49 protein-coding genes and 1 CRISPR repeat array (1 of these 50 running past the window's edge) are annotated in these 57,671 nt (G+C 40.5%); of the genes, 16 read left to right on the top strand and 33 right to left on the bottom strand.

Annotation, left to right across the window (positions count from 1 at the left end):
* The 5 genes from dhbA to SC428_RS03040 all read right to left on the bottom strand — a co-directional run.
* A protein-coding gene (dhbA, locus tag SC428_RS03060) for a 2,3-dihydro-2,3-dihydroxybenzoate dehydrogenase (RefSeq protein WP_070926148.1) crosses the window boundary here: on the bottom strand, positions 1-737 show its 5' portion. 22 nt of this gene lie to the left of the window's left edge; 737 of the gene's 759 nt are visible here — the first part of the coding sequence; its start codon is at positions 735-737; its stop codon lies off the left edge, out of view.
* 5 nt (positions 738-742) lie between these two features.
* Positions 743-1,591, bottom strand: coding sequence for an isochorismatase family protein (locus SC428_RS03055; RefSeq protein ID WP_070926065.1), 849 nt, complete (start codon positions 1,589-1,591; stop codon positions 743-745).
* A gap of 23 nt (positions 1,592-1,614) precedes the next feature.
* Complete coding sequence (locus SC428_RS03050; RefSeq protein WP_070926063.1) at positions 1,615-3,213, bottom strand: (2,3-dihydroxybenzoyl)adenylate synthase; 1,599 nt, start codon at positions 3,211-3,213, stop codon at positions 1,615-1,617.
* Positions 3,214-3,223: 10 nt separating this feature from the next.
* Positions 3,224-4,387, bottom strand: coding sequence for an isochorismate synthase (locus SC428_RS03045; protein WP_318705806.1), 1,164 nt, complete (start codon positions 4,385-4,387; stop codon positions 3,224-3,226).
* 755 nt (positions 4,388-5,142) lie between these two features.
* Positions 5,143-8,988, bottom strand: a complete 3,846-nt coding sequence (locus tag SC428_RS03040; protein ID WP_318705805.1) for an enterobactin synthase subunit F — start codon at positions 8,986-8,988, stop codon at positions 5,143-5,145.
* A gap of 275 nt (positions 8,989-9,263) precedes the next feature.
* Here SC428_RS03040 and entD point away from each other — a divergent pair, with 275 nt between their 5' ends.
* Positions 9,264-9,920 (top strand): enterobactin synthase subunit EntD, encoded by a 657-nt coding sequence (gene entD / locus SC428_RS03035; RefSeq protein WP_318705804.1) that lies wholly within the window; start codon positions 9,264-9,266, stop codon positions 9,918-9,920.
* Between the two features lie 7 nt (positions 9,921-9,927).
* Positions 9,928-11,155: direct repeats of the CRISPR family, unit length 28 nt; unit sequence TTTCTAAGCTGCCTATACGGCAGTGAAC.
* A gap of 269 nt (positions 11,156-11,424) precedes the next feature.
* Here entD and flgL read toward each other — a convergent pair.
* The 11 genes from flgL to flgB all read right to left on the bottom strand — a co-directional run bounded on the left by flgL (position 11,425) and on the right by flgB (position 21,586).
* The gene (gene flgL / locus SC428_RS03030) at positions 11,425-12,360 is read right to left on the bottom strand and encodes a flagellar hook-associated protein FlgL (RefSeq protein WP_318705803.1); all 936 of its coding nucleotides are present in this window, start codon (positions 12,358-12,360) and stop codon (positions 11,425-11,427) included.
* Positions 12,361-12,387: 27 nt separating this feature from the next.
* A complete protein-coding gene (gene flgK / locus SC428_RS03025) occupies positions 12,388-14,028 on the bottom strand; it encodes a flagellar hook-associated protein FlgK (RefSeq protein ID WP_318705802.1) in 1,641 nt (546 codons plus the stop codon).
* 133 nt (positions 14,029-14,161) lie between these two features.
* Entirely contained in the window at positions 14,162-15,139 is a 978-nt protein-coding gene (gene flgJ, locus SC428_RS03020; protein WP_318705801.1) for a flagellar assembly peptidoglycan hydrolase FlgJ, read from the bottom strand.
* Positions 15,139-16,242, bottom strand: a complete 1,104-nt coding sequence (locus SC428_RS03015) for a flagellar basal body P-ring protein FlgI (RefSeq protein WP_318705800.1) — start codon at positions 16,240-16,242, stop codon at positions 15,139-15,141. The genes flgJ and SC428_RS03015 overlap by 1 nt, the downstream gene beginning before the upstream one ends.
* Before the next feature lie 37 nt (positions 16,243-16,279).
* Positions 16,280-17,011, bottom strand: coding sequence for a flagellar basal body L-ring protein FlgH (locus SC428_RS03010; protein ID WP_070926052.1), 732 nt, complete (start codon positions 17,009-17,011; stop codon positions 16,280-16,282).
* An 89-nt stretch (positions 17,012-17,100) separates the two neighbouring features.
* Positions 17,101-17,883, bottom strand: coding sequence for a flagellar basal-body rod protein FlgG (flgG, locus tag SC428_RS03005; protein ID WP_070926050.1), 783 nt, complete (start codon positions 17,881-17,883; stop codon positions 17,101-17,103).
* A gap of 21 nt (positions 17,884-17,904) precedes the next feature.
* Positions 17,905-18,660, bottom strand: coding sequence for a flagellar basal body rod protein FlgF (locus tag SC428_RS03000; RefSeq protein ID WP_070926048.1), 756 nt, complete (start codon positions 18,658-18,660; stop codon positions 17,905-17,907).
* A 15-nt stretch (positions 18,661-18,675) separates the two neighbouring features.
* The gene (gene flgE, locus SC428_RS02995; RefSeq protein ID WP_140181615.1) at positions 18,676-19,890 is read right to left on the bottom strand and encodes a flagellar hook protein FlgE; all 1,215 of its coding nucleotides are present in this window, start codon (positions 19,888-19,890) and stop codon (positions 18,676-18,678) included.
* Between the two features lie 30 nt (positions 19,891-19,920).
* Entirely contained in the window at positions 19,921-20,751 is an 831-nt protein-coding gene (locus SC428_RS02990; protein WP_070926046.1) for a flagellar hook assembly protein FlgD, read from the bottom strand.
* Positions 20,752-20,762: 11 nt separating this feature from the next.
* On the bottom strand, positions 20,763-21,167 hold the full coding sequence (gene flgC / locus SC428_RS02985; protein WP_140181613.1) for a flagellar basal body rod protein FlgC: 405 nt from the start codon (positions 21,165-21,167) through the stop codon (positions 20,763-20,765).
* Positions 21,168-21,172: 5 nt separating this feature from the next.
* Positions 21,173-21,586 carry a flagellar basal body rod protein FlgB gene (gene flgB, locus SC428_RS02980; protein ID WP_070926044.1) on the bottom strand — a complete coding sequence of 138 codons (414 nt, stop codon included), beginning with the start codon at positions 21,584-21,586 and terminating at the stop codon, positions 21,173-21,175.
* A gap of 362 nt (positions 21,587-21,948) precedes the next feature.
* On the opposite strand from flgB, the gene flgA reads away from it, so the two are divergent.
* From flgA to SC428_RS02965, 3 genes are all read left to right on the top strand, one after another.
* Entirely contained in the window at positions 21,949-22,605 is a 657-nt protein-coding gene (flgA, locus tag SC428_RS02975) for a flagellar basal body P-ring formation chaperone FlgA (RefSeq protein ID WP_070926042.1), read from the top strand.
* Between the two features lie 247 nt (positions 22,606-22,852).
* Positions 22,853-23,167, top strand: a complete 315-nt coding sequence (gene flgM, locus SC428_RS02970; protein WP_070926040.1) for a flagellar biosynthesis anti-sigma factor FlgM — start codon at positions 22,853-22,855, stop codon at positions 23,165-23,167.
* 5 nt (positions 23,168-23,172) lie between these two features.
* Positions 23,173-23,613, top strand: a complete 441-nt coding sequence (locus SC428_RS02965) for a flagella synthesis protein FlgN (RefSeq protein WP_140181607.1) — start codon at positions 23,173-23,175, stop codon at positions 23,611-23,613.
* Between the two features lie 18 nt (positions 23,614-23,631).
* Here the strand turns inward: SC428_RS02965 and SC428_RS02960 are convergent, their stop codons facing one another.
* The 3 genes from SC428_RS02960 to flhB form a co-directional block, all read right to left on the bottom strand.
* The gene (locus tag SC428_RS02960; RefSeq protein ID WP_070926036.1) at positions 23,632-24,123 is read right to left on the bottom strand and encodes a hypothetical protein; all 492 of its coding nucleotides are present in this window, start codon (positions 24,121-24,123) and stop codon (positions 23,632-23,634) included.
* Positions 24,124-24,215: 92 nt separating this feature from the next.
* Entirely contained in the window at positions 24,216-26,312 is a 2,097-nt protein-coding gene (gene flhA, locus SC428_RS02955) for a flagellar biosynthesis protein FlhA (protein WP_070926034.1), read from the bottom strand.
* On the bottom strand, positions 26,305-27,456 hold the full coding sequence (flhB, locus tag SC428_RS02950) for a flagellar biosynthesis protein FlhB (protein WP_070926032.1): 1,152 nt from the start codon (positions 27,454-27,456) through the stop codon (positions 26,305-26,307). The genes flhA and flhB overlap by 8 nt, the downstream gene beginning before the upstream one ends.
* A gap of 264 nt (positions 27,457-27,720) precedes the next feature.
* Between flhB and SC428_RS02945 the strand changes: the two genes are divergently transcribed.
* Positions 27,721-27,960: a type II toxin-antitoxin system CcdA family antitoxin gene (locus tag SC428_RS02945; protein ID WP_318705799.1), complete on the top strand. Its 240-nt coding sequence runs from the start codon at positions 27,721-27,723 to the stop codon at positions 27,958-27,960.
* Positions 27,960-28,265 carry a CcdB family protein gene (locus SC428_RS02940; RefSeq protein ID WP_070926030.1) on the top strand — a complete coding sequence of 102 codons (306 nt, stop codon included), beginning with the start codon at positions 27,960-27,962 and terminating at the stop codon, positions 28,263-28,265. Before SC428_RS02945 ends, SC428_RS02940 begins: the two co-directional genes overlap by 1 nt.
* A gap of 130 nt (positions 28,266-28,395) precedes the next feature.
* Here SC428_RS02940 and SC428_RS02935 read toward each other — a convergent pair whose 3' ends face one another.
* From SC428_RS02935 to flhD, 12 genes are all read right to left on the bottom strand, one after another.
* Positions 28,396-29,031: a protein phosphatase CheZ gene (locus SC428_RS02935; protein ID WP_070926028.1), complete on the bottom strand. Its 636-nt coding sequence runs from the start codon at positions 29,029-29,031 to the stop codon at positions 28,396-28,398.
* Between the two features lie 23 nt (positions 29,032-29,054).
* Positions 29,055-29,447, bottom strand: coding sequence for a chemotaxis response regulator CheY (gene cheY, locus SC428_RS02930; RefSeq protein WP_004918582.1), 393 nt, complete (start codon positions 29,445-29,447; stop codon positions 29,055-29,057).
* Between the two features lie 40 nt (positions 29,448-29,487).
* Positions 29,488-30,555: a protein-glutamate methylesterase/protein-glutamine glutaminase gene (locus SC428_RS02925; RefSeq protein ID WP_070926144.1), complete on the bottom strand. Its 1,068-nt coding sequence runs from the start codon at positions 30,553-30,555 to the stop codon at positions 29,488-29,490.
* A gap of 5 nt (positions 30,556-30,560) precedes the next feature.
* Positions 30,561-31,397, bottom strand: a complete 837-nt coding sequence (locus SC428_RS02920; RefSeq protein WP_070926026.1) for a CheR family methyltransferase — start codon at positions 31,395-31,397, stop codon at positions 30,561-30,563.
* Positions 31,398-31,474: 77 nt separating this feature from the next.
* Positions 31,475-33,034, bottom strand: a complete 1,560-nt coding sequence (locus SC428_RS02915; RefSeq protein ID WP_139158642.1) for a methyl-accepting chemotaxis protein — start codon at positions 33,032-33,034, stop codon at positions 31,475-31,477.
* Between the two features lie 108 nt (positions 33,035-33,142).
* Positions 33,143-34,828 carry a methyl-accepting chemotaxis protein gene (locus SC428_RS02910; RefSeq protein ID WP_070926142.1) on the bottom strand — a complete coding sequence of 562 codons (1,686 nt, stop codon included), beginning with the start codon at positions 34,826-34,828 and terminating at the stop codon, positions 33,143-33,145.
* A 239-nt stretch (positions 34,829-35,067) separates the two neighbouring features.
* Complete coding sequence (cheW, locus tag SC428_RS02905; RefSeq protein ID WP_070926024.1) at positions 35,068-35,565, bottom strand: chemotaxis protein CheW; 498 nt, start codon at positions 35,563-35,565, stop codon at positions 35,068-35,070.
* 16 nt (positions 35,566-35,581) lie between these two features.
* The gene (cheA, locus tag SC428_RS02900; RefSeq protein ID WP_318705798.1) at positions 35,582-37,627 is read right to left on the bottom strand and encodes a chemotaxis protein CheA; all 2,046 of its coding nucleotides are present in this window, start codon (positions 37,625-37,627) and stop codon (positions 35,582-35,584) included.
* A 101-nt stretch (positions 37,628-37,728) separates the two neighbouring features.
* Positions 37,729-38,646, bottom strand: coding sequence for a flagellar motor protein MotB (motB, locus tag SC428_RS02895; protein WP_140187181.1), 918 nt, complete (start codon positions 38,644-38,646; stop codon positions 37,729-37,731).
* 7 nt (positions 38,647-38,653) lie between these two features.
* Entirely contained in the window at positions 38,654-39,541 is an 888-nt protein-coding gene (motA, locus tag SC428_RS02890; protein WP_140181593.1) for a flagellar motor stator protein MotA, read from the bottom strand.
* A gap of 234 nt (positions 39,542-39,775) precedes the next feature.
* A complete protein-coding gene (gene flhC / locus SC428_RS02885) occupies positions 39,776-40,366 on the bottom strand; it encodes a flagellar transcriptional regulator FlhC (RefSeq protein WP_070926017.1) in 591 nt (196 codons plus the stop codon).
* On the bottom strand, positions 40,366-40,713 hold the full coding sequence (flhD, locus tag SC428_RS02880) for a flagellar transcriptional regulator FlhD (RefSeq protein ID WP_070926015.1): 348 nt from the start codon (positions 40,711-40,713) through the stop codon (positions 40,366-40,368). Before flhD ends, flhC begins: the two co-directional genes overlap by 1 nt.
* A 1,861-nt stretch (positions 40,714-42,574) precedes the next feature.
* Between flhD and SC428_RS02875 the strand changes: the two genes are divergently transcribed.
* From SC428_RS02875 to SC428_RS02855, 5 genes are all read left to right on the top strand, one after another.
* Positions 42,575-43,099, top strand: a complete 525-nt coding sequence (locus tag SC428_RS02875; protein ID WP_140187362.1) for a spore coat protein U domain-containing protein — start codon at positions 42,575-42,577, stop codon at positions 43,097-43,099.
* A 33-nt stretch (positions 43,100-43,132) separates the two neighbouring features.
* Positions 43,133-43,849, top strand: coding sequence for a molecular chaperone (locus SC428_RS02870; RefSeq protein WP_233445751.1), 717 nt, complete (start codon positions 43,133-43,135; stop codon positions 43,847-43,849).
* Positions 43,821-46,193, top strand: coding sequence for a fimbria/pilus outer membrane usher protein (locus tag SC428_RS02865; RefSeq protein WP_318705797.1), 2,373 nt, complete (start codon positions 43,821-43,823; stop codon positions 46,191-46,193). The genes SC428_RS02870 and SC428_RS02865 overlap by 29 nt, the downstream gene beginning before the upstream one ends.
* 61 nt (positions 46,194-46,254) lie before the next feature.
* Positions 46,255-47,238, top strand: a complete 984-nt coding sequence (locus tag SC428_RS02860; RefSeq protein WP_140181587.1) for a spore coat protein U domain-containing protein — start codon at positions 46,255-46,257, stop codon at positions 47,236-47,238.
* A gap of 69 nt (positions 47,239-47,307) precedes the next feature.
* A complete protein-coding gene (locus SC428_RS02855) occupies positions 47,308-47,745 on the top strand; it encodes a hypothetical protein (RefSeq protein ID WP_318705796.1) in 438 nt (145 codons plus the stop codon).
* Between the two features lie 255 nt (positions 47,746-48,000).
* On the opposite strand, the gene SC428_RS02850 is transcribed toward SC428_RS02855, so the two are convergent.
* A complete protein-coding gene (locus SC428_RS02850; RefSeq protein WP_070926008.1) occupies positions 48,001-48,420 on the bottom strand; it encodes a structural protein in 420 nt (139 codons plus the stop codon).
* Positions 48,410-48,718 carry a phage holin family protein gene (locus SC428_RS02845; RefSeq protein WP_070926006.1) on the bottom strand — a complete coding sequence of 103 codons (309 nt, stop codon included), beginning with the start codon at positions 48,716-48,718 and terminating at the stop codon, positions 48,410-48,412. Before SC428_RS02845 ends, SC428_RS02850 begins: the two co-directional genes overlap by 11 nt.
* A 1,324-nt stretch (positions 48,719-50,042) precedes the next feature.
* Here SC428_RS02845 and SC428_RS02840 point away from each other — a divergent pair.
* From SC428_RS02840 to SC428_RS02820, 5 genes are all read left to right on the top strand, one after another.
* Positions 50,043-50,561, top strand: coding sequence for an Hcp family type VI secretion system effector (locus SC428_RS02840; RefSeq protein WP_070926003.1), 519 nt, complete (start codon positions 50,043-50,045; stop codon positions 50,559-50,561).
* An 82-nt stretch (positions 50,562-50,643) separates the two neighbouring features.
* Entirely contained in the window at positions 50,644-52,665 is a 2,022-nt protein-coding gene (locus tag SC428_RS02835; protein ID WP_318705795.1) for a type VI secretion system Vgr family protein, read from the top strand.
* Between the two features lie 9 nt (positions 52,666-52,674).
* Complete coding sequence (locus SC428_RS02830; RefSeq protein WP_318705794.1) at positions 52,675-53,886, top strand: DUF2169 domain-containing protein; 1,212 nt, start codon at positions 52,675-52,677, stop codon at positions 53,884-53,886.
* A complete protein-coding gene (locus SC428_RS02825; RefSeq protein ID WP_140181577.1) occupies positions 53,879-54,235 on the top strand; it encodes a DUF4150 domain-containing protein in 357 nt (118 codons plus the stop codon). Before SC428_RS02830 ends, SC428_RS02825 begins: the two co-directional genes overlap by 8 nt.
* A gap of 9 nt (positions 54,236-54,244) precedes the next feature.
* Positions 54,245-57,577: a DUF6531 domain-containing protein gene (locus SC428_RS02820; protein WP_318705793.1), complete on the top strand. Its 3,333-nt coding sequence runs from the start codon at positions 54,245-54,247 to the stop codon at positions 57,575-57,577.
* Positions 57,578-57,671: the final 94 nt, after the last annotated feature.

Below are 57,671 nucleotides of genomic sequence, written 5' to 3'. Positions count from 1 at the left end.
CCATCGACCACAATATCTTGCAAGGTGATATGACTTGCATCATCTGAAGCTAAAAACAAAATGGTGCTGGCAATTTCATCTGGTTTAGCAATTTTCCCCAAGGGGATCCCTAATTTAAATTGATCTGCGGCGCCTGAAACCCGCTGTTTAACTGCATCATGGCTCACCCACAGCATACGTTGCATATCGGTATCCGTTGAACCTGGAGAGACTAAATTAGAACGTACCGCACTACTAGACAGTTCTAAACCTACCGTTAAAGCTAAACTTTTCAATGCTGCTTTAGATGCACAATAAGCACTCATCCCCATACGCGGTAGATGTGCTGCATCAGAAACAACCGTAACTATCGCTCCACTTTTTTGTTTACGAAACTGTGCCATTGTTTGTTGAAATAGATAAAAAGCACCATCTACGTTTACCGAAAAAACTTTTTTCCAATCTGTCACATCCAGTTCATCAGTATTGCCAAGCCTTAAAATACCCGCAGCATTGATTAATACATCCAACCTCGGTTGAAGCTCAAATAATCGGTGACATGTTTGAGCAACTTGTTGAGGATCAGCAATATCAATCACTTCTGTTGCAAAAGGATAATTGCCTTGAGTAAACGCAATATCAAACCCAGTTACCTCAGCGCCTGAGTTCACAAATGCTAGTGCTGTCGCTAATCCAATCCCACGTCCGGCACCCGTAACCCACACCGTTTTATCGCGAAAATTAAATGTACTTTTCATAGCGTTCACATTTTCTGTGACAGTAATGACCACCATGCGTTAATGCTTGGCTCCTTAGCTAAACTAATAAAATCAATATGTTGATAAGTTTTTCGCCAATTGGAAGCTAATGACATTATTTGTATTGAATCTAATCCATAATCAATAAGATTTTCATCATCTAAAGGGATATCAGAGTCATCAAGCAAAGAAAGGACCTGTGTACGCAGTGCTTCCTTTGAAATCGCTGTTTGTAATAAATCTTTGGTCATGAGTACACAACCAGCACGACCCGCAATATAATTGAGTGACATTAAGTGCTCATCTCGACTAAAGTCCGCCATCGCATCAGCAACAAAAAAGGGTTTAATATCATGCATAAATGCATCGATAGCGGTCACCATACAACCAATATGCGCATAGATCCCAACAATGATCAGTTGATTGCGACGCCCTTCTCGCATCTGCTGCTCAAGTAATGACCGTTGAAATGCACTATAACGCCATTTAGGTAAGATAATGTCATCTATGTGAGGAGATAAAGCTTCAATTATCGGCTGTTGCTCGGGGGAGTTGACTAAACCCGCTCCCCAGATATCATTAAGTAAAGCACGTTCTTCATGACTTTGGTTTTTGGGCTGAGCAGTGTAATAAATAGGGATCCCATGCAGCCGGCTAAATTGTCGCAGTATATTAATGTTATCGATAACTTTAGCTAACATTGGGCTGTTTTTGCCCCAAAAGTTGACAAAGTAATACTGCATATCATGAATAAGCAATACCGCTTTATCTGGTTCAAATTCCCAATTAACCTTGTTGGGAGGAATATTGTTCATATTTGGTAAATCATAGTCTTGCAGCTTTGGTATTGCCATTTTCTTCTTCCTCCTATTTAAGATTAATTAATTAGCCATTCACGTAATTTTCTTTTGTCCACTTTACCGACAGCAGTCAACGGTAATGCTTTAATAAATTTAATAAAATCAGGTAATTTGTATTTAGCTATCCCTTGCTGATTTAAAAAACGTCTTATTTCTACGGCTCGTAATGGTGTTGCCGTCACCAAATAGGCACAGCTTTTTTCACCTAATACATCATGTTCAACACTGACAAGAGCTGCTTGAGTGATTGCATTATGTTGAAGTAACAGATTTTCAATTTCTTCCGCCGCGATTTTTTCGCCACCTCGATTGATCTGATCTTTTACTCGTCCATGTACGGTGAGATAACCATCGATACTGATCGAGACTAAATCCCCTGAATAGTAAAAACCTTCATGATCAAACGTTTCTTGATTATGTTCTATGCTATTGAAGTACCCTCGAATGGTGTATGGCCCCCGCGTCATTAAATGACCCATTTCACCAGAAGCAAGCTTTTCACCTTGCTCATTAGCTACCCATAACTCATCATCAGGGCAAATAGGATAACCTTGAGTTTGCGTGATTTTATCCAATGTATCATCAAGACGCGTGCAGCAAACAAGTCCTTCTGCCATACCAAACACTTGCTGTAACTGACAATTCATTTCACCAGTAATACGTTTCGCCAGTAATGACGTCAGGCTAGCTCCCCCTACTTGCAGTAGCCTCAAAGAAGAGAGTTGCTTATGACCCCCTCGCTCTCTCAGAGCTTGCAGCCAAAGATTAACGATAGAAGGTACGACTGCGCTGATATTGACCCCATGCTGTTCAATAAGCTTGAAACAGTGGTCTGGACTTGGGTTATTTGCTAGCACAACGCATCCCCCTGCCATGAAGACCCCTAAAGCTCCCGGTGAACTTAAACAAAAATTATGTGCTGAAGGTAGTACGCATAAGTAACAAGTATGCCGATTAAGTTGACAAATCTCTTGGCAGCGACGAACGCTATATAAATAATCGTTATGAGTTCTAGGGATCAGTTTAGGCGTCCCAGTACTTCCGCCTGATAATTGAAAAAAAGCAACCTCATCGGCCGGTGTTGGTGTTGCAATAACTTGATAATGCGTTTGTCTTATCATGTTATTCAAGCTGCGGGCGCCTGTATCATTATTCAGTAGTACTAAACGTACCGACGAGTAACGAGCGCAAAAAGTGGTTAAAAAGCCGTCATCAACAAATAATGAATGCTGCCTATCCGCAATAAATAAAGTTGGATTAATTTGCTGCGCATAGGCATGCAGTTCGTGACTTTGATGACTGTATAATGCATTGACAGGAACCACGCCAATCCGTAGTAACGCAAAAAAGACAATATAAAATTCAGCTACATTACCTAGCTGAACAAGTGCAGTTTCTCCACATTTCACCCCTTTATACTGTAAATACGCAGCTAAATTATCAATAGATTGATTAAATTGTTGATAACTAAAATGGCGCTCTCTATCAACAATGGCTATTGATTGATTACCAGCATAACGTGTCACAATATGTGTTAAAGGGAGATCTTGCCAGTAGCCTTTCAAACGATAACGGGCAGCAAATTGTTCTGGCCAACGCGTATAAGCAATGCACATTGTTGCCTCCTTAATTCAGGCCCAAAACATTAAGCATCGTTGAAAGCTTCGCCCCTGTTTCTTGCCATTCTGATAATGGCGATGAATCAGGTACGATACCTGCACCAGCAAATAAGCTGATATAATTTTGTTTTATTCGAGCACAGCGAATAGCAACCACCCATTCACCATTACCACGATGATCACACCAGCCAACAATGCCGCCAAATAATTGACGATTAAACGGTTCTACCTGCGAAATAAATTGTTTAGCTAACTGATATGGAAAACCATTTAAAGCGGGCGTTGGATGCAATAAACACGCTAATGAAAGTGCATTTTCTTGTGAATGTGCGATACCTTCAATATCAGTCGCGAGATGCCATAATGTTGGGGTACTAACCAGTTTAGGTTGTTCAGAAAAAAATAATCGATGACTACGAGGGTAGAGTAATGCTTTCATAGCTTGTATCACTAATTGATGCTCATAGTGATCTTTTATCGAACCATATAAGCGTAAACTTATTTCTCGATCGGATTGTTCATCAAGATTTCGTGGCGCCGAGCCGGCAAGTGGTTGTGAAAAAAAGCGATGACCTTGTTTACGGATCAATAGTTCCGGACTAGCACCGAGCAATCTACTACCATCAAACAACGGTACATGAAAATTATAACTAGTTGGATTTTGAGATATTAATCGTCGCAAAAGATAATGGCATTCTAAGGGCGCCGTAACCACTATATCCAACAAACGCGCCAATACCACTTTGTCTAATAAAGTCGTTCGCATCGTGCTAATTGCTTGCTCAACCATTGAAATAAATTGCTGTTGATTCGGATATTCACGACGCTGACTGACCTGAATGTTTGGTTTTGAACCTTTTGATTCAGCGAATGGCTCTATGATCTTTTTTATACTTTGAGGTACAAATAATGTTGAGGGTTCATCAGTATTAAAAGGAAGCGCACCAACGATGATGGGGTTGGTGATGCCTGCCATTTTTGCTGCGTCAAAAGCAGCTATAAGGTCTTTTTGAAAAATACTTGATAAGTTTTCACCGCATTTGGCTGGTGTTGTTAATTGGCAAAAGCACCCTGTTGTTGAAAAGCTTTGATAAGGTGAAGTAAATAGAAAACTATTTGGCGATAATGTTGCTAGCGTATCGACTTCATATTCGATTAACGTTTCTTCCATGTTGTTCCCTTTAAGCCATCAAATATATAAATAATTATTGGTATAATAATTAGCGGATACGTTACAACAGCCACACCTTTGAATAGATAAGGCAACACCACGAACCACCGACTATGCCGCTTTAACTCCTAATATTTTTATGGTGAAACGGTCTCAATTTTCTGAGTAATTCAACAAGTATTCAGCCTACAGTCATTAGTAAGCCCCTAAATTCACTACCAGCAGCGTCGTCGATGGCACTCGATACAATACCAAAAGCAATAGCTACGCATTCAAGCTGAAAACTTGCCCTACCCACTGACCACCAGAGATTGAAATAGCCTTCATATCGAAGCCACTCGTGTTAATGCGCCGAAAAATAATTAACCTAATATCGTTAATAGTTATGCAATAAAAATGACTCGAAATGCAGGATATTTTTTTAATAAACTTACACTCAGTAACCTTAGTTTTCTCCTCATACTTCTTTTCGTTTTATCTTTGATTAAATCAGTGTCGCGCATGCTAACACAGTAAAATAAATGGGATAACGATAATTATTATCTCTATTTTGATGAAAAATATTATGTAAAAGTATGGGTTCTCATTTGCTTGTCATGCAAATTTATGTTGTTAATATCCGAAGAGTAATACTAACTAATACCATGATATAAAAAGCTTTTTGGTTATTTACACAGCTAAATATAGCAAATGTTTGATGACTAAAGAAAATACAAGACAATTTCATTACATTAATGCGGTTGTAATATAATAAGCTAACCTAATATTTGTCGTAACACAGGGCCAATTGCCGTAAATGATTTTGGGGAAATAATATCAACATGAGTGCAATCTTGAGGGTAAAGATCGACGTGTTGTACCCACGGCGCCCAAGCTGTTTTAGGTGTTAGCCCTTCAGGTAGCGTTTTTTGAGCCACAAATAGTGTCACCTTACCATCATAAGGTAATGTATGAGCTGTCGTCAGTAATCTGACAGCATCGGTATAATTTTGCTCAATGATTCGAAAAAGGTTATTGGTTTCTGTACTCGTCTGTACTGACATAAATGCGGTTCGTTCTTGAGCGATTTTAGCTATTATATCGGGGTTTATTTCCCCCTGAGCCCTATCACGCCAATTGAGTACTTCTGGCGGCCAAGTATCCAAAAGACCTAAGAATAACACCTCTTTACCAAGCTTTCGCAAACGAGCAGCAACCCCTTGAGCTAAAGTTCCTCCTAAAGAATATCCTAATAAATAATAAGGGCCTTGTGGCTGTTGGATTAATAACGTTTTGAGATGCTGCTCGCATGCATCATCAATGGTTTCAGCCATCATTGCTCCCATTGGACGTGGTGATTGTAAACCGGTGATACTCCAACGCTCACTAAGATGGCGAGCTAATCCACTAAATTGCCATGCAAAACCCGATGCAGGATGAAAACAAAACAGTGTAGGGCCATCTCGTTCACGCAAGGGCAAAATCGTTTCCATGCCCCATAGCGAAGGATCTTTGAATGTAGGTTGCGGATTTAAACGTGCAGCAAGTTTGCCTATTGTCGGTGATACCATAATTTGGCCAGGGGTGACTTGCTGGCGTAACTGCTGACTTAGCTGTGCCGCTAGCTGAATTGCCAGAAGAGAATGCCCTCCTAAAGCAAAAAAATCCGCATCAATGCTTTCAATATGACAACCTAATAATTGCTGGTAAGCCTTGGCAATAATTAGTTCGGTTTTCGTTAACGGTTTTCTGCCCGTTTTAGGGGAAAGCAATTCAGGAAGAGGTAAGCGTTTACGGTTTAATTTACCATTTTTACTGAGTGGTAAAACATCAAGTTGTACAATCATTGACGGTAGCATATAAGGTGATAAATGCTCGCTTAACTGCTCTCTTAAGCTAACCATATCAAGTTGCTGACCTGAGATAGAAGTCACATACCCCACTAGCTGCCGTGTATCCCCTGCCATTTGCGCCGTATTATCTAATATACATGCATGTGCCACGGCTTGTGCTATATCAGGAAGCTGTAACATGGCACACTCCACTTCACCAAGCTCTACCCGTTGGCCTCTTATTTTCAGCTGCGAATCAATTCTACCGAGATATTCCACTGCGCCTGAACTGAGCCAACGAGCAATGTCACCTGTACGATACATGCGTTGACCCATATTAAGTGGATTAAAAATAAATTGATTGTCTGTTAAATCAGGACGTTTAAGATAGCCCTGTGCGAGTTGCACTCCTGTTAAATATAATTCACCCGCGACCCCAAAAGGAACAGGTCGCTGTTGGCTATCAAGTATATGCATACCTGAATTCCATATTGGGTAACCAATTGGTACAGTATTTCCTTCTACAGCAGCAAGGTCATCGCCGTAAGCCTTGTAATAACTAACATCAATAGCCGCTTCGGTAGGCCCATAAAGATTATATAACGGTATATGAGTTAGCCGTTCCCATCGACGACACAGCTCAGTCGGTAAAGCCTCACCACTACAAAAGACCTGTTTCAGCGTTAAACTGTGCGGCTGTCTGATATATGACTCAATAAAAACCGCTAACATAGAAGGAACAAAATGGGCTGTGGTGACCCTATGCTGCTTAAAACATGACATCATTGCTAGCGGATCAAGATGAGCTTGCGGCTCTAACATCACCAATCTAGCCCCCGCAATCAACGGCCACCAAAATTCCCACACTGAGACATCAAAACTACACGGTGTTTTCTGGATCACAACATCGGTTGATGCCAATGGATAACTCTCTTGCATCCATAGTAGACGGTTTACTATCGCTTTTTGCCCAATCATTACTCCTTTAGGCACCCCTGTTGAGCCCGACGTATACATAATATAAGCGGTGTGTTCAGGTTGAATACAAGGCTCAATCCATTGTGGGATATATGGCAATAACGCGTTATAACATAAAACTTTTATACCGGAAAAACGGGGTAGATATTCCGCCAGCGTAATCAAAAGTATGGGTTGAGCATCTTTCAATATTTTATCCAACTGCCTATCTGGAGAATCAATATCTAATGGCAACCAAGCTGCCCCAATCTCAGCGATTGCATGGATAGAAAGCGTTAAAAATATCGACCGAGGTAAGGCAATTGCCACGCTATCGCCTAATTTTACCCCTAACGATTTTAGCTGTAGAGATAGAGCAACGACTTGTTTTCTCATTTCGTCATAAGTCAGCGAATATTGCTGATCGACTAATGCAATTGCATCCGGTGTTTTAGCTGCCTGTGTAGCAACAAGGCAACTTAGTGTTGTGATGGGCAACTCTCTGTGAGTATGATTGATGCGTAATTGTTGTTGATATTCGCTTTCCAGCAAGACATCAACATCACCACATCTTAATGTAGGATTATGGATAAATTGCCTAACCATCAATGAGATGCGTTGTAAATGTTCTTCAAGTTCTTTCCGTTCAAAACAGCGACCATTAGCTAATAACTCAATCGTCACTTGTCCTGTTTCATCAACTAATAGCGCCAATTCCAGCTCATCAACTGGGCCTGAAGCAAGCACATGCGTTTTGGTGGTAAGTTTTGGCATCTCCAATGGAGAATCAAACATTTTGACATTTAATACAGGGCCGTAAATTAATTCATTTCGTCCCGCCCCACACCTATCTCGAAAGTGATAATCAGAGTTGTAACGTTGATGGCGGCGTATCACTTGCAGCTGTTGAGTGAGCCGTTGTGCAAATTCAGGTAATGTTTCCCCTTCATCAATCTGAATAGCAAAGGGTAACATATTTACCACAGGCCCTGTTGCAGCGAGTGCGACAGATCCTATACGCCTCATAAACATAAATTCAGCCGAATAATTCATACGGCCACATAATTTTCCGAGCCATAATGTCACTAGTGCAAGCGCTAAATCTATCGACTGACACCCCTGTTTATGAGCAAAGAATTGATTTTCAATAATATACTGTAATTGTATGATATTGTTGTCTTTATCCAATAATGATTTGGTGGACAGTGATGCAGGAATGGGCAATTTTTGATAATAATCATTCCAAAATTCTTTATCTATATGAAAAAATTCACTATTTTGATATTTTAGATATTCATCGACAACCGCTTGAAAAGGGGTAAATGGTGATGCTGGTATTGATTGTTTTTGCTGTAACGCACGATAAATTGCCGCTATTTGCTGAGTAATCGCCGAGAAACTAAAACCATCCACTTGAATGTGATGGTAGCGTTGATACCAATACCATCGCTGATCATCCAGTTGTAATATTTTATGCATTACCAATGAATTGCCACTGTTCACACGTAAATCTTGTTGAAGATCAGCATTCATGATAGTCAACGCAGTATTATGAGGTTCAGGGCAGTGACGTAAGTCTATGTATTCAGGAAGATCAAACTGTAATGTCTCATCAAACCACTGAACCACTTCACCATCCTGTTCTTGAAAACGCATACGTAATGTATCCGCTTGCATCATGCCACTAATAATGGCTTGCTTTAGCTGCGTGACATTAAGTTCGCCGACCAATTCGACATAATGTGCAACGCTCCAAGCAGGGTATTCTGTATACAAGCGTTCAGCGGCCCAAATCGCAGGCTGAGCAGCAACAAGAGGTAATTTATGACACATTATACGCTTGTCCTCGCTATGCCCCGTGTTGATAGAAGTACTAACCCTGATTGTGTATTACATGAGGCATCAAACGCCCCATCAGAAGCATTGGATGGATTGTGAATTACCATATCAAGCCTTTATCGTCACTAGTTCAACTTCTATCATAATGGTGGAGTGGCGCTTTATGGCTTTTCAAAAAAGATTAGGCTGATGCTAAAAAAAGGAATAACAATAAATAATCAAGCGACTTATTGTTACCTTTGATAATTCATTTGAAGGCCCATATCAGTATGGATACTCATTATTTAACCCGCTATTTAGGTAAACAAACATTACACTTTTTGTACTTTGACCCCACCACCTTCACCCGTGATGACTTACTCTATCTTCCGCATCACAGCAAACTCGCAAATGCAGTCATCAAACGAAAAGCCGAGCATCTAGCAGGACGTATCGCAGCTTCCTATGCCATTAAATCATTAACGGGTCGCGGCCAAGTCATCGATATGGGTTTACACGGTGAGCCTTTGTGGCCAAAAGGCATTAAAGGCAGTCTTAGTCATAATTGTTGTTGTGCGATTGCGATTGCTACGATTGATAAGGCCATAACAAGCGTCGGCATCGATATAGAAACCATTATTGATGAGTCTGAAGCAAAGCGAATTTGGCAAGTCGTACTTAATAATGCAGAAAGGCAAAGCTTGATTGGCTGGCCTTTTCCTCTCGCTATCACCCTCGCGTTTAGTGCCAAAGAGAGTTTATACAAGGCACTCTGTTATGATGCAAAACAAGGTATTGATTTTTTTAGCTCACAAATCATTAACATTACCCATAATACACTGACGCTTGAGCTAACAAATGATCTCGCTGGGCACATAAAAGGCGAAAGATGGATATTGTATTGGCAACAACAAGGTACGCAAGTCATTACCTTGGTTTGTCATTAAGACTGATTGTATGTGCTGCCTATACGGCAGTGAACACGCCGATGACACGGATCTGGTCGTGATTTGTTTTCTAAGCTGCCTATACGGCAGTGAACAAGTGTGCGTATTTTAATTGCTGTGTATTTCTTTTCTAAGCTGCCTATACGGCAGTGAACGATAAGCTTCACCATGCTTTGTGCACATAAGCTTTCTAAGCTGCCTATACGGCAGTGAACCAATGAAGTATTTAGGCTTAAGTGCAACAAGTTTTCTAAGCTGCCTATACGGCAGTGAACGACAACCACTCTTCGCTTCCTTGCTCTACTTTTTTCTAAGCTGCCTATACGGCAGTGAACAGAGCTTCGCGATGTGTTGCATGACTTTGTTATTTCTAAGCTGCCTATACGGCAGTGAACATAACCCTATTTAATTTATTATCCCTTCGATATTTCTAAGCTGCCTATACGGCAGTGAACTAATGGCCTACCCCGTCAATCTGCCAGTGTTCTTTCTAAGCTGCCTATACGGCAGTGAACACACATAGGGATAGAAACCAACGCCACGGAATTTTCTAAGCTGCCTATACGGCAGTGAACTTTTTCGCTTAGTGTTAATTGAAACTTAGGAATTTCTAAGCTGCCTATACGGCAGTGAACAAGGATTTTTTGTATGAAAGTGGTTTTATTATTTTCTAAGCTGCCTATACGGCAGTGAACTAATTTATTTACAAAGAATAGGTTGTGTTACTTTTCTAAGCTGCCTATACGGCAGTGAACGTCATCTGAAAGTCTTTCAAGTTGCATGAATATTTCTAAGCTGCCTATACGGCAGTGAACGCTTAGACCAGATGGGGATTCCTGCTGTAAAATTTCTAAGCTGCCTATACGGCAGTGAACAGTTACCTTCGAATGCTGGGATTAATTTAGGCTTTCTAAGCTGCCTATACGGCAGTGAACCAACTAACCTGAACTTAGTCCAGTCTTTCCATTTTCTAAGCTGCCTATACGGCAGTGAACTTTCAAAACTCGAAATAGGGTTGTTAGCTGGTTTTCTAAGCTGCCTATACGGCAGTGAACGTAAAGCGTGCCGCCAGATGAAGGAAAAGCATTTTCTAAGCTGCCTATACGGCAGTGAACCAACGATAACTAAGCTAATGCTTGCCAATCATTTTCTAAGCTGCCTATACGGCAGTGAACCTGGCCAATCATGGTTACAGTGAAAAGCAGGATTTCTAAGCTGCCTATACGGCAGTGAACTATAGCCTATCATAGAAAACATCTAAGATAACAAGAAACTAGCCCGAAATTGTTAAAAATACCTTATTTTATAAGGCGTATCTTAACCTATTGTTTTAACTTATTATTTTTAATGTGGAAAACATAGAAGGTAATTTAAGAAGGATAACGAATCAAAATGAATATCAAAAAAGACAATATCTACTGCTATTGAACCAATAAAGAAAAATAGATTATCCCTAACGAATTAAGCCAGCACCTCTATCAAACAATCAGTGCTGGCAAATCACTTAGCGACCACCAAACAGCGACATACTATTTAAGTCTTTAAAAATATCCTGTGAAGCTTGGAACATCGCCATCTCTTTATAATAATCTGATGTCGTACCAGTCCAATTTGTTTCCAACAATTCACTGACTCGTTTGCTATTTTGGATACTGCGTGAATCTGCAAGAAAGTCTAATTTATCAATTTCTTGTAATTGTAAACCTTGCTTAGACTCAATATTAGAAATTTGGTCTAACGCTGATTTAACCGCCGTATTTGCCTCACCTAAATCTTTTTGTGCAGCCGCTAGCTCGGCTTCTGTTGCGGTATCTTGTGGTAATTTTAAAGCTGTAATTGCTTTATTGAGTGCTTTAAATACCTCAACATGATTACTACCGTCGGTTGCAAACACTTGATTGCCCGTATAATAGGTCGTCATTTCACGATCGCTAGACACATTTTGTATAATCGCTTTATCACCACCGTTATAAATCACCTCACCACTTGCGTCGACTTCAAAAGGTGGCTGATCCGATTTAAAACCCGCAAAAATATAACGACCATTACCATCAGTCGTATTGCCCAGTGCAACCAATTGATCTTTTAAGCCTGAAATCTGATCGGCTAGCGATTCTCTATCACTATCACTTAAAGGGCCTTGATTTGAGGCCTGAATAATCGTGGTATCTATTTGAGTCGTCACATCATTCATTTGTGTCAGAACACTCATCTGCAACAACATACCCGTTTTGGCAAAACCACGACTCGACACATATTGTTGATTACGGTTTTCTGATTGGTTGATCCGTACTGCTTGTGAAGACGCTTGCGGGTCATCTGAGGGTTTACTGACTCGTTTACCCGACGCTAATTGGCTACCTGCCTCCATCCAGCGTGACTGAGCATTATTCATATCTTGCAGGCGCTGGTGATAAATCATATTTGTACTTAAACGCATAACAGGATCCTTTTTAATTACTGAAAATTAAAATGCTCTCATCAGGGCATTGAATAAGTCATCGACCGTTTTTAATACTTGTGCATTCGCATTGAAGAATTGCTGGATCTTCTGCATTTGAATGCTTTCTTCATTCATATTAACGCCTGAAACTGCCTGCTCTTGCGCATAAAAACTTTCAGTCATTTTATTTTGTACTTCAGAATCAATTTGCGCCTGCTTAGTTTGGCTCCCTACTTCATTGACTATCGATGCATAATAATCAGAGAAAGTTGAATTACCGCCAACCAATTTTTGATCTTGCAATTTGACTAATTGTTTAATGTTTTCATTGTCCCCAGGCCCACTACCTTTAGCTCCGGCTGCCGCAAAGTCAGCTGCATTGCTGATCAGCGTTTGCATTCCATTGATCACACCATCAACAGGTTTTACTAGAAATGCATCACCGGCTTGCGCATTGTTATTACTTATTTTTATTTCAATGCCATCAAATTTTAAGGTGTCGGCTGTTGAGGTATCGACAGCAATTTTTACGCCTTCAGGTAACCGTGTGACATTCCAATCGGTACCATCAAAACGCATTTCATAGTTATTGCCCGTCACCTTAGAAACATCGCTATAACTTAAATCAAAATCAGCCTTACCTTGGTTAAAAGTGTTGCTCACCACACCACCTTTACCGATTTCAAAAAAGTCTTTGCCTGTATTGCCGTTGGCGTCAAAGCCTTTGGCATGAATTTTATTAAATTTACTGGCAAAAACTAACGCAAGCTGATTTAGCTTTTGATAAGCAGGATCAATCACATCTTTGCGAGAACGGAGAACACCGCTCAGTTCCCCGCCACGAATCGCATCATCAGAGATTTCACGAACTTGTCCATTCGCCCCCACAAAACCAATGCTAAAACGGCTATCGTCTTGCGCAGATGCTACTGCTTCAAGTCGATTTGCTTTTTCGCCAGTAACCAATGGCAAGCCATTAGCAAAGGTGACGTTGTAATTACCGTTTTGCTCAATCACTTTGACGCCGACCAATGAATTGACTTCATTGACAAGGCGATCACGAACATCTAATAAATCATTAGGCTCTGAGCCACTTACTGAGCGCATACGTGCAATTTGTTGATTGAGTCCTGCAATCTTTTCCGCGTAGGTATTGATGTCTTTCACCTTGGTTTCAATTTGGCGATTAACATCACGCTCCATCTCTTGTAGACGTCTATCCGCTTCTTTAAGTTGGCTAACTAATGAGTTTGAATTACCCAAAAAAACATCAATCAATGTTTTATCACTGGCATCACTGCTCGCCGCATCCAGAGCAGTAAAAAAGCTACCAAGGTTATTGGAAATATCCCCCGTATCATTAGTTAATAAATCATCTACTTGGCTACTATTTTTTGCATAAGCTTCATAGTCACCGCTACGTGCGCGCGATTGACCATACTGTTGGTTGATAAATTCATCAAATTCACGGCGCACATGGCTGAAATAAGTGCCATTACCAAAATAGCCATTAGGAGTCATTGTACCGGGATTCTCCCCGAAAACGGCACTTTGGCGGTGATAATAGCCCACACCTGCGTTAGCTAAGTTATTTGATATAACACTTAACCCGCCTTGTGCAGCATTCACCCCGCTAAGCGCGTTGTTCATTACATTGTTTAGCATAAGCTGTTCCTTTCTCTGGTGCTTACCGCCATGGTTATTGATGAAACCTTCGCAATATCAACCGGAAATTTTTCAAATCTGTAGTGGTTATCGGAAAAACGACAAAAAAATTTAGTCCTAGCGCCATGAAATTTTAAAAAATATCACTCAAATCGACGTTATAGGCTTTAATAGCCCGAGAGGCTGTCGTATCAGAGGTTTGATGGCCGCGAATTTGATTGATCAAACTAATCAACTTGTCAGAATAGTTCGGGTCTGTCGCATAACCAGCCTGATGTAAGCGACGTGCTGCTACCTCTGGTGATTGCGCATGTTTCACGTCCCGATAGCGTGGATTTTCTGTCAATAAATTGATGTAATCAGCAATCGCTTCCTCGTAAGAACCATAAACACGAAAATCATCACGCATCTTAATGCTTTTGCCATTAATCACTTCTGTCGTCATGATATTGGTGGTAGGGCCTTGCCAATTTTTACCGGCTTTAATGCCAAATAAATTATGACTGCTTTTCCCTTCTGCGGTTAAGATTTCACGACGCCCCCACCCGCTCTCCAAAGCGGCCTGAGCAAGTACTAATAAATGCGATATACCACTTTTTTGGCTCGCCGCTTTTGCGGGTTCGATCAGTTGGCTAATGAAATTTTGACTGTTTAGAGAGAGAGATTTCACTTTTTGCATCGGTGATGATAAAGCATCACCTAATGGCGCAAAACGGCGCACAATTTGTGCCATCGCTTGGTTAGATAGGCTGTCGATTAAGCGATCTTCCATACTAAATGGTTTCATCGGTTGCTCTAGTGGTGAGGTATTACCTTGCATTTTTAGCTGGTTATACATCATTTCGCCAAAACCTAACCCTTTTTGCGATAAATCCTGAGCGATTTGTTGATCATACATACTGGTTAACATACGTGTTTGATCGCTAGAAAATAAGCCATCTTGCGGTAACGCATCACGCATACTTTTTAGCATCATCTGGACAAAGGTTGCTTCTAGCTGTTGAGTGACTTGTCGCAAACCTTTTTCAGGTGAATCAGTCAGTTCTCGCTTTAGCCCATTCAGCGATTGCAAATCAAATGCGGCCCCCTGCATCAGTTGCATATCATTCATTAGATGATCTCCAACTTAGCATGTAAACAACCCGCACTTTCCATTGCTTGTAAAATGGACATCAAGTCTGTCGGTGTTGCACCCAGTGTATTAAGTGCCTGTATCACTTGGTTAAGCTGTATACTTGCATTGACCTTTTGCAGCGCCCCACCTTGCTCACGAACGCCTATATTAGTATTACGTGTTACAACCGTTTGCCCACCGGCAAATGGTGTGTCTGGCTGGCTGACTTGTGTTTGTCTTTCAACTGTTACAGATAAGCTACCATGCGCAACCGCACAACTTTCTAACGTTACACTACGGTTTATCACTACTGAGCCAGTACGTGAATTTACGATCACTTTCGCTTCCGCTAATGGTGTTCGCACATTCAGCTCTTGAACCTGAGCCAAGAAACGCACTTGATCCGCATTATTCATTGGTACATTTAACTGTACTGTACGTGAATCTAGCGCTGTTGCAGTCCCTGCACCGCGTAAGCGATTAATTGCATCACTAATATCTTGTGCTAATGTAAAGCTATCATCGTTCAATTGCAGGTTGATCACACCACTTTGCCCAAAACTCGTTGGCAATTCACGTTCAATAGTCGCACCACCTGAAATACGCCCACCATTTAATTGGTTGACCTTGATGCTACTGCCACCCGCACTCGCCCCCGCGCCTCCTACTAAGATGTTGCCTTGTGCCATCGCGTAAATTTGCCCATCGACGCCTTTTAATGGCGTCATCAATAATGTGCCACCGCGTAAACTTTTCGCATTGCCCATCGAGGAAACGACGACATCAACGGATTGTCCTGAACGAGCAAAAGGCGGTAATTTAGCGGTCACCATCACTGCCGCCACATTTTTCAGCTGCATATTGGTGCCAGGAGGAACCGTGATCCCCATTTGAGATAACATGTTGCTTAAACTTTGTGTGGTAAAAGGCGTTTGCATAGTTTGGTCACCTGTACCATCTAGCCCTACCACCAATCCATATCCAATCAACGCATTGTCACGCACACCTTGTACCGTAGTAAGATCTTTGATCCGTTCACTGTGTGCAGAGACCGCCGTGAAACAGAACAAGATGAGCAAAAGGGTCACTAATTTATTCATTCGATTATCTCTACCGATATACAGCTCAATTTCCATCTTAATAAGGGGAAACATTTAAGAAAAAGCGTTGTAACCAACCCATGGTTTGTGATTCATTAATATAACCATCACCGACGTATTCAATACGAGCATCTGCGACTTGGGTTGAACTCACATTATTATCAGCACCTATGGTGCGTGGGTTAACCACCCCAGAAAAACGAATCGACTCCGTTCCCTGATTAATAGCAATCCGTTTTTCACCGACCACATGCAAGTTACCATTCGCTAGCAATTGATCGACCGTGACGGTGATCGTGCCTTTAAAGGTGTTGTTAGCATTTGCGCCTCCCTTACCTGTGAAATCGCTATTCCCCTTCACATCCAATTCGGTATTGCTTCCGCCAAGCCAACCTTGCATAAAGCCCGGTAAAATTGCGGCTAAGAATCCCGTTTTACCACTACGATTGGCATTCGCTGATGAGTTTTTGCTGGCGCTAACATTTTCTTGGAGATTAATCGTTAAGATATCGCCAACATTACGTGGGCGCCTATCTTCAAATAAAGGTTGATAGCCGTAATAAGCAGGTTGTGTGCTTTGAAAAATTGCTCCATTGGGTGCAGGTGCAGTGGGGGCTGTCGGTAATGCTGTTGTTTGAGTATCCACCAGCGGGCCAGGCTTAATGTGGGCGCAGCCGCTGATGACGAATACCATCGCAATCACGATAGCCTTATTCGGTGAAAATGATGGGACTTTTCTATTATTAAGGGCAATACCGCTTTTCGTCATTATGATGCTCTTTTGCTGCTGTTTCTGTTTTACCTAATAGGCGCTCATCAAGTGGCTGTTGGCATAACCACTTGATGTAATTTATGAAATTAAAGCTGCGTTAAACGTTGCAACATCTGATCTGATGCAGAAACTGCTTTACTGTTAATTTCATAAGCACGCTGCGTTTGGATCATATTGACTAATTCTTCGGCAACATTGACATTCGAAGTTTCAAGCATATTTTGATATAGCAAGCCTGCACCGTTCGTTCCCGGCGCACTTTCATTTGGTGCACCAGAACTCGCCGTTTCCATGTATAGGTTCTCCCCCATACTTTGCAAACCCGCATCATTGATAAAGGTCGATAACGTAATTTGTCCAATTTGTTGTGGCTGGCTGTCACCAAATACCTTGATAGAAACGGTACCATCGCGAGCAATGGTTAAACTCTCTGCATTATCAGGGAGAGTGATAGCAGGCACGATTTGATAACCGCTTGAAGTGACTAATTGACCATCTTGGTTAGGTTGCAAAGCACCATCACGTGTATAGGCATCCGTCCCATCAGGCATTTGGACGTGTAAGAAACCCTGCCCCTTAATCGCGATATCGGTTGAATTACCTGTTTTGTTTAAAGCACCTTGGCTATGAATGCGCATTGTGGCAACAGGGCGAGAACCTGTACCTAACTGCAACCCCGACGGTAACGAGGTTTGTTCCGAGCTCATCGCCCCCGGTTGACGAATGTTTTGATACAGTAAATCTTCAAATACCGCACGCTGACGCTTGAAACCATTAGTACTCACGTTTGCCAAGTTGTTTGAAATAACATCAAGGTTCGTTTGTTGAGTATCAAGCCCTGTTTTAGCAATCCATAGAGAACGGATCATGGATAATTCCTTACTAATAAGTTAACTAATGGTAAGCAGTTGATTCGCTTTTTGCGCATTTTCATCTGCACTACGCACAACTTTCATCTGCATTTCAAAATGTCTAGCATTGGCAATCATCGCCACCATCGCCTCAGCGGCATTGACATTACTGCCTTCAATTACCCCTGAAGTGATAATTGAATTTTCGCTTTGAGGGAGCCCATTACCATTAGCCGCTTGTGCTTGTGGCGATAGATGAAATAATCCATCTTCGCCACGTAATAAATCTTGGGGCTGAGCTTCAACCACTTTCAAGCGACCAATTTGGCCTAACATCGTCGGTGGATCAGTGGCTAATAACGCCGTTACCGTACCGTCTTGACCAATGGTTAATTCCGCATTTGGCGGTACATTAATTGGGCCACCATCGCCTTGCAGACGCCGTTCACCGATCATCAACTCACCTTCAGATGAAATCTGAATACTACCGTTGCGCGTGTAGGCTTCGCTTCCATCCGCCAATTCAACCGCTAAGAAATGTTTATCATTAAGCGACACATCCATTGGCCGACCAGTGTAATTAAGTGGCCCTTGGCTCATATCAGCACCTGGAGTCGAAGCAACGACTAATGTACGCGTTTGCTCGCTATCTCCATTTATGGGGACAGCGCGCATCGCTGCTAGCTGAGCTTTAAAACCTACCGTAGAAATATTGGCGATGTTATTTGAAACAATCGCTTGATTTTCAAGCGCATGTCGTGCGCCCCCCATTGCGGTATAAATAACGTGATCCATGGCCACCCTCTATACTTAACGTAAGTTAACCATCGTTTGCAGCATCTGATCTTGCGTTTTGATCGTCTGTGCATTCGACTGATAGTTACGTTGCATCACAATCATATTGATCAGCTCTTGGCTCATATCAACGTTAGATGATTCAAGTGCACCACTGGTCAAATTGCCAAACTGACCAACCCCCGGTACGCCATTAATAGGATTACCTGACGCATTCGACGATGCCCAAACGTTGCCACCTTGAGACACTAAACCATTTGGATTCGCAAAAGCAGACAATGCCACCTGCCCAACTACACGTTTTTGTTGGTTAGAGTAGTTAGCCACAATCAGACCATTGTCTTCGATTTTGAAGTTTGTATATTCACCGGCTGGATAGCCATTTACATCAATAGCACTCACTGATGATTCACTGACTTTTTGTTGGCGAGTATTATTTAGGTCAACTTGTAAAGTGCCATTATTCGCACCGTTAAGGCCTTTATAGTCGAAAGGAAATTTTGCATCTGCTGGTGTAGATAAACGACCATTACCATCAAATGTCATATCTCCTAATTTTACCGCTTTTTTGTCATTGGCATCTTTCGCATAAGCTGTCCATTTATTGTCATCGGTTTTGACAAAATAAACAGAAATTTCGTGCGTATTGCCTTGGCTATCAAAGGCAGTCATCGTAGTGCTAAAGTTATAGCTCCCCGGTATATCTGGGTTATCTGGGTCAAATGTTTTAGGATTGTCTTCCGAATTCAGGTTAATCGTCAGTTTAGCCATATCCGACGCTTTAGCATCCATCATATCGGTTGGAATATTAAGTGCCTCAGGTACCCCCCCTGATTGAATAGCCACATTGCCTTTATTATCAACACTCGCTGGGTATCCCGTTACAATCATGCCTTGGTTGTTAACTAAGTTACCGCTTTTATCACGAATAAATTGGCCATCGCGACTGTAATAAATGTCGCCATTCGCATCTTGTACACGGAAAAAACCATTACCTGAAATAGCAACGTCCGTTGGTCTATCCGTACGTGTAATTGAACCATCTTTAAAGTTTTGTGTTACCGCAGCAACATTCACCCCTAGCCCCACACCTGAACCAGCAAACATATCGGCAAATGAGGTCGTTGCACCTTTAAATCCATTAGTTGCGGAGTTGGCAATATTGTTACCAATCGAATCAAGCCCTGCTGAGGCAGCATTTAAGCCACTGACTGCTTGTGAAAATGACATATTTTCTCCATGACGGTTGGGAAATTAAAATTAAGCGGATGGGTAGACTTTAAAAATGCTACTAAGTGGAACACTTTGCCCAATACCAACATCCAATAAAGGTGCATCACTCCCCGGCGTGACACCATTAACACGGGTGTAGCCTAGTTTGGTCACTTCGATTTCAGCGCCGTTACTGATAGCCTTGACATCGAAAAAATATTTACCTTTTGTATCGGCAACCACATTGCCATTGTTATCTTTTCCGTCCCACGACATATCATAAATATCGGGTTTGACATCAGTGTCATAGGTAATGGTTCGCACCACAGTTCGATTTTTATCACGGATAGTGATTTCAACGCTGTTGGCCATTTTGGGAAGAAAAAAGCCGAAAGGCGAAGAGATAAAATCCCCTTCAGATATAGCTGTTTCACCATCATGACTACTTTCAGATAAGGAACGGGTCGTTTCATCTTCTGGCAGTGGATTGGTAGGTTTAGAAACAGATGAACTGCTGTCATTATTGGATGATTTTAATGGTGCAAGCACAATTTCATTACGTGGGATCAATACGCCTTTTCCAACTAATTGAGTCGCTTGTAATGATTGCCCTGAACCAATTTGCTGAGAAATGCCATTGACGCTATCACCCAACTTGTTCATGCTTTCCAACGTCGCGATTTGTGCTAACTGGCTGGTCAAATCGGTGTTTTCCATTGGTTTAGTTGGATCTTGGTTTTGCATTTGTGTGACGATCATTTTCAAAAATGTGTCACGCATGTCATCTGTTTGACTTTTCTTTGGAATATTACTTTGCAACGGCTCAGGGCCTGCTGTGGTATTGTCCAAAGAATCATACATTGTCGCTGCAATGCCCATTTAGCCTCCCGTTACTGGCCTATAGTTAAGGTTTTTTGCAACAACGATTTCGCTGTGTTCATCACCTCTAAATTGGCTTGATAACTACGTGAAGCGGAAATGGTATTGATCATTTCGCCAACCATATCGACATTAGGCATACGGACATAACCTTTTTCATCCGCTAATGGGTGGCCGGGTTTATATGCCAAACGTGGTGGTGTCGGATCTTCAATCAGTTGGCTCACTCGAACGCCACCGACTTGATGACGACCTTGGGGTGTCATCTGAAATACCACTTGTTTAGCACGAAATGGCTCACCATCAGGTCCTGCTACGCTTTCAGCGTTTGCCATATTGCTTGCGCTAACGTTAAGACGCTGTGATTGTGCAGTCAGCGCTGAGGCTGAAATATCTAAAATACTCAGTAAAGCCATAATCATTACCCTTGCTGTAAGACAGCCAACATGCTTTTGATGCGGCTATTGATAAAGGTTAGGTCTGCCTGATACTTCAAGGTGTTATCGGCAAATTGACTGCGTTCAATATCCATATCGACCGTGTTTCCATCCATTGAGGTCTGATAAGGCACACGATATTTGAGATCCAAAGCCGGTTGTTTTACCCCATGGCCTTCTATGTGTCCTTTTGAGGTCACCGCAAGTGCAACCCCCTTACCTTTCACGGCGCCGTTATTCATCGCCTGTTGCAGTTGACGATTAAAATCAATATCACGTGCCTGATAACCCGGCGTATCTGCATTCGCGATATTTGCGGACAGCACCGCTTGTCGCGATCCGCGTATTGATAACGCTTGTTGCCCAAAAGCAAACAAAGCATCTAATTTATCAATCATGTTCAACCTCAATGATAAAACGTATTTCAGCACTCGTTGAAAAAGCTGCTCTGAGAAGATAGCAATACAGAAAACGCTGAAATTTAAAATTCGACGCGCTTATATTAGCTGGCGGATAAAAAATCTAATGGCAAGATAAAGGCAAAATTATTGACCTATTTAGCTCATTCATTATTGTACAAATGAGTAAACTGCGAGCATCTAGGAAACGCGTTTTAATATATGCTCAAAATAATTTGCGAAGTACAGGGCAACAAATGAATGAATTGCTAACGCTTGAGAAAACAAGAGACTGACGTAAATACACGTAGTCAATATGCCTTAGCTACAACTTGAAATATGACAATATAAGAGGCGACTTGATGGGGTATTTTTATACAACTGCATTTTGTGGGTTAACTTTAATGGCAACCGCAGCCCAAGCCTCTTTACCACAAGATATTAATCATTATTTTCGCAAAATACATAGCAAACCAAACCAAGTTTCTATTGAAATTAAAACGCCAATAGAACGCTGGCCGAGTTGTGAAAACCCGCAGATCATGCCGCCGATTGGTGGACGTAATATGGGAAATGTTTCATTACCTGTCCAATGTGGAAAGAAAAAACAGTATCTTCAATTAATCGTTAATGTGACGGGTCAATATTATGTCGTAACACGTAATATTACCCGCGGTGAAAAAATTGAATTTGTAGATATTGGCACTAAAAAAGGGCTGTTAGATAAGCTGCCAGCAGGGGTATCAACGGACAAACTCGCTATTCGTGGCAGTATTGCGTTGCGTGATATTAATGCAGGCCAAATAGTTACTCAGTCCATGATCCGCCGGCCATGGGCAATAAAAGCGGGACAGACTGTGTATGTGTTTGCCAATGGCAATAACTTTTCGGTGAAGTATGAAGGTCGAGCGATTAATAATGCAGTCACGGGACAAAACACACGCGTTCGCCTAGTGAATGGGCAAATTGTGAATGGAGAAGCATTAGAAAATGGCAGCGTTCAGATAGCACTCAAATAGCGATTTTTGATTGTCGCAATATCGTTATATCGATAATATGCACTCAAAATACAGGTAATTATCTACTTTTATACTGCAAGGTACAGGGCTTTTCATTAAAGTATGGTCGCTACGCTTAGCAAGTCGTCCCCTAAATCTTGAATTGTTTAGAGTATAGAATTATCCGAAAGGTTATCATCGCATTTAAAGTATTCAACATAATTGCCGATAAAATGAATCAGAAAGATATCGGAATAGGAAAAATATTATGGCTATCGAGCAAACACCTGCAATTTCAGCATTAACTCAAGTCACCACTCGTGATCCACAGGATGCGACAACAACTCTTCGCGATAAAAAAGTTTCAACCACTGAATCTGTGAAAGAAAGCGTTTTTTCACCCAGTGAATTGCAAAAGAAGCTGTTACAACCGCAAGCAAGCGATATTAATAGTGAAAAAGTTGAAAAAATTAAACAAGCTATTAAAGATGGCACATTGAAAATGGACGCGGGAAAAGTGGCAGATGGGATTTTACGTGATGCACATGAATCCATGCTTTCAATGAAAAATGAAGCAAGATAACCAATATGAACGATGAATTACTCATACTGCTAGAGCAGCAACTAGCACATTTGCAATCACTACAGATAGTGATGAAAAATGAGGAGTTGCTGTTAGGCTATCACCGTGTTCCACCGTCTCCTTTCCAAGAAACCACGGAACAAAAGCGCTATTTGGTTGCCGCGATTAGCCACGGGGAAACAAACCGCCTACGTTTAGAGCAAGAGAGCAACATTTCAGCACCTTACGAAGACTTCCCTGCTCTACAAAGTCTTTGGGGAGCGATCAAAGCGCTAACAACAGAGTTAAAAGAACTCAATTATCGCAACCATCAAATGTTGCAATTACACATTGAACTCAATAGCCAACGCCTCGCTTTCGCCAAAAAACATAATAATCAATCGACATATGGTGCTGACGGGTTAGAGCAAAAACGCCCTGTGTTAGGTAAAAAGATCTCGATTTAATCAAGTTTCTCCCAAAACTCACCTTTTATAGTGCGGGCTGTTTTGCGTATCGCTTACCCTATACAGATAAATAATGCAGGGGGTTGATGTTTGCTCTTCGTCAGTTATAACAATATGGTATTGTTCAATAAGACATTTGAAAAACATTCGAGGCAAGTTCGACACTGCTACTCGATGCTTTTCGGCAAATGAACGCCATACTTTAATTTGAGTACAGCACTCATGATTAAATACAATATCCTTCCTAAACTTCAATTCAACTAGATTAACTGTTTCAGGATTATCCCCGGTAGTCACCATGCGATACTGATGTTTATTATTTAACTTCAGCAATCGATAACTATCAGGGACAGCAAAATGATCTATTTGAAAAAGACTTGTTTCTCTTTCAATAAATGACACAGTGTGTTCTATATTCTTCGATAATACTTTTAATTTAATATTAAAATCAGTATCTGGAATTAGTCTTAGCATGGTTGAGCATACCTGAAGTTCAAGTTTTATGCTCATTTTGCTCCACCTCATGGACAATGAATAAACACAATATACATTAGTTCATCAAGGGCTCTAAATCTCAATCACTCTCAAGTTAATTGGGTCGATTAGCTACCACTAATCATTGATGTCATACGAATTTTACGGCGATCATTCAGTTCAAGATTCGACATGACGACCAATTGAGGTAAGCTTCTGCGCAAAAAGCGAGATAAGATCAAACGTAGACCATGGTTAACTAATAACACGGTTGGTGCCCCCATTGCTTCTTGATGTCGAATGGCATCTTCAGCTTGAGTTTGTATAAATTGAGCAAGATTAGGTTCTAACCCTCCACCATTTTTAGCGGCTTGTAATAAAATTTGTTCCAAATTTGCATCAAGTCCAATCACTTGAATTTCATCTGCATTACCAAACCACTGTTGTGTAATTGCTCTGCCCAAAGCAATACGTACTTGAGATGTCAGATAATCGGTATCTTTTTGTTCACCGTTTTCTCCTGCCATTTCAGCGAGTGTTTCAATAATGGTACGCATATCGCGGATCACCACATCTTCCATGAGCAAATTCTGTAATACGCGATGTAAAATGGTTAATGAAATCGTATCTGGTATCAAATCATCAGCTAATTTAGGCATTTCTTTTTTCACTCGCTCATACAGCTGTTGTGCTTCTTGGCGACCAAATAACGTACTTGAATTTTGCAGCAAGATTTGATTGAAATGCGTTGCGACTGCGGTACTCGCTGAAACCACGGTATAACCTTGAATTTGTGCTTGCTCACGTAAATCATCATCAATCCAAACCGCTGGTAGGCCAAATGCAGGTTCTTTTGTGGCATCACCTTGCAATGTTCCAGCGGCATTACCAGGATCAATTGCAAGACTTCTTCCCGGCTGAGCTTCACCACGCCCAACTTCAGCACCTTTTATAAGTATCCGATATTCGCATGGCGATAACTCTAAATTATCGCAAATATGGACAACGGGTGGCAGATACCCTACTTCTTGAGCAAATTTTTTCCGCAGCCCACGTAAACGCCCTAATAGCTCGCCTTGTTGATCGTTATCAACCAGTGGGATCAAACGATAGCCTACTTCCATAGCCAGTAAATCTTCCAACTGCACATCGTCCCAAGTTGCCTCCATCACTTTATTGGCTTCTTGAACTTGTTTTAGTTGGCCATCTTCTGATTTCTGTTCTGGTTGTTTGGCCTTTTTGACCAAATACCAACCTAAACCGGCTAATGCAGCGGTAAAAAGTAAGAAAACAAAGTTAGGCATGCCCGGTATCAGGCCAATCAGTCCTAAAACCCCTGCACTTAGCCACATCACTCGTGGGTTATTAAACAGTTGGGTAACCATCTGCTCACCCACGTCTTCATCCGTTGCAACCCGAGTAACAATAACCCCTGCTGCGGTTGAAATGATTAACGCGGGGATCTGTGCCACAAGCCCATCACCAATAGTCAGCAAGGTATAAGCACTCGTTGCATCACCGAGTGTCATATGATGCTGACCAACACCAATAATCAAACCACCTACCACGTTGATCACCATAATCATGATCCCCGCGATAGCATCACCACGGACAAATTTACTCGCACCGTCCATTGAGCCGTAAAAATCAGCCTCTTGGGTTACCTCAGCTCGGCGTTTTTTAGCTTCTTCATCATTAATGATCCCAGCATTCAAATCAGCATCAATCGCCATTTGCTTACCGGGCATTCCATCTAGCACAAAGCGAGCGCCCACCTCAGCAATACGCCCCGCTCCCTTAGTGATAACCATGAAATTAATCAAAACTAAGATAATAAAAACCACAATACCAATAGCAAAATTACCACCAACCAAGAAGTGCCCAAAGGCTTCAACAACCCGACCCGCTGCATCTGGGCCTGTATGACCATCAAGCAAAATGATCCGCGTTGAAGCGATATTCAGTGATAAGCGTAATAATGTCGCAAATAGCAGGATCGTTGGAAAAGCGGCAAAATCGAGGGTACGTTTAGTAAACATGGCGACTAATAGCACCATGATGGATAACGCAATATTAAAAGTAAATAATAGGTCTAAAATAAAAGCCGGTAATGGCAAGACCATCATTGATAAGATCAATAAGATAAGAACTGGCCCAGCCAAAATTTGCCATTGCGTGCCCTGTAAAGTTTTCGGCAATTTTAATAATGCAGCCAAATTAGCCATCGCGATTGTTTTCTCCAACAAAGTCCAGCGCCGGTGGTACTGGTAAATTTTTCGGTCTTCTTGGTTTTAATCCACCTTCACGTCGCCAACGACGCAATTGGTAAACCCATGCTAAAACTTCTGCTACTGCTGCATAGAGTGCAACAGGAATGCTTTGCCCTATCTCTGCATGACGATACAAAGCACGTGCAAGTGGTGGTGCTTCAAGCTGCAAAATCCGATGCTCTTGGCCAATTTCCTTAATACGCTGTGCTAATACCCCAGCCCCTTTTGCTAACACTTTAGGTGCCCCCATATTTTTATCGTCATACTTTAATGCAACAGCATAATGGGTTGGGTTAGTGACAATAACATCTGCTTGTGGGACATCTGCCATCATTCGGTTACGCGCAATGGCGCGCTGCTGCTGACGAATTTTCGCTTTTATCTGTGGGTCACCTTCTTGCTGTTTGAACTCATCTTTAATTTCTTGGCGGCTCATGCGCAACTTCTTCAGATGCGAGCGAAATTGATAAAAAACATCAAAAGCCACCATTGGGATCAGTAAAAATACAATCAAGTAACCTGCAAAAATCACTTTATGCATCGCATTGCCTAGGGCTGTCACCGGTGATTCAGTAACTAGGTGTAACAATGATGGCCAGTTTTGCCATAAGAAAATGGCAGCACCTAGCCCAACAAATAACGACTTCAGTATTGCCTTAAATAGCTCTGAAAGCGCATTCATTGAAAAAATGCGTTTTAATCCTGAAATTGGATTAAGTTTTTTCAAATCAAACTTAATGGATTTGCTATTAAAGGCTAATCCCCCTACCAATGATGATGCAGAGATCCCAACCAGCGCTAACCCACCAATCACAGGGAATAAAGCAAATAATGCTTCACTCACTACTCGTCCTAAGTAACTCAACATCAATCCAGTATTTTGAATATAGTGGCCATCAAAAATAAAACCTTGGCGGAAAATTTGCCGTAACTCATCAGCAAGATGCCCCCCACTCAGCCATAGCAAGCTAATACCCGCTAACATCATCATCAACGAACTCAGCTCTTTGGAGCGAACAATCTGCCCGTCATCTTTTGCTTTTTGTTTTTTATGGGGCGTGGGCTCTTCTGTTTTTTCTACATCACTTTCATCAGACACGCCGTTTCCTTGTTCGTCAGCAGATGACAATTTTGGTCTATAGCATGACAGAGTGTAAAAAAATCAATGCTGGAAAATAGATAAGGTTCGCAAGGGTTATTTGCCAATTGAGCAAAACAACATCAGTATTGCGAGTGGCTACGCAAATCGAAAAACAGTAATGAAAAAGAGCTGAAAAACAGCAAAATTGAAGGTTAAAGTCTAACGTAAGCAACAGGCCATGCTATGTTACACGGGTAAATACACATGTAATCTGAGGCGATTATGAGTACGGTTGCAAATAGAACGAAAAAAACGGTAAGCGTCACCGTTGCTCCTGAACTGTATCAGCAAGCAAGAAACGCTAACTTAAACTTTTCAGCCATTTTAACTAATGCATTGATTATGGAGTTGAAAAAAGTAAAAGCACTGGAGTGGAAACAAGCAAACACGGCGGGTTTTGATGAACTCAATCGTATCAATGATGAATACGGATTACTGTCGGACAAATACAAGAAGTTTTAATGCAATTTTATCTCTATCAAAACCGTGAAAATAGCCATTCCCCGTATTTACTTGATATACAAAGCGACCTCATTGATAAGCTTAATACTCGGCTAGTCATTCCGTTGTTTGATAGAAATTTAGTCCGTCACGCATTACCTGTACGACTGAACCCAACGCTGTTAGTCGAGGGCCGACCCTATGTATTAATGACACATCAGATGGCGTCAGTACCTCATTCGTTACTTGGTAAAATGGTTGCAGATTTTACAGATCAAAGAGATGACATAAAAAAAGCCATTGACCTACTTATAGATGGTTTTTAAGAGAGGTGAAGATCCATAACCCATCATATACGTTAACGATTATTTACTGATAACGATAAGGTTGTACTTTTTTATGTTAATTTTAATGAAGTGCGTCCCCTCGCAGCACCTATGCAAGGGGATATGCTACTTAAAAGCCTAATTCATCCAATAAATCATCAACTTGAGATTGTGAAGCCATAACATTCACGCCTTCTTTGTTGATTTGGGGTCCATTCAGCAAACTGTCATTTTGTTGTTTCACCCGCATTTCTGGCGGCGTATTTTCCATTAACAAAGCCAATAACTGTTTTTCAGCTTCTTCAACCACTTCCATCATTTTCTTAATCACTTGGCCAGTGAGATCCTGAAAGTCTTGAGCCATCATGATTTCTAGCAATTCCGCCTTAGTAGTATTGCTATCATCAATAACTTGACTAAGAAAAGCTTGCGTAGATTGATGTAATTCAGGTGTAATTTTCTCGCTATCGACGTTTTTCCATTGTAGCTGCAATGCCGTTGCATCCGCATGCATTTTTACCTGAAGTGGCTTCATAACATCAATACCATTTAAGGTTTTTTCTGCCGCCTGAGCTGTCATTTGCGCGATATAACGTAAGCGATCTTTACCATCAGGGATGCTCGCCACAGCCTGTTGAACACTTTTTTCAAGGCCCAGTTCACGCATACTTTCGCGTAGCGTTCTCATCAAGGTACCAATTCGAGTAATGACTTGCTTAAGGTCTTCATTACCCGAATTGTTCGCCGTTAATATTTGTTCAGTCATCACACTCTCCTAGGCAGGTGCGTTTATTGCAGCCCCATCTTTTCAAAAACTTTATTTAATTTTTCTTCTAATATCGCCGCTGTAAATGGTTTCACCACATAGCCACTTGCCCCTGCTTGCGCGGCAGCAATAATGTTTTCTTTTTTTGCTTCAGCCGTTACCATCAAAACTGGAATGTGTTTTAGCGCTTCATCACCACGAATAGTTTTTAATAATTCTAATCCATCCATATTTGGCATATTCCAATCGGCAACCACAAAATCAATGTGACCAGCACGAATTTTTTCTAATGCATCGACCCCATCTTCTGCTTCTTCTATTTTGTTAAAGCCTAATTCTTTTAATAAATTACGAACAATACGTCGCATAGTAGAAAAATCATCCACAACTAAAAAACTCAGATCTTTAGCGGCCATAACCACTCCTTCAAAAAGACAATAATAAATTCTGTAGCCGCTATGCAGATACAGTTGAAAGTCGAGCCAAAACACTTGGGGCAATTTTGGCAATATCTTGCACTTCATCTACCGCATTCAATTCGATCGCGGCTCGTGGCATACCAAATACCACACAGCTACTTTCGTTTTGTGCATAAGTCACCGCACCCTGTTGGCGCAGATTAAGCATGCCTTTTGCGCCATCCATTCCCATACCCGTCAATAAAATACCTACACATTTGCGCCCTACACATTTGGCAACAGAGTCAAACAAGACATCTACTGAAGGGCGATGACGGTTTACAGGCTCTGTTTGCTGCAAGCGAATTTGGTAACCATGTCCGTTATCAATAACCAACATATGTGAATCACCGGGAGCTATATAAGCAAAACCTTTTTGTAAAGGCTCATTGTGCTCCGCTTCTTTCACGGTGAGAGCACACAGCTTATTGAGCCGCTCAGCAAAAGAACGAGTGAAGCCTGCTGGCATATGTTGGGTGATCACAATCGGTGGGCATTCGGACGGTAGCATTTCTAATAATTGACGTATCGCTTCCGTTCCTCCAGTTGAAGCACCAACAGCAATCACTCGGCTATGACAAACATAAGATGAAAGTGGCTTCGCCAACTTCGCTGGCTCATTAGCCGTTTTATCATTACGTACAAAACGACTACGACGAGTGATCTTCGACATCGCTGCGGCACGGATCTTTTCACCAATCACATCACGGTAACTCATCATTGTTTCGCGAATACCAATTTGTGGCTTAGTCACAAAATCAACCGCACCTAGCTCTAATGCTTTTAAAGTGACTTCAGATCCTTTAGAAGTAAGCGTAGAAACCATCACAACAGGTAAAGGATGTAACCGCATTAATTTTTCTAAAAAATCAATGCCATCCATACGTGGCATTTCCACATCCAATGTGATCACATCTGGTTCATGTTGCTTGATTAAATCGCGCGCGACATAAGGATCAGGTGCTGTGTCAACAACCATCATATCGTTATGACTATTAATAATTTCACGCATGATTTGGCGCATCAGCGCTGAATCATCAACACAAAGCACTTTAATTTTTTCCATCACCATCACCCCTTCCTCGTCGGTTGTAGGCTATAGACAGTCTGTCCTTTAATTACAAAATGTTGTGATAATTGTGATAAATTTTCTGAGTGGCCAATAAACAGTAAACCATCAGGTTTAAGCAATGGAGCAAACCGCTCTAATAGTTTGATTTGCATGTCTTTATCAAAATAGATCATGACATTACGACAAAAAATAGCATCGAAACGATGTTGAAGCTGCCAGTCACCATCCGTTAGGTTTAAAAATCTAAATTCGATCATATCTCTAAGTGATTGTTTTACACGAGCATAGCCTTCAAAATCACCCACTCCTTTCATAAAGTAGCGCTGGCGCTGAATTGCGGTTAGATTTTTTAGCTCTTCAATGCGATAAATACCTTTCTTCGCTTTATCAAGTACTTCGGTATCAATGTCGCTTGCAATGATTTTTGCATTCATCGCTTGTGCGCCAAGCACATCACTTAATGTCATCGCAATAGAGTAAGGCTCTTCACCGGTCGAAGAAGCAGCGCACCAGATGTTGATATTGCTATTTTTACGAGCACGAACAAACTCACTCAACGTCACAAAATGGTGCGGCTCCCGAAAAAATGCAGTCAAATTAGTTGTTAGTGCATTGACAAAAGCTTGCCACTCCGGATGTAAAGGTTCACGTTCAAGTAGGCGTAAATACTCAGCAAAATTATTAACCTTACAGTCACGTAACCGTTTGAGCAGCCTGTTGTACACCATGTTTTTCTTATTCATGGTAAGAACGATGCCCGACTTTTTGTGGATAAACCGACAAACCCGACCAAATTCTTCATCGGTCAATGGTTCTACTTGTGGTGAAAAAAGCATCGTACCTTGTCCTATTTGATAGAAACCCAAAAGCAGCCGATAGCCGACTGCTTAATGGCTAACTCCAGCAATAATCATTAATTAACACGAACACTTTTCGATTCCGATATGTCAAAAAAGGCGACCGTATCGACTAAATTATTGGCTTGATCTTCTAATGCAGCTGTCGCACTTGTTGACTGCTCAACTAAGGCAGCATTTTGTTGTGTGACGAGATCCATCTGACTCACCGCAGTAGCAACCTGCTCAATGCCGCGGCTTTGTTCATTCGATGCAGAAGCAATATTTCCCATTAGTTCAGTGACTTGATTAACTGCGGCCACCAATTCATTCATTGTTTGTCCTGCTTCATTCACCAACTGAGAGCCTTGATTAACACGACCAACCGATTCATCAATCAATGTTTTGATCTCTTTTGCCGCTTCCGCACTCCGTTGTGCTAAGGCACGAACTTCCCCCGCAACAACGGAGAATCCACGCCCTTGTTCACCAGCGCGTGCAGCTTCTACGGCAGCATTCAATGCCAAAATATTTGTTTGGAAGGCAATACCATCAATCACACTAATAATTGCACTGATTTTTTGCGAGCTATGGGAAATCGCGGTCATCGTGTCAATCACATCAACGGTGATGTCCCCCCCTTTTGTTGCTGTTTTAGATGCAGATATCGCTAATTCACTTGCTTGACGTGCGTTATCCGCATTTTGCTTCACGGTTGCTGTTAGCTCTTCCATACTTGCAGCAGTCTCTTCTAATGAAGCGGCTTGCTGCTCAGTACGAGATGATAAATTGTTATTACCCAAAGCAATTTCGCGAATACCGGTATACATTTGATCCGTATTGGTCCTCAGAGTGGTCACCGAAGTGGCCAGTGACGCTTGCATTAATTTTAACTGTTCAAAAACTTCACCAATTTCATCACGAGAGGTAACACGAATATCTTGATTCAATTTCCCTTGAGCCAATCTCATAAAATGATCACTCATGCTAATGAGGGGATAAATCACTTTGCGCTTCATCCAAAAGTGCGCGAAACCAGAGACGGCTAAAATGGTGAATGTCACAGCAAAAAACATAATCCAAGCAATTTTGTTATAAAAATTGGCAGAATCGAGGGAGTTTTGGCTATCTGTGGTTAAAATATCCATATACTCATCAAGTGCTTTTGCCATTTGCTCTTGGTGTTGTTGAGCAGGTAATGCCACATAGCCTGGAATATCATTGTTATCAATCAATGCTCTAAGCTGTTTTAAAATAACCACAAACGCTTGATACTTTTCTTCAATCGCAGCTAAGTTTTCTTGCTCACTTAACAATGGTTGAGCTTTAAATTGTTCATAATCGCCAGCTGATTGACGTAAAAACTCATCAAAAGCCTCTTTAGCTTGTTCAATACTGGTGGCATCTGAATTAACTTTGATGTGTACCACTATTTGAGTGAGTGTGCTACGTGCCTGCATGAGATCTTCATAGGTTTTTTCCAGTAAATCACGCTTTTTAGAACCAAGATCTATGCGCTCTAAAGAAGAAAGCTCACTCGACACGATCCCTAATGACAGGGCGCTCGATAGAATTTGCATTCCACAAAACATCACAAGGAGCAGATATAAACTGACTGAAATTCGAATACTCTTCATTTTTTATCCCCACATATGCCAGCTAGAACTTCTATGCTCTGCTGTCACGCTCGCAGTACGCACAGAAACGCTGCCAACGATAAAACGTGGCCGCGTTGGTCTGAGTTTTTAGAAAGTTTCCCAATTGTCATCATCTTGGTGATCCTTCGATGATATTTTTTTCAGATCTGGCGTTTTGACGATATTTGAAATCGTTCTTGCCGCAGGCTCCGTCATTCGTAAATCTTTTTGTTTCATCGCAGGTAAGCGAAAAATAGCAATGAGTTGCGCAAGTTTGGCTACCTGTTCTTCCAATACATTGGCGGCAACCGCTGATTGCTCAACTAATGAGGCATTTTGCTGTGTCACTTTATCCATTTCAGCAACAGCAATACTCACTTGAGAGATACCTTTGCTTTGTTCATCTGAAGCCAAAGCGATATGCGACATAATGTCTGTTACCCGAGTGACAGATTCAACAATCTTAGTCATTGTTTCACCTGCATCTTCTGCTTGGCGAGCTCCGGTATCAGTTCTTGAAACAGAATCTTCAATCAGGGTTTTTATTTCTTTGGCTGCATTCGCACTACGTTGGGCTAAGTTACGCACCTCATCAGCAACTACAGCAAAACCACGACCATGTTCCCCTGCTCTTGCTGCTTCAACGGCTGCGTTGAGTGCTAATATATTGGTTTGGAAAGCAATGCTATCGATGACCGCAGTGATATCTGAAATTTTTTGCGAACTATCTGCGATATTCAACATAGTATTCACTACGTTAGAGACCACTTTTCCGCCTTCTTTAGCAATTGCAGAGGCTTGGCTAGCAAATTCACTCGCTTGATGTGCATATTCTGTGTTCTGCTTAACTGTGGCAGTCAGCTCACTCATACTCGCCGCCGTTTCTTCTAAACACGCGACTTGCTCTTGAGTACGTGCGGAGAGATCATTATTACCCGCAGCAATTTCACTCGTACCTTGATAGATAGTTTCACTACCATCTCGCACACCGCGAACAGTATTAATCAACTCTTGCTGCATATGTTCAACACCACGAGCCAGCTCACCAATTTCGTTGGTGGACTTTGTATCAACTGTCGGGGTTAAATCACCAGCAGCAAAAACATTAATACGCTGAATTAATAGCCCTAATGGCTCAATAATACCTTTACGAACATAGCGGTAACTCAGGAAACCGATCAGTGCCAATATGATAGACAAGACAATAATTAAATATAAAGACTGGCGATAATTGGCATCTGCACGTTGCACTTCACTCTGAAAATCAGATGAGATATCAGCAAAATAAGCATTAAATTGCTCTTCAAATTGAATTTGATGTCCAGATGTACGATGTGCGTAGAATTTATCAAGCTGCCCTTTTTGCGCATATTCGCCTAGTTGAACTAGTGCATTGCGGTAGGTTTCGTAAGTTAAAAACAACTGCTCAAACTTTGCTTTATCATAGCTAGTCTCTTCCACTAGCTTGTTATAGCGTTGATAAGCTGAATCAGCAGCTTTAAAATTACGAGCTGCTGCTTTAATTAAATCATCTGCATTAGCATCATCTTGATAATCGCGTCCTTCTAATAGCAAAGCATTCACGGATCGATTTAGATTAGCGCGTGCTTGCAATAAATTAACCCAACTTTCCGTTAATAGTTGCCTCTGGCGTTGAAGTGAATTCAAATAATTAATGCTGTCGCTATTATCCCCCAGCTTATTAAACATCAATCCACTGGATATTAATTGCAACAGAATAAAGATAAAAATAACGGACAAAAGTCCTGATACGATTTTAATTCGACTGTGCATGAGGTTGTACTGACATAATGTTATTGTTATTTTGATATCGGTCTCATGGCTAAAAACTTTAGCCATGATGAGTGGAATATTTGTGCGGCGAATTCTTTTATAGCGACTCAATTAATATACAAATGAATGAAGTAGGCCATGCGGACACGGCATACCTCACAAGTGAATGTTATTACTAATATTTACCGTTATACCTAACTCAATATTAAAGCTTTAACTGCATCATTTTCCGTAAGTTCTTATTCTGTCATACTATCAATGAGCGCCATTTCATCACTGGTTAATAATTTTTCAATATCAACAAGGATCAGCATCCGTTCGCCTACGGTTCCAAGACCCGTTAAATATTGTGTGGATAAAGTTACAGCAAAATCAGGCGGTGCTGCGATTTGTTCTTCATTTAAAACCAGTACATCAGAAACACCATCAACTACTATTCCCACAACTCTATCTTTTAAATTTACAACAATAACCACCGTATTATCGTTATAAGTGATATTTTGATGGGAGAATTTTACTCGTAAATCAATAATTGGAATGATCACGCCTCTTAAATTCGTCACGCCTTTAATAAAATCCGGCGTATTGGCAATCCGAGTGACTTGTTCATAGCCTCGAATTTCCTGCACTTTTAAGATCTCAATACCATACTCTTCTTCACCTAAAGTAAAAATAAGGTAACCTTCTCCATTTTTTTCTTCTTCCAGTTTATTTAAATCATCATCCAACATTGACATGGTGTTTAGCCTCTATTTAGTGCATAACGGGTTGTGCACTTTGCTGCTTTTTTTTAAGCAAAATGCTGTTGTTCATTTTTTGTAACTCTGCAACATCTAAAATAAGCGCAACAGAACCATCGCCCATGATCGTGGCAGCCGAAATACCCGGAATTTTGCGGTAATTACTTTCAATATTTTTAACAACCACTTGCTGCTGCCCAACTAATTTATCCACCAGCAATGCAAAGCGATGCCCTGCATGCTGAATAATCAGCACAATGCTGTTGGATAAATCTGACTCTGCGCCTTTGATACTAAAGACTTGATGTAATTCAACTAATGGAAGGTACTCACCACGAACTAATAACATTTTTTCTTCGCCAGCAAGACGATATATATCTTCTTGGCGTGGTTGTAATGTACTGATAATTGCACTGAGTGGAACAATAAATACATCATCCGAAACTTTTACTGACATACCATCAAGTATTGCTAAGGTCAGAGGTAACAAAATACGAATAATAGTTCCTTTACCTTCGGTAAAACCTATTTGTATACGCCCGCCCATGTCTTGAATGTTACGTTTAACCACATCCATGCCTACGCCACGGCCAGAAACATCAGTGATAACTTCAGCTGTAGAAAAACCAGGCGCCATAATCAACATCGCAATCTCTTCATTGCTCATTCCATCATGGACACTCATTCCTTGGGAACGTGCTTTGGCGAGAATGCGTTCGCGATTTAATCCTGCACCATCATCACGTACTTCAATACAGATGTTGCCACTTTGATGTGAAGCAGAGAGAGTTAATGTCCCTGTTTCAGGTTTGCCGTTTGCTATTCTCACTTCTGGTTTTTCAATACCATGATCAAGACTATTGCGAACAAGGTGGTTAAGCGGATCGACAATCCGTTCAATTAAGCTTTTATCAAGCTCCGTCGCACTTCCCTCCACTTTGAGCTCAATTTTTTTATTCAGCTTCGTGGCTATATCACGCACCATTCGAGGGAAACGGCTAAATACATAATCCATCGGCATCATGCGAATCGACATCACTGACTCTTGCAGTGCTCGTGAATTACGTTCTAATTGGACAATGGAACTTAATAAATCGCTATACTCATTATGATCCAATTGCTGACTATGTTGCGTCAACATCGATTGAATAATGACTAATTCGCCCACTAAGTTAATAAGCTGATCAACTTTTTCAACGGCAACTCGAATGCTACTTGAATCATTTTTTGTTTTTGCTGGCGCAGTCTTACGTGGAGTAGTCGATGCTTCCTTACTGGCTGTGCTTGCTATTTTATTGACTTCAAGCTCCGCAGCTTGTTCGCTTTTCACCTCATCAGAACCTACATTATTTGAAGATGGTAAATAAGCTAAGCAAGTTTGTGCATCCACCCTCTGATGGGTAATTTGTGATCCATCAACCACAAAACACAGAACCCCACAAATATCGTCAATAGTGGTATTCGTTCCAAGCCATGCAACTAGACTGTCTTCTGTTTTTTGGGTGTGATACAAAGAACCGAATAAGGCCAACTCATCCGTAAGTAAATCCACTTCATTCGCTTTTAATTGAGCCAATGTGATGATGACATAATATGAATAATCATCAGCTATCGCGGCAACTGTCTCGACTTGTGCAGACTGCGGTAATGGAAGCTCCGGACTTATCACCTCTTCTGCTGTTTGTTCAACTCGTCCAAGGACTTCGCAAATACGTTTAAAAGTCTCTTCATCGGGTAATGAGTCATTTTTATAAGCCTCTAATTGCGAAGCCATAACATCTTTGGCATCCAGAAAAACATCAATGATATCAGGCGTGAGAGTCAATTCATCATGGCGTGCTTTATCAAGTAAATTTTCCAATGCATGAGTCGTGTTTTGCAACTGTGTGAAACCAAACGTCGCAGCACCACCTTTTATTGAATGCGCACTGCGAAAAATCGCATTGAGCTGTTCGCTATCAGGATCAAAAGGGTCGAGCTCAAGCAAATGTTGTTCCATATCCCTAAGTAGCTCATCAGCTTCATCGAAAAACGTTTGATAAAACTCGGTAATATCCATGGTTTTCATCCAATTTAGCTTAGGTTTAACTTAATGCTGTATACCCATTTCGAGGCATACAATGACAATCAGTTTGTTAACATTGATAACGGCGCTGAGTTTTATTCCTCATCCGCGGTTTTCTTATCATCAACTGGCGCTACATCTACTTGTTGTAGCGATTTTTTCAATACATCATTTAAAGGAGTCGCCCCCTCGTATTCATGCAGGATTTGTGCAGTTTCCGTATCATTTAATACAATGATGCTAATACGGCGGTTAATTGGCGCTAATCCATTGTTTTTATCGAGATGAATACTTGATGCCATCCCCACCACACGCAAAATTTTGTCTTGATTTAATCCACCTGCAATTAATTCTCTTCGAGAAGCATTAGCTCTATCTGCTGATAATTCCCAATTGTTATAATTGGCACTATTGGCATAAGGTAAATCATCGGTATGACCAGAAATACTGATCCGATTAGGAACATCATTAAGCAGAGGTGCTATCGCTCGTAAAATATCGCGCATATAGGGTTCAACATGAGCCGACCCCACCATGAACATAGGACGATTTTCACTATCAACAATTTGGATACGTAAACCATCATCAATCATGTCGATTAACAAATGAGGTTTTAATTCATTGAGACGCGGATCTTTAAGAATGGCTTGTTCAAGAGATTGCTTTAATTTTTCAAAGCGATAATTTGCCGCATCCTCAATTTTATTATTTGGTTCAGGCAAAATATCGCCCTCACGAAAGACAATATCCTTCCCTCCACCAGGAATTGGGTTGGTGGCGTCACCACTTTTTTTACCTGAATTAATAGCCGTTTTTAATGGTGTACGAAAATATTCAGCTATCTGAGTTAACTCTTGTGGACTGGATATCGAAATCAACCACATAACCAAAAAGAACGCCATCATCGCCGTCATAAAATCCGCATAGGCAATTTTCCAAGAACCACCATGTCCATTTTGATGATTACTAACCCGTTTTTTAACACGAATAATATGGGCGTTATTTGCTCTCATGGATTAATTACTCCTCGTTCTGTGTTTGTGAGCGATTACCCACTTTCACTTCGCGAACTTTATCTTCTAACTCAGTAAAAGAAGGACGATCGACGCTGTACAGAACCTTACGTCCAAACTCAACCGCAATTTGTGGTGCATATCCCTGCAATGCAGAAAGAAAAGTAACTTTGATACATTCCATCATTTTTAGTTGTTCACTACTGCGTAAGCGGATCAAAGCCGCCAAAGGTAAAATGAACCCATAAGCCACTAAAATTCCGAGAAAAGTTCCCACCATCGCATGAGCAATTAATGCGCCAAGCTCACCAGCAGGCCTATCTGCGGAGCCTAATGCATTAACAACCCCTAATACGGCGGCAACAATACCAAATGCAGGCATAGAATCACCGACCATTTGTAAACCAGATGCTGGCACCTCGCTCTCTTGACGAAAGGTTTCTAGCTCTTCATCCATCAATGCTTCAATTTCATGACTTTGTAAGTTACTGGTTACCATTAAGCGCAAATAATCAACAATAAACATAGTTGTGGTTTTATCTTTTAATACGCGAGGATATTGAGAAAAAATTTCACTTTCTTGAGGGTTTTCAATGTCTTTTTCAAGGGCCAACAAGCCCTCTTGGCGTGATTTATTTAATAACTGAAAGAGCAGTGCCATAAGATCCATGGACATTGCTTTGTTATAAGAGGAACGACGAAATAACAGTGGTAACACTTTAATTAACGCTAAAATCGATTTTCCACTGTTACCAACAACGAATGCACCTAGGCCTGCCCCTAAAATAATAACGAATTCAGCAGGTTGATAAAGTGCCCCTAGATGGCCACCTACCATTAAATAACCGCCAATAACGGTAGCTGTAACAATGATATAACCGATGAGTATTAACACAATATTCCCTTCAACTCAGTTAGATAACAGATGGCAGTCAAAGGGAATTATTGGGAATAACAGGCACATACGTTACCTGTTTATACTCGTTATATTTTAAGTTGTAGCATAACTTTAGCAAATGGTTGGTAGTGTCCAATTGGCCTCGCTACCGTAATTTCACTGCATTTTGCAGCCATTCCCTACTCGCTTACCTACAGCTCAAATTATTAAGAGTATACCGAATTAATCCAATCACATTACCGCTTTGGTAATGCCACCCTGTCGATATAGCGTAATATCGGCGGGATGTTCGGAAAGTTTACGTTTTTTTATTGCCCGTGATGGCGGCTGACACAAACTACAGGTAAAACTGTTTTCTGGTATATGTGCATAAGTGATAAAAGACCCATTACAACAGCTACATACAGAGCTTTGCAACATGCCACTTTCAACAAAACGAACTAGCGTCCACGCACGAGTCAAAGCTAATAGAGGTTCTTCTTCTGATGATGGCATGCACTGTTCTAAATACAAGCGATAGGCTTTTAAAATAGCATCAACGCCTTTGCAGTGACCTGTATTAATTAAAAATTGGTATGCATTATAAAACATGGAAGAGTGAATATTTTGTTCCCAAGTCATAAACCAATCTGTTGAAAATGGCAACATTCCCTTAGGCGGAGGGCACCCTCGTAATTCTTTATACAAACGGATCAACCGACCGCGGCTAATTTGAGTTTCACTTTCTAGCATTTGGAGACGCGCCCCTAAAGAAATTAGTTCCATCGCGAGACGGATATCACTAGCTTCTTTAACAATACTTTTTTCAGTAATGCTACTCATTATTTTCTCGCTATTTCATTTTCATTTGCCTTGTGCGTTTGCAACAAGTGGGTTGAAAGTAATATGCCTGTATGGATTTGTTGTAATTCATCGACTCTAGAATCACGAGTTAGCGTTTCTATCGTGTCACTGTTTTCGAATCTAAATTGGCAAATTAGCTGATTTGTTTCTGCTAATTTCACCAATTGGGGAAGAGAAAGATCTGCTAATGTAGTCGCCATAGATTCAGATATACCGAGTCGGAACATAGCAGACGCTTTTTCTTGAGAGATAAGTTTTTGGGCAAGCAGCAGATAAGAAAGATTAATATCATATATATGCTTCAGAAAATCTGTTGTTGAGGTCATTTTTTTTCCTTTTTTAATATTAACTACATCTGTGTGCAAATAGAGCAAACATGGAGCTTAAATGTATTGCTTTAACCTAATTTTTAATAATAAGAAAAATATACTAGGCAACTGTTTGTATTCCCGCTTCATACAATCATGAAACGAATACCCAGTAAGAGGTATAAAATACACAAAAGTTAAAACTTAAATTAAATCTATTTCCTGAACACTCACAAACAATAAACCATCACTAAAAAGAAATATTTTAGTAAATGTCAGAATTTACTGATATCAATTTCAGTCGGCATTTATTATGCACCACAAAACTAACTATTCAAGATGCTTATGTTTCTTTTTATTTCTTTAGGCCATAATCCACAAATTCATAAACAATTCTTCATTATAACTATATCTTCTCCTTCCTTACGTCAAATAACCGCGATACATAAGATCAACTTAAATCAAATGATAGGATTTAATTAATATCTTTACGCTTATTTATTGAAAAAACAAATCAAACAACCAACCATAACCAACAAAACAGTACATTGATCCATATCAAAGAAAACTATTAAGAAAGTCCCCTCCAAAGTACTCATCAAATAGATAAGCTATAAAATCAGAATGAATTTTATCCATTTATTTTCAATAAGTTCAGTGATTAAAATGCAGTTCATTCAAAATTTCTCAATCAAAAACCGCAAAAAAAATGCCACATTCGATAATATGCATTATAAACACCACTTATTTTTTGATTAATTTTTCTTATGATTTATGAGGAGGAATGATTTTTGTTAAAACTAAATTTAACCGTCGACTACTATTCAAAAAAATGTAACCTATTTCTGCATAAAGAAGAAAATTCTTAGTATAGAAATAATGATATTTATAAAAATGTAAGACTCACTACGCTATTTAACATTTTATTTAATTATTTTTTAAAACGTATTTTCACTCTGAATGAGAATAAACACGGTGGTATTTTTTTTAATGAAATGATCAACCTACATAGCTATACTTATTTATGCTATGACAATTATGACAAACTACTCTAAAGATGAAAAAATACTTTTTATTAATTTTAGCTGATGTTAAATATTATCGTTATCTCAAAGAAACAGAAAACTCCAACCAATATCCTATAGCAACCTATACAGAATAAATGTGAAATTTGATTTCATATTAGACACACCTTAGTGCCAGCATGTTATTATTACATTATGTTACTATCTATTTTTATTTTAACAATTTACTTGTTAACAATGGCCAGTGTAAGCAAAACCCTCTAGGTAACAACATTAATACCTAACCATTAACACCTTTCATTTCAAATTTTCATTTCAAAACCTAAGATATCGTAATGCCTTAATTTGCTGTATTTTTAAGCTAAAAAGTTAACTCCAAAAGTGTTACTAATGTCACAAAATTTTTTTTAGTTTCTGAAAGTTTTCCAATTAATTTGATATAGATTAGCTTACTATTTATTCACTCTAATGTTATCAAGTCGCTTTCGTCGTATTTAATTCACAATCCCTTCTAACTTGACTCACCAATAGCCGTAATCTTTTATGCTCCCAAACCAAAATAGCCCTCTTTTCCTTCTTTCTATTAAATCTAAGCTTAATACAAAATCAATCGATTGATTTTATTCAGGAGTAAGATTGCGTTTAGAACATTCCCTTGAAGCATATCCACTTACTAGCAAAACAAAAAAATGATTTGATTATAATGATTTAACTGTATTACATAGCAAAAACAGCACTCAAAACATAAAAAATAACCATTTTAATATTGAAATTAATCATTTTATGACTAATAAATTAGAATATTACATCGATATGTAAAATAACTAAAATCAACACACTTTATGAGGTTGTCTATGCAAACAATGATTAAAAAAACACTGTTTCTAACTGGCTTAGCACTTATGTCATCAACAACCAATGCCGCCAGCTTAGCAACAGCCACGTTTCAAGTCTTAATGACTATAACTAGCTCGTGCCACGTAAGTGTTGGCTCCGATATGAATTTAGGCTCAGTTAGCTCCAGTACCACAAATGTGTCATCTAGCAATACTCTGAATGTTAATTGTTCAAAAAGTACTCCCTTTAATATTGGGCTGTCACCATCAGCAGCAAACAGTGGAACTGATGCAGGAGCAGGTAATTTAGCCTCTGTAAGTAATTCCTCAACGAATACCGATAAAATCCCCTATCAACTGAAGCAGACTTCAGCAACAGGTACCAACTGGGGGAATACCGCCACGTCATCAGATCCAGGTAATGGTATATCAGGTACAGGAACAGGAGCAGACCAATCTTTTACTGTATATGCCGTTGTCGCTAATGCTAATTTTACACCTGATACCTATTCAGATGTCGTCACTGTTAACGTTAACTATTAAATACAAACAGTTTGCATATATCAGGGTATCATTTTGATTAGGCGATATTCTTTATTATTATCATCTGTAAACCTGCTTGCCAGCTTATTATTTCCCCAGCTGGTCAGTGCAAGCGGTTTACAAGTTACGCCTGTAACATTAACGTTTAGTCCACAGCAAAATTCAGCAGGAATATGGCTAAGTAATAATGGGCAAGAGACTATTCAGGCTCAAGTAAGAACATTTCTTTGGAGTCAGAATAATTTTAAGGACGAATTAGCACCAACAAAAGACATTATTATCAGTCCCCCCATGATAAAGCTGGCACCAAATGAGCAACAATTAGTCAGAGTCATTCGCAATAACCTAGCTTCTGGAAAGACGGAAAGATCGTACCGGCTATCAATCAATGAAATCCCAATCTCTTCCGTAAAAAATAACAAATTACAGTTTGTTCTCCATTATTCATTACCTATTTTTGTACAACCTATAAATATGCCTCCTGCTACCGTTTTATTAGAATGGCAGCTATCTTCTAGCACCAACAACCTGATTTCACTTCAAAATAAGGGCAATACACATGCCCAAATTTCAGCTGTTAACATCGTTGATTGTAAAGGGAAGCGAACAAATATTAACCAAGGCCTATTAGGGTATGCACTAGCTAATTCCTCAATGCAGTGGAAAATAGGTTCGATAGAAATTTGTTCCGGAAAAAACAATAAATTAGAAGCTACAATTAATGGTGAACAAAAAATTTACGCCCTCTAACTCACCCTCTCACTATTTAGTAGACTTTGCCCTGCTATCTATTATTTTTTACACTTTATCCGCTCTGGCTGAACCTCGCTTATATCCAACATCGTCTGAAAATATGATCACTGACACCACACCCTTACCGGGTATAGAGCTGTATCTTGACGTGACAATCAATCAATCCCATTTTGGTATTGCTCGTTTTGGTTATAAAGATGAAAAAGTTTGGGTAAGCGCAGCAACTTTGAAACAATTACACTTTAAAGTTCCCTCGAACAATGAAAATCTCATTTGTTTAAATGATATTACCGAAATAAATTATCATTATAATTCGAACCAGCAAACGCTCTCTATTGATGCGCCACTCTCTTTGCTGGATCTTCAAGATACTACCATTAACTTAATCCCATCAGACAAAGTACAAACTAATTCATCTACTGGTGCACTCCTCAATTACGATTTATACGCAACAAAAAATATTACGACTTCACTCCGTAGCTTTTCAGAATTTCGCCTGTTTAACCAATATGGGCTTTTGAGTTCAACTCAGCAAACACAACATAACTTAGACCATGATACGTTTAACCAATCTCCTACACGGCTAGATACTCTTTGGCGCACTGCTTTTTCTGATCACAATCTTGTTGCTAATGTAGGAGATACACAAACTCGAGCACTCAGTTGGTCAAGATCGACTCGAATCGCAGGCATCCAGATCGGTACGGACTACTCTTTACAACCTTATATTCCGACTGCCCCCTTGGCTGCTTTTTATGGTTCAGCAACACTCCCTTCAAATGTAGAGCTCTATATTGATGGCATTAAACGTTATAGCGGTGAAGTTCCGATAGGCAACTTTACATTAAATAGTTTGCCCAATGTAAATGGTCAAGGAGACGCTCAAATTATTTTAACTGACTCTTTAGGGAGAGAATCCGTTCAAAATATTTCCTTTTATAATGACCAATCTTTACTCCGTGAGTACTTGTTTGATTGGTCAGCAGAGTTAGGTGTAGTACGAGAAAATTATGCGATAAAATCTTTTGATTACGCCAATAAACCTATTGCCAGCACAACATTACGATATGGCGTCAATAATCATCTCACCGCGAGTGCTCATTCTGAATTTATGGAAGATTTAGTGAATCTCGGTGTAGAAAGTCATTGGATCCCGCAAATAGGAGGAGGAACGGTCTCATCAGCCATTGCTTTTAGCTCAAATGCAGATCATTTAGGATGGCTTTACTATGTAGGTTACCGCTGGGCAAATAATCGCTTCAACTTTGCCACTTCAATAATATCCACCTCAGCTCAATATCAAGATGTTGCAGCAAGCTATTCGTCTATGCCATTTGCCTTTAACGGTAACCTAATTGTTGGGTATAATTCTGAATATCTAGGCAGCCTTAATTTATCTTACTTTGCACTTCAATCCCATCATGATGATCCTATTCGTTATGTCGGCCTTAATTGGTATAGACCTATAAATGATAATTTATATCTGAGTGCGAGTGTCAATAAGCAACTTGATGATGATAAAGAAAGTATTCTTTATTTAACCGCTACAATGCTGCTAAATAATAATCAAAGTGTCAGCATTTCAAGCCAGCAAAGCTCCGGTAGTAAAAGTTATCAAATCAATACTAATCGGACGGCTCCCGCTGAAGGCGGTCTAGGATGGAATATCACGGCAAGTAAGCAGGATAATGCAAATAACAACCAAGTTGATCTCAATTATATAACGAATAAAGTCAACGTCAGTGCCGGTTTTAATAATATAAACTCTAACCATTCACGTTATCTAGGAGCAAGTGGAACATTAGCGATAATGAATGACCATATTTTTGCGTCGAAGCCTATCACGAATAGTTTCGCTGTTATTTCCGCTAATGGTTTAAGCAATATCCCTATCCGATTAGAGAATAGTACTGTTGGGGTGACCAATGATGATGGCTTGCTATTAATTCCTTCTCTTAATAGTTACCAAAAGAATATCGTAGCTCTCGATTCCACTAATTTACCTGCCAATATTCAAGTTAAACAAACAAGTATTGAGGTTGTACCTGAATATCGCGCCGGAACCTTAGTTAAATTTGACGTCATCAAAACTCACCCCGCTCTGGTAACTATTACTGATCCAAATGGCGAAATCTTACCCCAAGGCAGTCAAATTCAATTAAATGGCCAAACAAATAATCCAATTACAGTAGGCTTCGATGGAATGGCCTATTTCGAAATGCTCAATGACACTAATCAACTGTTAATTACCTACCCTAAAGGGCAGTGCTATCTGAAATTAATCTATCCAAAAACTAAAGATTTGATCCCACAAATCGGCCCATTGCGCTGTAGTCATTAATCGAATCGATTGTATATAAAAATTTTTATCTAAAACCGCGTTTAATGAAAGAGTCAATACTATGTCAACTTATCGTACAGGTTACCGTCAAATTGTTTACACTTTAGTTAGCGTTATATTGCTCGGCTCGCCCTATGATAGTACGGCTTTAACTTGCTCTATTAGCAATGTTAGCACCTTAAATTTTGGTACAATCATGCCGCTCACCAATAATACCGCAACAACATCTCTTACATTTAATTATAGTTGTACCAAAGGAATAACAGATGTATTAGCTGGAGCAACACTTTGTTTAAATATAGGCGCTTCCAGTATTTCAGGCCAAGTCATATCTAGACAAATGTCAGCCTTAGGATTAGGCAGCCCTTTAAGCTATCAGATATATCAAAATGCCAGTAATAGTCTCGTTTGGGGAAGCCAACATGTCTCAGGTAGCACCCCCGTTATGATTAGTATCAGCTTATCTCAAGTGCTAACGCCCATAACAGGTTCAGTCACTTTGTATGGCCAATTATCAGTCAATCAATCTAGTATCATACCTGGAAGCTATTTAGATACTTATACAACATTAACTGCCAGCAGCACCATCAATCTAGGCGTTTTTAGTACACCAACTACCTGTGGAGCGGTTATTGGGCCTACTTTTCCTTTTACTGTAATGGCCACCGTAGATAAACAGTGTACTGTCTCCAGCAATGGCGATATTAATTTAGGTAGCCTAAAAAGTTCGGCTACCAATATAAATGGCAATAGTGCTATTTCGGTGACATGCACGAATACGACACCTTTTACTATCGGATTATCCCCTTCAAACAATAATTTACAAGGTGCAGGAGTGTTAAAAAGCACAACATCAACAGACCAAATTCCTTATCAACTCAGTTCTAATCCAAGTGGTTCTGTGTGGGGAAATGACTTACTCAATGTGATTACAGATACTGGTACTGGGATCGCAAAGTCTTATACTGTATATGTCACTGTCCCTTCAGCCAATTTCACACCGGGTAGCTATAAAGATACCGTCACGGTTAATGTAACCTATTAGTATTGATAACAGCTCAGGTTTAAGTAAGATCATCCAGATGGTACTTTTAAACTCTCTATTGGAAAAATTATGTTTAACTATTTGGCTACTGTCGAGTTCGATGAAGAAACTGATTGCTATGAGATTTCATTTGTAGATTTCCCTGATATCGAAGGTACGGCTTATTGTGAAGAAGATATTGAGCTTGAAGCGACAGAAACCTTAATGGCAGGGCTTACTGATTTTATTTCATCCAAAAAATCGATCCCTTTACCTTCTCAGTCAGCTGAACATGAAACATTATCCGTTCATTTACCTATACTCTGTTGTTTGAAAATTGCATTACATAATGCCATTATCCAAACTAATACACGTAAAGCCGATCTAGCGCGCAAATTGAATTTAAATTCACAACAAATTGATAGATTACTTGATATCGAACATGCCTCTAAAGTTGATGCTCTAGAGCAAGCCCTTTATTTATTAGGTTATGACATTAACCTCACCGTTAACCAACGTTGCAATTAACCTCAGTAAGATCGCCTCTTACGTTAACTGATAGTCACACTTTTTTGTGAACTAATTTTTAATAGGAGGCCCCCTATTTATCCATCCTGCTATATTTACACTCTTAATTTAAAAATAAGAAATAGCAGGTAAATTTAGCTATACACAGTAAAATCGCTTTAATGATAAGGGGCAAATGAATTCATAAAATTAAAATAATAGCTCAAATGGCGTACATTAATCTAATGTTTATAAATAAAGATTGATTATTGACGTCTATAAGAGTTCCCATGCTTTTTCAAAAGTTGCTGTATCATAAGGCTGTAGGCCATTTTCATGCTGAATAATCGCTTTGGCTAAATTAATAGCAATAGCCTTATTATTAAGATCAATCCTTTCTGTCGGCGATACCCCTAATGTATCAGCAACACTTTGAATATAGGCTATGGTATTATTTTCATTGTTTGGCGCCCATCGACCAATAATTTGCGATACTGTTGTTAATCCATATTGACGTCGGTATGTTTGAAGTAGCAATATTAATGCGCGGATCCCATATTCCACCGTTTCAAATCGACAAAACCGAGGCTCAATACTAGGATCGTAGATTAATTGCCCCTTCCAATGATTATTTTTATTATAATCAATATTACCGGGGTTATTATTACGGATCCCTCGCGGTTGTTTACTTTTCATCGTCTATTTTCCTTCTTAGTTTTTTTTCAATCAGCTTGACGAATTCAGCACCTGACCATCCCGCAATACCCGCAACGCCTCCAGCATATTCCGTAGACCATTGATAATAAATTGCTGCAAGGTATACAAATGCTCCTGCAAAAATGGAAACAAGGATCTGAGAAATAAGCATCCAAAAACTAAATTTTTCACCATTAATCATTTTATAAGCATAGCTTGCTATCGAACCAAGCAAGATCATGACTAATATTAATATCTCTCTTGCCCAGTAATAGTTGAAAGGATCTTTGAAAGCCATTTTCCGTTCCCTCCCCTAATCTTGAATTTATAGTACTTATAGGTGGTTGATCGTAAAATGTCGGTTCTATTAAAGTGAATATATTGAGTAGGTAACCACTCAATTCCCCTCTAATGTGTTAAGTTTAAATCTTTACTAAGGTGCTGTAATGAAATTGTAAAGCAGCAAAAATGAAAAAAATGCCACATAGCATTTTGCAAAAATCACATTCAAACGACATACCATCTCTATATTATGGCGATGCTCATATTTGTACTGTCTTTTCAGTATGTTGTAACAATAGTTCTCTTGGCTGATGACTCAAATATGATTAGAATGCGCGCCCTAATTGGTGGTGACTCTCCTTTTAGATCATGCATTATTTGTGTTTCAACTCTTCCTTTACCCCAGTTAATCACTGGGGCTTTTTTATTCTAAAAAATAAATTGGATAAATAGCGTATACATAGTGAAATGCTATTTATCTCACCACATTTTTTTCATAACATGCATTTCTTTTAAAACAAAGCAATTAACTTGCATAAGAGCGACTAAAACGATCACTAAAATGCAAAATAGACTAAAGGTAAAAGTAAGTCATAAGAAATAGAAATCATTATTAAAAATTTAAGCTTTATGTAGTAGAAGCCTTACACTTATTAAGTAACCTTTTACAATAAATAAGTCGTTTAGTTTATATTCACTATTACTAGTCAACCACACTAAATAGTTCACTTAGCCTCAAATCCATAACACTTCTCATTTTGACATCACATTCATTTCGCATTTATTGCGTTAAAAACCCCAAGACAAATAGCATTATAACCAATTGTTTTATAAGCACATAGAATCACAAAAAGAATTATATATTGAGATTAATGCATTTACACCTAATAAATATTAAAAATATTTATCTAATAACCCCCATCAATAAGCACCTAAAGAGTTAAAATCAATTATCTTATAAAACAACAGGTTAAAAAATAATTTTTCTAGGATTTTTCTGGAACGTTTTTTAGCTCTATGTACATAGATTTTTTCTAATATTTTCGATAGTTAAGCATTTTTAACGCAAATGATGAATAAAATTTACAGGATTTCATCCTGTTCAAAAGTCAATTTAAAACAAATTAAAGTGATAAATATCGATATTTCAATGTTTTTACGCTGAGTCACTTATCCTACCGAGATAGGATTATTCCTAGTTATTTACAACCCATTACCTCACCTATATTATCCGCACTAACCGAAATTAGCATACGCATTGGCTGATTTTTTGGATATTAATCAATGATTATATCGCTATTAATAACACTGACATTTGTCACTTAACTAAAGGAATGAGTATGCCAACTCCATGTTATATCTCTATTGAAGGCAAAACCCAAGGCAACATCACTGCTGGTGCATTTACCCCTGAATCTGTGGGTAACATCTATGTACAAGGTCATGAAGACCAAATGTTAGTTCAAGAGTTTTCTCACGTTGTGACAGTACCTACTGATCCACAATCAGGTCAGCCTTCAGGTCAACGTGCACATAAGCCATTCCGCTTTACAGTTGCACTCAATAAAGCTGTTCCACTGCTATACAACGCATTGGCTTCTGGTGAAATGCTGCCAAAAGTAGAACTGAAATGGTACCGCACTTCAGTGGAAGGTAAACAAGAGCACTTCTTTACCACCACACTGACTGATGCCACTATCGTTAACATCGATTGCCAAATGCCACACTGCCAAGATCCAGCTAAAGCGGATTTCACGCAGCTGATCGAAGTTTCACTGGCTTATCGTAAAATTGATTGGGAACACACCAGTGCAGGCACATCAGGTGCTGACGACTGGCGCGCACCACTCGAAGCGTAATCTTGCCTTAACGAGCCTTTCGGGGCTCGTTTTTGTTAGATCCCCTTGAATTCTAAATCCCCCGTTCACTTGGAACTACACCATGTTCGCAAAAGATCCTAAAAACCCTGCATTTGACCCTATGGCTGGTTTTCAAGATGAAGCTTTTAACCAAGCCAAAAATCTAGCGATGTCTAACATGTCATCCTCCCCACGCCAAGCGATTGCAGCAGCACAAACCGCTATGTCAATCGCTTCTAGTTTAGAATCTTACAGTGAAATGGCCGATGTGGCCCAATCTGCTCTGCTCAGTGCATTAGGGCTAAACCCTGAGCCAAGTGGATTGGTATTCACCTGTGAAATTGGTGGAATACTGCCAGGCACCTTACAGGTAACAGACTTTTCTTTAACTGAAGGATTATCTTCCCTTTTTAGTTTAAGTATCAACGCGGTTAGCTTACTGCCAACACTCGATTTTCAGGCAAGTTTAGGCCAAGTCTCATCATTGACGGTTAAACGTGACGGTAAAATTGTCCGCACAGTAAAAGGTATTCTTGCAGGTGCTGTTCAGGGAAATACTGATGGCGTAAAAACGTGGTACCACTTTGATATACGCCCTGAAATGTGGATCATGACCCTCAATCAAGATAGTCGCATTTTTCAAGACCAAAACGTCCCTACCATTTTAAAAACTTTGTTAGATGAAGCGCATGTTAAATCTGACTGCACATTTTATCGTGAAGCACTGCATCCGGTTCGAGCCTATACAACTCAGAAACGTGAATCTGCGTATGATTTTTGGTGTCGTTTAGCCTTTGAAGAAGGGATTAATTTTTGGTTTGAAGAAGACCAAATGTTCTATAGTGATGAACATATGGGTATGACCGCAGGAATTCATTTAACCTATAACCCACAAGCAGACACAGATATTACCGATAGCACAGTGTCTACATGGCAATATGGCGAATATTTGTGTGTTGATGAAACCATTCAAAAAGATAATAACTATGTTCGCCCTTCTTACCCTCTTAGTCATCAAGCCAAATTAGAGCATGGTGGCCAACACAGTGTATTTGAAAGTTATGGTCGCTTTCAATTCGATGACGAAGGTGAACCACTGACCAAGATACGTTTTGAACAACTACGCAGTGGGAGCCGGCAAGGTAGTGCCACCACAAACTGTTTTGCCTTACGACCGGGTAAAATTTTCTCTTTAAAAAACCACCCCCATGAGCCCATGAACGATCGCTGGCAAGTGATTACAGTAACGCATCATGGAGTGCAACCACTCGCCGACAATGGCGGTGGCGAAGGCACGCAATTCAGTAATAGCGTTTCCTTTATTCCTGACCGTACCGAATGGCGTCCACCACATCGCTACAAACCGACAGCGGATGGTGACGAATTAGCGACAGTTGTCGGCCCTCCGGGCGAAGAAATCTATGTGAATGAATATGGTGCAGTAAAAGTGCATTTTCATTGGGATCGTTATGGTAAACCTGATCATGGCGCTTCTTGCTGGGTACGCGTTGCCATGGGTTGGAGTGGTAATGGTTATGGTTTTTCAGCGGTGCCACGCATAAATTCGATTGTGCAGGTGTCTTATCTCAATGGGGATATTGATAGGCCAATCATCACTGGATGTACTTACGATGGGCGCAATGCGACCCCCATAAAGTTTCCAGCAAATAAAACCCGCACCACGTTTCGCACCAAAACCCATAAAGGTGAAGGATTTAACGAACTGCGTTTTGAGGATGAAAACGGCAAGCAAGAAGTGTTTATTCATGCCCAAAAGGATATGAATACCAAGGTATTACATGATCGCACCACCCATGTTCTACATGACCATACTGAATTGGTTGATAATAACCAAGCAATGCATGTTAAAGGTAATCGGACTGAAAATATTGATCAAAATAATACCGAAACGGTTGGGCAAAAGAAAACGATCAATGTTGGTGATCAGCTATCAATTAATGTGGGAAGTGTCATTGAACTGCGCTGCGGGGCCAGCGTATTGCGCATGGACAGTGCAGGCCGTGTGACCATCAATGGTGTGAAGTTTAATTTTGAAGCATCAGAGCATGTGCAAATCACAGGTAAAGATGTGGATATTAACTAGGGGGCAGAAATGGAATTTCGCAATCTAACACCATTTTCAGTATTGAATTATAAAATGCTCAATGTCGATGACATTGAGCACCATGTTATTGCGATGAAAGTGGGTTATAAATTGATACCAACCGGCAATAATAATGAATATACACCACATGTATTAACTGACTTAAAGCTAGAATTTCAAGATCAGTTTGTCAATCAGCCCAATAGCTCATCCGTGCGTCTTGAAAGTGACTTAGCTCCATTTAAACCGCGTTGTGATGTCATTATTAACGGTATGGCTTATGCACCTGACGATATACCGACTGACTCGATAGTAGCATCCATTCTGATGACCAATCGAGATAATCGCGTATTAATTGAGAAGTCCTTACGTTGTTTTGGGGAACGTCAATTTGTCTTCAATGAAGATTCAAACACATGGCAACTCCCCCCCCCTAAACCGATCCGACAGTTGCCGATTGATTATCGTTATGCATTTGGTGGTGAATGCAAAATTTATCAAGATGAGAAACTTGCAGAGCCTATACCTGATGAGGCTTTATTTCCTGAAGCCTTACGTAGTGAGCATCCTGAAAAAGATTTAGCACCTATCGCACACAGTACCTATGAATATAATCCGTTAGGGCTAGGTTTCATCACACCTTGGTATCAACAATCCAAAAACATGACCTCGCTACCGGCACCACAAATTGAATCTTTAACCCATCCGATTACGGCTGAATGGATGACATCACAGCTCAACAATAAACGGCTCTCTGAACCTGCCGTAGGCTTCGGCGCGGTTGGTCGTGCATGGTTACCTCGACGTTTATTAGCTGGGACGTATGATGATATGTGGCTAGATCAGCGCCATCCTTATCTTCCTCATGATTTTGATTTTAGTTATTGGAATTGCGCTCCTACAGACCAACAAATTGATTATCCAGCAACGGATTTTTCGCTCACCCTCAAAAACTTAACACCAACGGGTGAACTTAAAACAACATTACCGGGACATCGCCCTTTTGTTTTATTACGTATGCAAAATGGTCTTTTTATCCCCCTACACCTTAATTTAGATACTCTATTGATTGATACCGAAAAACTACAGTTATCGTTAACCTACCGTTTAATATTTGAGGCTGATTTACCGATACGGGTGTGTGAAGCACGCTTTGAAATGGATCCTAATGCACCGCTCGTCCGTTTTGCCGAACCTCAGGAGGAATTGAACCATGGCTGATAATTATTTAGCTCGCCAGCAAGGCGAGTGGTTGGTCATAAGCTTAACGCCTGATGTTTGTAAAACACCAATGGGATCATCAACACCTCCTATCCCTTATCCGGTTATCGCGAAATTAGAAACTGCGGCCGCTGTGGTGCCATCGGTTAAAGCCAATGGTCATCCAGTAGTAGTGTTCGATCAAAGTTACATTCCCACCACATTAGGTGATGAACCGGGTGTCGCCAATGGCGTGAAAAGTGGCACGGTGGGTGGAAAATGCTATCCCTTGGAGCATTCAAAAAGTGTGCGGATCGGAAAAAAACCGATACTGCGTCATGACGATAAATTTTGGATGAATGGGAAATAGGGAAACGCCATGTCAAGTAACCAAGCTAAACACGATTCTATGGCTGTCATTAGCCCAAGCCCCGCAGCTACACCACTTCCTCCCTTCGAACAAGTCAAAGATAAGGTGGTGAACTGGGAGCTCTACAGTGACGCAGTATATGACCCCACTGGGGAACCCGTATTTTACATGCAATTTTTCGATAATAGCGATGAAACTATTGCGACAGGAGTTTATTTACCCGAAGAATATGAGGCTTTTCGTCAACAAAACCCGCAACTGAATTTACCTGAACTTAATGAGGATGAAAAAGGCGATCCTGATAGTGGACTTATAAGCAGCCGAGAACAAGAAACCGCAAAAAGTTCCCCTATTTCGGCAAACGGCAATACGCAAGGTGCAATCACACACCAAGCGAAGCCGTCTTCTGCGTCCATTGAAAATGCAAATACCGTAGTTAAAACTGAAAATCCCGCAGAAAAAAAGATAGTTGAACGCCACTCACTTTCTTTATTCTCCAAAAAAGAAGCGGCAGCAATATCCGAATGGGTAAACGAGCAAGCACAAGAGGTTCTTAACGATGTAAACCAAATGCGTGGCCAAGTTAATGCGGCCATAGACTCTCCAATTGAAGGTGCGAGTGGTGTAATAAAAGGTTTTTGGAATATTGTTCCTGATGTCATTGATTTAGGATATTTACTAGCACAAGGGATTGAGATAGGTGGAAGTAAAGCTCTTGCACCTGTTTTAGGGCTATTTAGTGACGAACTTGAAAATGACCTAAATGAGCATGCCGAGCTCGTTAAAGGACAATTAGGTTATTCAATTGCTGATCCAATAAGATTTAACCTGAGTGAAGCTGAGCAAGGTGGTAGCTTGATTGCATCAATGACACCAGTCGGAATGATAAAAGGTGCAAGTCGAAAAATAGTTAAAGAAGTCACTGAGAGTTCAGCTAAACAAGCAGCTAAAAAAAATGCCGTCAGTAATACTATCAAAAATGAGCCTCAATCTCCCAGTAACATGGTCAAACCTGCCGATAAACCCAATTCTGAAGCGGTAACTATACAAAATACTCAGCCGTCTCCTGGTGGTACGGTAAAATCTGTCGATAAGCCCAATCCTGACACAGTAAAAACACCAGATACTCCTCCTGCAAAAATTAAAGATGAATCGCCCGATACTAAAAAAACCGACAAGGGTGAAAATAATCCAAACTCAACTAAAAACACCTGTGGTGATCCCGTTGATATTGTCAAAGGCGATTTAATCCAAGCTTGGCCTGTCATTAATATCCCCGGCCTACTGCCTATTGAGCTGACTCGAACCTATTATTCAACTCAATCTCCTCGTGGCATCTTTGGGTTAAAATGGGCCGATAACTGGTCAATGTCGCTGCAAATCCATGATGAAACCATCGACTTTCAAGATCCAGAAGGAAGCATATACACCTTTACCGCCTCAAGTGATGAAGTGCGTTCACGTAACTTACGCGCTCCCCACTATTTGCTATTAGGTCATAAGCAATCAACATTACAAATACAAGATAATCGCCAACAACGTATCTACCATTTTGAACTATCCCCCACATCCCATCGGCGCTTAACCAAAATCACTAACTTACAAGGGGTTGCATTACGGTTTCATTATAATGATGAACAGCAGCTCGATTACCTGCTACGTGATGACGGTTTTTTGATTCGATTGCATTATCAACATCATCAATTAACCCATATCGATTATGAGCATGCTCAGCAGAGCCAACGGCTGGTCAGTTGCCAATACGATCATCATGGCTACTTGAGTGAATGTGACGCATTTCAACAAAACCATCTCTGGCACACCTATACCGCACAAGGGTGGATGACTTCATGGCGCGATACCGATCAAACCGCCCTCAGTATTGATTATGATAACCAAGGCCGCGTCATACAAACTCACTCTGACAGTGGCTATTGGTGCGACCGTTTCTTCTATGATGATACGTTGCTCATTAACACCTATGTCGACGGAGAAGGCGGACATTTTCGCTATTATTATAATGAAGACCAACTCATTGTACGTACTCTTGACCCTTTAGGCCGAGAAACCCGTACCCAGTGGCGTGATTTTCAAAAAATCAGTGAAACCAATGATATGGGTGAAACCACACATTACACCTATCACCCTGATGGTTTGATTGCGCAAATTTACCTGCCCGATAATCGGAAAGTCGGTTATGAGTACAATGAGAATGGGCAACTCACACGCTATATCGCGCCCACCGGTGATGTTTGGCAACTGGATTATGATGTTCGAGGCAATCTAGCCACGGTCACTACACCGCAAGGTTTGGTGCAGACCTACGAATACAGCCAACACGGTGAACTGCTAAAATCCATTGCTCCGAACGGCGCACAATGGCAATACCAATACAATGCCACACATCAACTGATTAAAAGCACCAATCCCTATCAACAGAGTACGGAATATCAGTTTGATGAACTCGGGCGCTTACAAGCCTATACCGATGCTCTTAAACACACCACGCAATACCGTTATGACCCAAATCATGCAGGGGTCAATGGCAGCGTTAGCAACATCTTGCTTCCTGATGGTGTACAACAACAGATCGAATACGACAGCGAACGCCGTGTGGTGGCGGTCACTGACGGTGAAGCACGCACTACCCGTTATCGTTACGGCCCCTTTGACCTGTTAACGTCCATGATACGCCCCGATGGCACCGCAATCCATTTTGAATATGACGCATTAACACGCCTCAAAAAAGTCATCAATGCATTGGGCGAGACCTACACCTATGAGCGCGATGCCGCAGGGCAAATCATTCGAGAAACCGATTTTGCTGGACGCGTACTCGAATATCGTTATGACCGTTTAGGCCGTCGCATTGCCACACGTTACCCTGATAAACATGAACTGCGTTGGCGCTATGCCCCTTCCGGTGTGGTGATTGAACAAAGTGAGTGGCTTGATGATGGTCTCAATCCTCAATGTTTATCCACGACCACCTATGAATACGATACCCATTTACGACTGATTAAAGCCACTAACCCCGATTCCGTCGTCGAGTTCGAGTACGATGTCCACGGTCAATTAACTTGCGAGCGCATTAATGGCCGTGAAGTACACCATCAATGGGATGAAGCCACACAGGCCCTCACCCAAACACGCTTTGGTGAACGAGAACTCCATTACGCCTTTGGGCAACTGGGGGAGCTGACCCAACTTCAGGTCAATCAACATCGACCGTTAGAGTTCAGTTATAACGCCGTCGGTCAAGAATACCTGCGTCGCAGTGACGTCGGCTTTGTCAACTCCAGCCACTACAATGTCACTGATCATGTAAAACTGATCCACTAACGATCATAGAAAACTGAGCCACTTGGTATTATCCGTACATTTTTGTACGGGGAATTTATGATTACCAAGGAGATATTTGTGGATATTCATGTTC

Source organism: Providencia sp. 2023EL-00965, from assembly GCF_033550225.1.
Classification (GTDB): domain Bacteria; phylum Pseudomonadota; class Gammaproteobacteria; order Enterobacterales; family Enterobacteriaceae; genus Providencia; species Providencia manganoxydans.
Note: the sequence above shows the minus strand (reverse complement) of the source record. Positions and strands in the feature narration are given on the sequence as shown.

Excerpts from the sequence above, each read along its gene's own strand:
- SC428_RS03055 (WP_070926065.1), bottom strand. The coding sequence starts at position 1,591 with ATGGCAATACCAAAGCTGCAAGACTATGATTTACCAAATATGAACAAT.
- SC428_RS03050 (WP_070926063.1), bottom strand. The coding sequence starts at position 3,213 with ATGTGCATTGCTTATACGCGTTGGCCAGAACAATTTGCTGCCCGTTAT.
- SC428_RS03045 (WP_318705806.1), bottom strand. The coding sequence starts at position 4,387 with ATGGAAGAAACGTTAATCGAATATGAAGTCGATACGCTAGCAACATTA.
- SC428_RS03040 (WP_318705805.1), bottom strand. The coding sequence starts at position 8,988 with ATGTGTCATAAATTACCTCTTGTTGCTGCTCAGCCTGCGATTTGGGCC.
- entD (WP_318705804.1), top strand. The coding sequence starts at position 9,264 with ATGGATACTCATTATTTAACCCGCTATTTAGGTAAACAAACATTACAC.
- flgL (WP_318705803.1), bottom strand. The coding sequence starts at position 12,360 with ATGCGTTTAAGTACAAATATGATTTATCACCAGCGCCTGCAAGATATG.
- flgK (WP_318705802.1), bottom strand. The coding sequence starts at position 14,028 with ATGCTAAACAATGTAATGAACAACGCGCTTAGCGGGGTGAATGCTGCA.
- flgJ (WP_318705801.1), bottom strand. The coding sequence starts at position 15,139 with ATGAATGATATGCAACTGATGCAGGGGGCCGCATTTGATTTGCAATCG.
- SC428_RS03015 (WP_318705800.1), bottom strand. The coding sequence starts at position 16,242 with ATGAATAAATTAGTGACCCTTTTGCTCATCTTGTTCTGTTTCACGGCG.
- SC428_RS03010 (WP_070926052.1), bottom strand. The coding sequence starts at position 17,011 with ATGACGAAAAGCGGTATTGCCCTTAATAATAGAAAAGTCCCATCATTT.
- flgG (WP_070926050.1), bottom strand. The coding sequence starts at position 17,883 with ATGATCCGTTCTCTATGGATTGCTAAAACAGGGCTTGATACTCAACAA.
- SC428_RS03000 (WP_070926048.1), bottom strand. The coding sequence starts at position 18,660 with ATGGATCACGTTATTTATACCGCAATGGGGGGCGCACGACATGCGCTT.
- flgE (WP_140181615.1), bottom strand. The coding sequence starts at position 19,890 with ATGTCATTTTCACAAGCAGTCAGTGGCTTAAATGCTGCCTCAGCAGGG.
- SC428_RS02990 (WP_070926046.1), bottom strand. The coding sequence starts at position 20,751 with ATGGGCATTGCAGCGACAATGTATGATTCTTTGGACAATACCACAGCA.
- flgC (WP_140181613.1), bottom strand. The coding sequence starts at position 21,167 with ATGGCTTTACTGAGTATTTTAGATATTTCAGCCTCAGCGCTGACTGCA.
- flgB (WP_070926044.1), bottom strand. The coding sequence starts at position 21,586 with ATGATTGATAAATTAGATGCTTTGTTTGCTTTTGGGCAACAAGCGTTA.
- flgA (WP_070926042.1), top strand. The coding sequence starts at position 21,949 with ATGGGGTATTTTTATACAACTGCATTTTGTGGGTTAACTTTAATGGCA.
- flgM (WP_070926040.1), top strand. The coding sequence starts at position 22,853 with ATGGCTATCGAGCAAACACCTGCAATTTCAGCATTAACTCAAGTCACC.
- SC428_RS02965 (WP_140181607.1), top strand. The coding sequence starts at position 23,173 with ATGAACGATGAATTACTCATACTGCTAGAGCAGCAACTAGCACATTTG.
- SC428_RS02960 (WP_070926036.1), bottom strand. The coding sequence starts at position 24,123 with ATGAGCATAAAACTTGAACTTCAGGTATGCTCAACCATGCTAAGACTA.
- flhA (WP_070926034.1), bottom strand. The coding sequence starts at position 26,312 with ATGGCTAATTTGGCTGCATTATTAAAATTGCCGAAAACTTTACAGGGC.
- SC428_RS02945 (WP_318705799.1), top strand. The coding sequence starts at position 27,721 with ATGAGTACGGTTGCAAATAGAACGAAAAAAACGGTAAGCGTCACCGTT.
- SC428_RS02940 (WP_070926030.1), top strand. The coding sequence starts at position 27,960 with ATGCAATTTTATCTCTATCAAAACCGTGAAAATAGCCATTCCCCGTAT.
- SC428_RS02935 (WP_070926028.1), bottom strand. The coding sequence starts at position 29,031 with ATGACTGAACAAATATTAACGGCGAACAATTCGGGTAATGAAGACCTT.
- cheY (WP_004918582.1), bottom strand. The coding sequence starts at position 29,447 with ATGGCCGCTAAAGATCTGAGTTTTTTAGTTGTGGATGATTTTTCTACT.
- SC428_RS02925 (WP_070926144.1), bottom strand. The coding sequence starts at position 30,555 with ATGGAAAAAATTAAAGTGCTTTGTGTTGATGATTCAGCGCTGATGCGC.
- SC428_RS02920 (WP_070926026.1), bottom strand. The coding sequence starts at position 31,397 with ATGCTTTTTTCACCACAAGTAGAACCATTGACCGATGAAGAATTTGGT.
- SC428_RS02915 (WP_139158642.1), bottom strand. The coding sequence starts at position 33,034 with ATGAAGAGTATTCGAATTTCAGTCAGTTTATATCTGCTCCTTGTGATG.
- SC428_RS02910 (WP_070926142.1), bottom strand. The coding sequence starts at position 34,828 with ATGCACAGTCGAATTAAAATCGTATCAGGACTTTTGTCCGTTATTTTT.
- cheW (WP_070926024.1), bottom strand. The coding sequence starts at position 35,565 with ATGTCAATGTTGGATGATGATTTAAATAAACTGGAAGAAGAAAAAAAT.
- cheA (WP_318705798.1), bottom strand. The coding sequence starts at position 37,627 with ATGGATATTACCGAGTTTTATCAAACGTTTTTCGATGAAGCTGATGAG.
- motB (WP_140187181.1), bottom strand. The coding sequence starts at position 38,646 with ATGAGAGCAAATAACGCCCATATTATTCGTGTTAAAAAACGGGTTAGT.
- flhC (WP_070926017.1), bottom strand. The coding sequence starts at position 40,366 with ATGAGTAGCATTACTGAAAAAAGTATTGTTAAAGAAGCTAGTGATATC.
- flhD (WP_070926015.1), bottom strand. The coding sequence starts at position 40,713 with ATGACCTCAACAACAGATTTTCTGAAGCATATATATGATATTAATCTT.
- SC428_RS02875 (WP_140187362.1), top strand. The coding sequence starts at position 42,575 with ATGCAAACAATGATTAAAAAAACACTGTTTCTAACTGGCTTAGCACTT.
- SC428_RS02865 (WP_318705797.1), top strand. The coding sequence starts at position 43,821 with ATGGTGAACAAAAAATTTACGCCCTCTAACTCACCCTCTCACTATTTA.
- SC428_RS02860 (WP_140181587.1), top strand. The coding sequence starts at position 46,255 with ATGTCAACTTATCGTACAGGTTACCGTCAAATTGTTTACACTTTAGTT.
- SC428_RS02855 (WP_318705796.1), top strand. The coding sequence starts at position 47,308 with ATGTTTAACTATTTGGCTACTGTCGAGTTCGATGAAGAAACTGATTGC.
- SC428_RS02850 (WP_070926008.1), bottom strand. The coding sequence starts at position 48,420 with ATGAAAAGTAAACAACCGCGAGGGATCCGTAATAATAACCCCGGTAAT.
- SC428_RS02845 (WP_070926006.1), bottom strand. The coding sequence starts at position 48,718 with ATGGCTTTCAAAGATCCTTTCAACTATTACTGGGCAAGAGAGATATTA.
- SC428_RS02840 (WP_070926003.1), top strand. The coding sequence starts at position 50,043 with ATGCCAACTCCATGTTATATCTCTATTGAAGGCAAAACCCAAGGCAAC.
- SC428_RS02835 (WP_318705795.1), top strand. The coding sequence starts at position 50,644 with ATGTTCGCAAAAGATCCTAAAAACCCTGCATTTGACCCTATGGCTGGT.
- SC428_RS02830 (WP_318705794.1), top strand. The coding sequence starts at position 52,675 with ATGGAATTTCGCAATCTAACACCATTTTCAGTATTGAATTATAAAATG.
- SC428_RS02825 (WP_140181577.1), top strand. The coding sequence starts at position 53,879 with ATGGCTGATAATTATTTAGCTCGCCAGCAAGGCGAGTGGTTGGTCATA.
- SC428_RS02820 (WP_318705793.1), top strand. The coding sequence starts at position 54,245 with ATGTCAAGTAACCAAGCTAAACACGATTCTATGGCTGTCATTAGCCCA.